Below are 57671 nucleotides of genomic sequence, written 5' to 3' on the forward strand. Positions count from 1 at the left end.
GCTTATACAATCGCTTCGGCAGTGTCGAGAACCGAATGGTTACTTTACGACGATGGGCGGGTGGCGCTGCCTGTTTGCAAGATCACTGACCTGGCAACTATCAAAGCCCTGGCAACTTTCAATACAATGTGCGCCGGAGGTTTTTGATGCTTTCCCTTCATGCGGTGAAGAAGATAAAAGATTGTTGCATTTGCTATACTAATGCCACCGGATCAAGTCAAATTGTTGGGGGATTTGTAAGCTCTAAAAGCCTTGATTTTGCATTAAATGATTCCGCAGAAGCGTTGGTACTTCTGTTATTAAAATAATTGAGGATACTCTCGTAGTGAGTTTCGATAGATCTGTATACGGTTCTAAAAGATTCGATCCCTGCGACCTCCACTTCATTAAACCATAAAGCCAATCTTTTAAACGCCTGTTCCTTGCATTTACAGTAACAGAAGATGTCAGCCAACTTCATATACATCTCATAGGCATTCTTTATTGCCGGATAACGCTCAAACATCAGGGTTGCCCGCTGCTTCTGAGTGGAAGTCCAACAATCTTTATGCTTGAATAACAGGTAGCGGCTGCGGGCCAGTAATTGTTTGGGAGAATCGCCATTGGGTAGCAATTGTGGGGTGTAGGGCAGTCATTTCTTTTTGGCCAGGGCAATTTGTTCATTTTCTTCATCTATAGCCTGCCAGCGGTGTTTGATGCGTATTTCCTGCACCGCTTCTGAAGCCAGTTGTTGTACATGGAAACGATCTACAACCCGGTGTGCAAAAGGAAAACAACGTTTGACAACGACGTGCATACCAGCGGCCATATCCAGGGTTACTTCCTGAACCCTTTGCCTTAATCGCTTATTTATGCGCTGTAGTACTTCAACCACTTTATCCGCCTGAGTACTTTTGATCATGGCTACAACAGCTCCTTTACGGCCTTTGGCTGATTTATTGGTGACTACCGTATAAAGCTCATCATTAGACAAAGCGGTCTCATCAATACTCAGGTGAGTACCTATGTTCTTCTCAAAAAGCATCCATTCGGAGGCGTGCTCACGCTGATCCCAATCTTTATAATCGCTGATGTGATTTTTGTATTGTTGCTGAAGCTGACGGCCATCCATCTGGTACATGCGGGCCAACTGATGGCAACTTATTGGCTGATCATCCAAGTGTTTCTTTTAAAAAAAGCGCGAACTCTTTAGTGAGTCGTGCTCCTTTCATAACCAAATCCCAGTTGCGCGATACTATTTCTCCACTGGACTGAACCTCCCAGCGGCGGCGTTTTATGCTTAATTCTACTTTGTGTTCGCGAATCGGAAAATCCTGTACCCGGATTTCAGGATAAAACCCTTTGGAGTGTAGTGTCTGACCCGTGTATTTTGCCGGGGGATTGTTTTTCTCTTCTAAAAATAAAACCAGTCCTTCCTTATCCTTTACTATGTGTGTCAAATCAAAATATTCCAGTGTCCCTTCTGGTAAAAAATAACCCATCAGTTCTTTTGCTGTATCCAATTTCTTAGTCCCTTTTTGTTGCCTGCAAAAAAACTACTTTCCTTACAATCCCCCAAGAATTCAACATGATCCGATATTCACAAAGAAAGCATCCGGCAACAAGAAGCTTTAAAGCAATAAAACGCCAAAAGCCGCTCATAGAGCGGCTTTCGTAAGAGTACCCCCTGTTGGGGCAGAGTTCGAACCAAGTGATAGATGCGTTAAGAAAATTATATGGGTTGAAAATGAAGTTATGAATTGAAATACAATCACTTATATAAATAAATAGAATATTTTTAGTTTAAGTTGGTTGGTTAGAATCTTCTATTTTTTGCCTTATAGAGCATGGACTTAAGTGGGGTAGCGATGTTCATGATTATAAAAGCGTTATAAATAATCATGAACCCTTGTCGGACCTTGATGTCAGTCACCTTAATCAAAATAAGCTTCTAAGTTGGTAATTCGTGATGTCCATAGCTTGGATAAATTCTTTGTGTCATTTCCAAGTCTATCATCTACTTCTTTAGCTTTTTTATATACCGTTTCCTTTATTAGAAGAGATAAGTCAGGATTATATTTTATAATATTGTATAGTTGCTCTTTAGAACTTGCGTTTACTGTGTATTCTGCTAATTCGATCGCTTGGGAAAAAACCAAGCAGGCTATTATAAACTTATTAGGTAAAAAATCTACTTTTTCCTCTATTGATTCCAGTGAAAAACTCTTCTTCGTTGTATACGATAAATGGAAAGCGTATAATGAAAGCAACATCGAGAATGAACCCTTTGAAAGCATTTTCTTGATTTGCTTATTATTTAAGTTAATAATAATCTCATCCATTTCTAAATCTTTTTACTTTTTTCTAATTTCTCTTTCATCAAAATTACATTGCGAACAAAAAGAATTATTACTAATACTGAAATTAAGTAAGACCAAAAACAAATATGTATTGAAAATCTCCAGAATGTATAATTATACAATTGCCAAACATTATCTAGTATTAAATGGCTTAACATAAGTGTGCTCAATGACAATAATAGGAAAGAAAAAATAAATACTATTTGTGTTTTAGGAGGCATGAAGAAATTATAAGCTTTATGTCGCCATTTTACTTCCATTTGTTTTGCTGTATCTACAATTAATTTTACGCTGTCAACATTTGACATGGCGTTTAACTGAGCTAGCGCTTGCTCAGCTAGCTTTTGCTGTTTTTCGCTTTTTTCTTTTACGCTTAATTTAAGAGCGTCAAAAAAAACTCCAAAACAAAAAACAATCATAGGCCCAACAAACGTAATTGTTGCGATAATTAATCTTGAAAGTATATCGATGAACGATGTCAATTGATTTAAGTTTCAATATTTGTAAAGCGCGTTCTTTTATTCAAGTTGTCAAAAAAGAAACGCAATCTATGTAATAACATCAGATTTTATCTTTCTCCGTTATTTTCTTGCGCATAGTCATTTTTTTAATAAACCATTCTGAGATTCGAGATTACGTAAATTGTTTAAATAGTAGTAATAAGGTGTTTTTCACGTTTTTAAATTGTTGTAAACTCACTTTGTTTAAAGTAGGTGTTAGCAAAAATAGAAGGGGTTGAAGAGCGGCTAATTAAAGACGAGATCGAAACGATCACCTACAAAAAATGGTATGCCAAACTATGCCCAAAAAGGGGCATTGGAGATGGCAATCAGTAATCTTGCCAAAACCCATATGAACCTTTTGGAACAGCGAAAGCTGGCCATGTCCATTTTAACGAATCTCAGGAATCTAAATTTGAAAATATCACTAGCCGGTAAGCAAAGTCTTTCCGCGTACGGGTTCGAATCCCGTATCACCAAAAGGCCATAAAATCAAAAAAGCCCCGAAATTCGGAGCTTTTTATCTGGTACCGCGTACGGGATTCGAACCCGTATCACCACCGTGAAAGGGTGGTGTCCTAGCCCTTAGACGAACGCGGCGTTCTGTTTTTGGGACGGCAAAGATAGTAGCCAACCGATTCACCGCCAAAAAAAAATGAACCTTTTGGAAAGATTTTTTACAAATAATCTTTCCGCATATCCGACTGCAGAGATTGTTACTTCCCTAAATCTATATTATAAGTATAAATTATATGATAGTTGCCCGTTTAAAAGGTTACGTTTTGTTTCGTCAGGTTCCAAATCATTTCATTCGCGCAATATCGCACCCGCTCAATATTATTAAATGACATGAATCATGTTTACCTAATAAATATCATGAACCCAATTACACACAATATTGTAACTTCGTCCCCGCAATTTTTAACTAACTAAATAATTAGAACATGAGCACAGTTAAAGTGGCGATCAACGGTTTTGGCCGTATTGGCCGGTTGGTATACCGCCAGATTTATAAAATGGATGGGATAGATGTAGTTGCTATTAACGACTTGACCAGTCCAAAAGTATTGGCTCACCTGTTGAAATACGACAGCGCCCAGGGCCGTTTTGATGCCGACGTAAAATTTACCGACAACTCTATCATAGTAAATGGTGAAGAAGTAAAAATATACGCACAGAAAAATCCGGCCGAAATTCCCTGGGGAACACATGATGTTGATGTGGTTCTCGAATGCACCGGTTTCTTTACCGACAAAGCCAAAGCCGAAGCGCACTTAACTGCCGGCGCTAAAAGAGTGGTAATCTCTGCCCCCGCCACCGGCGATCTTAAAACCATCGTGTTCAACGTAAACCACGATATTCTCGATGGTACCGAAACAGTGATCAGCTGCGCTTCATGCACTACCAACTGTTTGGCTCCTATGGCAAAAGTACTTGAAGATCAATTTGGTATTGTAAACGGCTTAATGACTACCATTCACGCCTATACAAACGACCAAAATACTCAGGACGCTCCTCACCCCAAAGGCGACCTGCGCCGCGCACGCGCCGCAGCTCAAAATATCGTTCCGAACAGCACAGGCGCTGCCAAAGCTATCGGTCTGGTATTACCCAGCCTGAAAGGTAAATTAGATGGTTCGGCTCAACGCGTTCCTACCATCACCGGTTCTTTAACTGAAGTAACTGCCGTATTAAAAAAGAAAGTTACTGTTGAAGAAGTAAACAATGCCATGAAATCGGCTGCCAACGAAAGCTTTGGTTATACCGAAGATGAAATCGTAAGCACCGATGTAATTGGTATTTCTTATGGCTCTTTATACGATGCTACCCAAACAAGAGTACAAACCGTGGGCGATACCCAACTGGTTCGTACTGTTGCCTGGTACGATAACGAAATGAGCTATGTTAGCCAACTGGTACGTACTGTAAATTATTTTGCAAAGCAAATCAGCAAAGGCACTGCAAAACAAACAGCGAAAGCTTAGTAGTATTATAGCGGAATAAATTTTTTATTCTTTATTAAACCGCAAAGATGTTGAAAGCAGGTGAAGCAGAGGAAACGCTGCGCACAACTTTGCTATCATCGCTTTGCGGTTTTTATTTAAATACCGAATATGTCAACATTCAGCACATATAATTTCAAGGGACAGAAAGCCCTGATCAGGGTTGATTTTAATGTACCCCTCGATAAAAAAACATTAGCAATTACCGATGATACCCGCATGAAGGCTGCCGTGCCTACCATTAAAAAAATTCTGGCCGACGGCGGCAGCGTGATACTGATGAGCCACCTTGGCCGCCCCAAAGAAGGGCCCGAAGAAAAATCATCACTCAAACATATCGTTAATCATTTATCTGAATTATTAGGCGGTACCAAAGTTGAATTTGCCAATGATTGCATTGGTAAAGAAGCATACGATAAAGCGGCTGCGCTGAAACCCGGTGAAGTGCTGTTGCTCGAAAATCTTCGCTTTTATAAAGAAGAAGAAAAAGGCGACGAAGCCTTTGCCGAAAAACTCAGCAAACTGGGCGATGTTTATGTGAACGATGCCTTTGGAACCGCTCACCGCGCACATGCTTCTACCGCTGTGATCGCTAAATTCTTTGCAGCCGGTAAAAAAATGTTCGGTCTGCTGATGGAAGGTGAAGTTAAAAGTGCCGAAAAAGTATTGCACAGCGCCGAAAAACCTTTCACTGCCATCATCGGCGGCGCCAAAGTATCTGATAAAATTCTCATCATCGAAAACCTGCTCGAACGCGCTACCGATATCATCATCGGCGGCGGTATGGCCTATACGTTCGAAAAAGCCCAGGGTGGTAAAATTGGTAATTCGCTGTGCGAAGAAGATCGTCTCGACATCGCCCGTGAATTGTTGAAGAAAGCCGAGGCTAAAGGTGTTTGTCTGCACTTCCCGTCTGATTCGGTGATTGCCGATAAGTTTGATGCCAACGCGCTTACTTCCAACGCTCCCAGCAACAATATCCCTGATGGCTGGATGGGACTCGACGTTGGCCCCAATGCCTGCGAACAGTTTATCAATGTTATAAAACGCTCAAAAACCATTTTATGGAATGGCCCTATGGGCGTTTTTGAAATGGAAAAGTTTCAGCATGGTACCAAAGCTATTGCAACCGCTGTTGCCGAAGCTACCCAGGACGGTGCTTTTTCACTGGTAGGCGGTGGCGATTCAGTAGCTGCTGTAAACCAGTTCGGTTATGCTGATAAAGTAAGCTATGTATCAACCGGCGGCGGCGCTATGCTTGAGTATTTTGAAGGAAAAGAATTGCCGGGCATTGCTGCCATAAAGCAGTAATACACGCAGGCAATCATCATATTGCAAAGAGCCATGATAGCAGTTATCATGGCTCTTTGCTTTTTATGTTTCTGGTTTGTTGTTTAAAGTTTCCTGAGTCCTGCACCCTGTACCATGTAACCTGTACCCTGTAACCTGTAACCTGAAACCTGCAACCTGTAACCTGCATCCTGCTTCTTCCAAATATTGTTTACATTTGTTATACTACAACCTTCCCATGCAACCGACCAGAATTAACTTTTATACACATTTGGTGGTGCTGATGGTTTTGTGTGGTTCTTCTTCATCAATTGTTAAGGCGCAGGGTTTTTACACCCTCAATGATTCTATCAGGATATATAAATTGTTAAGCGAGGCAGATAATTTATCAATGGCCGGCTCTATGGATGCGGCATTGAACAGCGCTTCCATGGCCCTGCAGATCAGTAAGCAGAAAAAAATGTTGCGGGGAGAAGGCTTCGCCGGTTTAAAAATTGCCGATATAAAGGTGCAGCAATCCGATACCGGCAACATGGAACCATATTATACTACCGCCCTGCGAATCGGTGCGCAGTTGAAAGATAGTTTTATGATGGCCCTTGCCTGGTACCAGCAGGGGCAATACATAATGTATGATGGCCGCAATGAGGAAGCCGAAAAATTATTTCACAAAGCGCTCTCGTTTTATTTCGAAAAGGTGCAGTCGAACTATACCGGCCTGGTGTATAATGATATGGGGTATATGTTTGGCGGTAAGGGCGACCTCGAAAACCAGGTGAACTGGTACCTGAAAGCAGTAAGGGTGTTTGAAAAAACCGGCGATGATGCCGGACTCGCCACTACCACCAGCAGCCTGTCATCGGTTTATTTTACCCTGGGCAATATTCCTGAATGTTTGCATTATGTAAAAAGGGCCATCGCCATTCGTGAGCGCATCGGCGATATTCAGGGCCTCGCTTATTCATACGGCAATTTGAGTCGCTTTTTCATAAACACTTCGCTGGATTCGGCTATCCGTTATCAGCAAATAGCCATGCAGTATGCCGAAAAAAGCGGCGTTAAAAGAACGCTGATCATCAACTACGACAATGCCTCGATATTATTGAGCCGGCAGAACCGGAATGCCGAAGCCCTTGAATACACCAAAAAGGCCATCGCCGTATGCGAAGCGTTGAACGACAAGGCAGGTGTTGCCAACCGTTATATGTGGAGCGCCGTGCTGTGTGCCGGGTTAAAAGATTATGACGCTGTTGAAGACTATTATAAAAAGGCTTATGAATTAACGTTGCAAACGGGCAATAAGGCCGGTTTGCGCGATATCTTCGGCAGCAAAGCCGGTTATTATAAAAACAGAAATGATTTTAAATCGGCTTACGACAATCTGAAGCTGTATTATGCGTATCGCGATAGCGTTATCAACCAGCAAACGCAAACCAATATTGCCAGCCTGCAACTGAAATATCAAACAGAAAAAAAGGATAATGAAATTGCCCGCCTCAATGCCGATCAGAAAATAAAAAGACTGGAACTGGAAAAACAACAGGCCATTATTGCCGGTAATATGCAGGAGGCTAAAAGAAAGCAAAACGAAATTAACCTGCTGGTACAGGCCCGGGAGCTGCAGGACCTGAAGATCAAACACCAGGACGAAGAACTGGAAAAACAATTGCTGCTGTCGCGGGCTAATGAACAACAGTTAAGGCTGTCGCAACAGCAAAAGGAGCTCGATAAAAAAGAACTACAAAACCAAAAACAGTTTCGCAATGCGATTATTATTGGTTCGCTGCTGATATTGCTGCTGACCTTTGTGCTGTTCAATCGCCATCAGTTAAAAAAGAAGCTGGAGCAGCAACAGGCTTTACAACGCATCAGGAATGATATTGCGCGCGACCTGCACGATGATATTGGTTCTACACTCACCAGCATTAATATTTTGTCGGCCGTTTCGCAAAAGAACCTCGAACGCAACCGGGAGCAGGCCGCTGTTTCGTTGCAACAAATTACCGAACAGTCGCAAAGCATGCAACAGGCCATGAGCGATATTGTATGGGCCATTAAACCCGATAACGATAAAATGCAGAACATGGTGTTGCGCATGCGTGAATTTGTAAATCACACACTGGAGTCGAAAAATATAGACGTTGAATTCAATGTGAACGAAAATATTTTATCGCAAACGCTGCCCATGGAACAGCGCCGTGACTTTTTTCTCATATTCAAGGAAGCGGTGAACAATGCTGCCAAATATTCAAAAGCAACAAAAGTGGTTATACAGCTTAACAGGCCAAATGATACCATGCAGTTGTGCGTAACCGACAATGGGGTAGGGTTCGATCCCAGCCGCTTTACCACATCGAACGGTTTAAAAAATATGAAAGAAAGGGCCGAAGCACTGGGAGGCAGTGTTGCCATTAACTCAACACCGGGTAATGGCACTTCTGTGCAGCTGCAGTTCCCGGCTACATATTGATGTAGTTGTGCAAAAGGCGATTGCTTAATTATTTTGAATATAATATGCCGGTAAAAATTCTCCTATACGATGATAATGAGGCTTTGCGTAACAGCATAAAAATAATGCTGGATGATGAGCCGGGCTTTACAACAGTGGCCACCATGCCCAATGCCGAAACGGTTGAAATCGATGTGCGTGAGCTGCAGCCCGATGTGATATTGATGGATATTGATATGCCGGTGGTGAACGGCGTTCAGGCGGTGCAACGCATCAGGGCCATCAATCCCGATCTGCCCATCATTATGCTTACCGTTTTTGATGATAATGAAAATATCTTCAATGCTATTTGTGCCGGCGCATCGGGGTATATTTTAAAGCGCTATGCTATGATGGAAATCCCCGATGCCATTCATACCGTGTTGAACGGCGGCGCTCCCATGACGGCCAGCGTTGCCAAAAAGGTGCTGCAGATGGTGCCAAAGGCAAAATCAACCGACGCCGAAAAATCGAATCTTTCCGATAAAGAAACAGCTATTCTTCAATTGCTGGTAAACGGATACAGTTATAAAATGATTGCCGCCGAATTATCAATCAGTCTCGATACCGTTCGCTTTCATATAAAGAAGATCTACGACAAGCTGCATGTGCATTCTGCTGCCGCAGCGGTATCCAAAGCCATCAAAGACGGACTTGTATAACTGCAACACCTGCTCCTCACTACCCAAACATGTAGTTGCCCGCCACATACCGCCGGATTACTTTTATCAAAACAACAGCAACATGATAAAAGCATACCTGCAAACTTTAATTATAGCAACAATCATTATTGTTTTGGCGTCGTGCCAGGGAAATGCAACCGTAAAGCAAAACGAAAGCTTCGGTCAGGCTGAATCAAAGCAAACTACCGATACAACGCCTGCTCAAAGACCACTCTATGGCAGGTTGCAGCATCAGTCGAGAGGTTCGCTATCTTTTAAATCAAATGGCGAACTGTACGAGGCTGCTCCTGCGCGTGTAAAATCTTTTTCAAACATGCAGTTCCCGATGGGTATGGTGATGGCCGGCAACGAAAAAGGACTTACCGTTTCCATGCAGATCAACAGTGGCAATAAAGAAGGCGAATATAAAATCGACCGCGATGGAAAAGGTTCAGTTGGTTTCACCATCAACAATAAAATGTACTGGGTAAGAATGCCTTCGAACGGCGATTATCTTACTGTTACAATTACCGGAACCCAATCAATCGTCAATGTTATTTTATTGACAGGCACTTTCGAAGGCCAGCTCGAAGATAAAGACGGCAACAAAATCACCATAACCGATGGGCACTTTACTACCGAAAGCCTGTAGTTTTTTTGCCTCACTGTAATACCCATTCCTGAATACCTAATCAAACATACCAATGAAAAAAATAATCTTTTTACTGGGGACCCTCTGTTGTTTCACAGGCCCTGGTTTTTCACAGCCGGCCGGGCTGATAACGAAAGCCGATACCACTCCGTTTGTATTGAAAAATGTAATAAAGTTTCAGGTAACAGACATCCTTCTGCGGCAAACCCTTAATGTTTCTACCGGCAGAATTTATCCCGAATGGGTGGCGGGCGACAGGGATTTTGGCGGCCATGGACCAAATGTAAATATGCGGGTAACCTTAACCCTGTCGGCTGATGGCGCTCAACTCGAAGGTTTGATCGAAATGACGGCTAAGGAAGTGGGGGGCGATGGTACCGAAGCACGCATCACTGAAAAAAGAACACTGGCCTATGCGCCCAAAGGACGGAAATTTACCCGCATTCTTACACCTGCTACATCGGGCGGCAGGTATACCGATAACAATTACGACCTTGATTATATAACGCCTTATTCAACCAGCGGTCCGGTAAGCCGGTTTATTGTAAAAGGCGATACCGATGGTAAAGATGTAGGCAATTCAACCGATGATGACTGTTTTTTAAATATCGAATTCAACCCGATTGATGTGGAAACCGGCCCGCTTAATAATGGCGTAAAGGAACTTGAAATTCCTTTTACCACTGTGGCCGGTCAGCTAAGGGCTTCTTTTTCGGGTACCCACGGACGTATCAATAATTTGGGTCCCTGTGCAAATGGAACATGCCTGGTGCAGAATGCCAGTTTTATTAAGTTTCCCGATGCCATCATGCGCGATACCATCAAATTTCCCATTGATGAAATTTATACAAACGCCCGGCACTATTACTTTAACGACATCAACCTGCACAACATCAGCTGCCAGTTTAAAGATAACTATCTCAATGCTGGTTTGAATTTCGAAAGCGACGGGCCCGAACTGGTGGGTAAATGTGCTACCGACCTGGGATCGTTTGATGCCGGTTGCGTGGCAGGAACGCCGTCGGCACAGGTCAATAACCTGGTAGTTACGCTGGGATTAAAACTGATTGTGCGCAATAGCAAACTAACCTACGAGGCTATGGATATTCAACCCGCGGTGGCCTGCAACTTTTCGGTCGACTGCGGCATACTGGATTGGCTATGCGGAGAAATATTCAAAGATGCTTATCAGGCGGGCATTTTTGGACTGGCGGTGCGCGTGCGGCATACCATGGCCAATGATGCTTTTGTAAACCAGGTGGGTGAAAGTCTTACGCCCCAGATGATGAATGCCATCAACCTGATTCTGGCATTTAAAAGGCTGCCAGGTGCAACCTCTATTGTTGATATTTCACGCAGCGATGCAAGTCTGCTGATAAGATACCGTTAAATCTCCTCATGTATATTTTGTCACTTTAACCACCATCAATACAATGAAACGCATTCAAAACGTAGGTCTCATGCTGCTGCTGATTGCAGCCTGCAATAATACCCAAAAACAAAACGCGGCCACGCTGGCGGCCGCTGTTGTGCCCGAAACAAAAGCGCCCGAATCTGTATCGGTTAGTTGCGATAACCTGATATTGTTTCGCAAAGGGGCTGTTATGGAAGGATCCAATTATGATGCGGCCGGCAAAGAACTCGGTAAACAAACTTCTACCATTACAGATGTAACTTCGTCAGGTGGCGTAACCGAATCGCATGTTACCATGGTAATACATACGCCAAAGGGCGATAAAACAATGAACATGGTTTATAAATGCGATGGAAAGACCCTGTATATGGATATAAATTCAATGATGCAGAATTTTCAGGCATTGAAAGATACCAAAGCCGAAATCAGCGCCATTCAGTTTCCGCTAAACATTTCCGAAGGACAAACCCTGCCCGAAGCTTCCTCTTCCTTTTCAATGAATATGGGTGGCCGCAATACAACCATAAAAACAACCTATAAAGATCGCACAGTAGGCCCGCGCGAAACCATTACTACCCCTGCCGGTTCGTGGAAATGTTATAAGGTAAGTTCAGTGGCCGACGTAGAAGCCGTAGGTGGCGATGAAAAAATAAAACAGGTGATGAACTCTATGAAAGACAGAATGAAAACAAAGATGATCATGTGGTATACACCCGACTTTGGGATTGTGAAGGTTGATACATACATCGGCGAAAAATTAAATGGCTATAGCCAGATCACTTCTGTAAAAAAATAAAGACCCATAAATTATTTGTTATGCAATCAGCCCGTAAAATTATTGGCCTGGCAGCGCTATGCCTGTTGAGTACTATGCTGCATCAGGCAAAAGCGCAACCGTTTAACCTGAACGATAATATTCAGCCCATTGAATTACAGCTTATAGATTTTAAAAAAGATGATGCTAAACAAAAGGGCCGCATCAATGTAACGGAAGTGAACCAGGAAAAAGATACCATGTATTTTTTTGTAAAAGGCCTGAGCATGTATTCGCCGGCTTATTTTGGATTGACTGCCGTAAACGGATCGGCGCCCATAGCTGTTTCGTTGAATAAAGAAAACTGGCTGCAGGCCGATAAAACCGGCGAAACCGATGATAAAGGCTATTGGCAAGCCAGCTTCAAAACCGAAGGCGATTTTGGTATTATGGTGGTGCCCCGGCAAAAGCCTGCGAAATATACGCTGGTTACCTGGGTGGGCGACGAAGCAAAAGATGTGGGCGTAACATCTCCTTTTAAAGAAGGTGGTGCGGCATCATCGGGAGGCGGCAATTTCTTCTCAAAAAATATTATTTATCTGTTAGGCGTCGCCGTTATCATAGCGCTGTTGCTGTTCATATTCTTTAAACGTAAAAAATAGCATCATGAAAAAAATAATCATAACCTGCATAGCATCTTTTTTTACGCTGATAGTAATGGCTCAGTCGCAGGTTGATGCCGTTCACCAGATGAACCAGGATGATATTGACAACATGCAGCAGCAAAACAACTCCAATGCTACAGTAAACAGCAGCATTGGCGATGCACTGGGGCACCTGAATGATTTTATGGGCATAGCAGGTAGTGCCCAGGAACTGTACAACGCTACCCGCTCGCTAAGCAATGGCGAATGCGCGCCCGACTTCAGCACCAGCGGTCAGGCTATGATGCCTACCGGTTGCACATCGCCCAAATGCAGGGACTGTTTTACACGCGCTGCCAACGAGCTCACTTTTGTTCGCAGACAACTGGGCCGGTTAAACTGTATTTATAACAATGTCAAAAACTTTAACACCGCCGCTATCGCTTTTGGCGATAACGCCAGCAGCATACATGCGGTAACCGGTTTGGCCTGGCAAAGTGCAAGGGCCGAAATAGTGGCCGAGTTCAATCACTTTAAACAAACCTACGATAACAAATATGTTGATCTGATAGGGTCACTCGAACGGGCATTGAAAGCAATTGATCAGTGCGAAAAAGATTATGGTACACAGGACTGGTTTCAGCAATATGGCTTTATATACCTTGAATTTTTAAAAGACAAGTATAAACGAAATGATTGAACTCGAACCTAAAGAACCATAAACTAAAAACCTCAAACAATAAACTGCTCAACTTAATATTCTCATAATGATAAATTGTTTTAATTATGCCCTGGGGGTTAAAGCGGTAGTTATGCTAATGCTAAGCGCAGCTATAAACACCGTAAACGCACAGGGTAAATTTGCCGGCTCGTTAAAAAGCTTCATTGGCATATCGTATGCTACAACCAAAGATGTAAAAGCCCTGCAGGGCTGGACGTTCAGGGAAGGCAATGTAATAACACCGGTTGATGATCCTGAAACGATGACGGTTGATGTTTTTCAGAAAGGCAGTACCTGGATGGTTTTCTACAGTTATATGGAAGATACCGCCTCGCATGTATTTGTAATTTCAGATGTTATTGAAATTAAGAACGTAGGCAAAGGCTGGGAAGTAAGGGCCTCATTTTGCCGGCAGAACAAAATCGAAAATATTGAAATAGTGGCGCTGGTAAAATCGTCGCCGGCCGAAGTGATGACCACTGTAAAACTGGCATGGTGGTTTAATCGCGATAAAAAAAGAGTAGAGCCTCTTTCCCCTAAAGGCATCGACTGCGTAAATGAGGGCCAGGATTAATTCCTTCAAAAACGGCGGGGTAGTGGCACAATTATTACTGGTACTTTCTCAGGGGTGATTATTATTCCATCAAAAAATGTGGAATTATGAGAAAGTACCATCTTTTTCTGCTTTTCATTGCAGTTGTTGTGGTATTGATTTCCTGCCAGAAAGAAATGAGTAAAGAAGGAGGGGGCCGTACACCCACCGACACTACAGGAAACAGCGGCGGCGATACCAGCAATACCGAAGCAGGCAACTGGAATTTTATTTCCTTTCATGTTACCATATTACAAACCAGTGAATATACCCAGGATACAAGTGCAGTGAAAACTGTTACCAACACTGAATATACTACTGAGAACAATTCGGGCACCATTTCATTCAACGGTTCAACTATGACCAGTAATGCGGTAACCTTTTCTATTAATACCACCGCAAATACATTAGTTTATGTAAATGGCGCACTTACCGATACGCTCAATTTTCCAATAACCACCACTTTAACGCCTCAGAGTACATCTGCCGGTTACAAAAAAATTGGTACCGACTCGTTGTATTTTCAATCGGGCGGATTGATTGATATTGCTACCGGATGGGCTTTACCTCCAATACCTTTGGGATATAAATTACAATTCAACGGTACTACAATGATCATGACAACTGTGTACGATGATGTAACTAACCAAACCACCCAGGGAATTCCCGAAAAAGTAACCACCCACGCAGTACTGGTAGCCACGCTGCAGAAACAATAAAGTATAACGTATAAGGTACAAGGTTTAAGGTGGAACCCCAATACACAGGCATTTCGAATACACGGGTACTACCTTATACCTTAAACTTTGTACTTTAAACTTTTCGACCCCTTACCCGCTTGCTGCTTCGCCTTTGATTCTGAAGTACATATGCCTGAGAAAAGATTACGGCAACTTATATGGTTGGTTTTTTTAATACTCTCGGGTTCTTGTAGTATTTTTACAGTGGGATATATCGGCCCCTAACCAAAAACTAAAAGTATACTTATGAGAAGAACAAACCCCTTCCTGGCACTCGCTGCTATTCTTATAACTCTCGCTTCGTGCCAAAAAGAAACAAGCGTTGATACGCTCGGCAGTAACGGCAGCAGCAACGGAGGCAGTACATCGGGCAATACCGAAGTTGGTACCTGGAAATTTATCGGAGCGCATATTACCGGTTCACAAACAGTTGAACTGAACGATGGTTTCGACGATCTTAAAGACGTTACCTTAAGTGATTACCTTACCGAAAATAATGCCGGCACATTTAAATTCGATGGTTCGAAACTAACTACCACGGGCATTACTTATTCAGTAAATACCACTGCAATACTTTACACGTTTACCAATGGTGTGCCGGAGGATACGATGGATTTTCCCTGGACATTTACATTGCCGGCTTATAGTTCTTCCGGCACCTATAAAAAAATCGGTTCCGATTCGCTGTATGTAGATGGCGGAATGGCAAGCACCGGTAGTACAAATGGCACCGTGCAAAGCTCCGGAGGGGGCGTAAAGCTGAAATTCGACGGCGATAAAATGACGATGACACAATTAATTGATGATACGCAATATCAGTTTGTGCAGGGTATAAAAGCAAAAATGACCACCCATGCAACATCTGTAATGACTTTGCAAAAGCAGTAGGTACAAGACACAAGGCACAAGGTACAAGGCGCAAGGGTTTCAGTGCAAAACGGTTAACTGCGTTTGAACCTCTTGTACCTTGTGCCTTCTTCTTTCTTATACCTTTATTTTTCCTGTGTTTTTCTTCCTGAGCCTTGTGTCTTGAACCTTGTGCCTTATTTCTTTGATATTTCTACTATCACATCATTCGTTCCGTTATCAGTACACACATACACTTTTCCTTCAGGCGATATACATACATCGCGCATGCGGCCGTATTTGTTTGTATAAAATGCTGAGGTGCTGTCGATAGCCGTACGAGCATCGTTCAGCTTCAGTTGCATCAGCCTTTTGTTTTTTAAAGTAGCCAGCAGTAATGAATTTTTGAATTGTGGTATCAGGTCCTTGTCGTAGTAATCCATGCCGCTTGGTGCAATGGTAGGCGTCCAGTTGATTAACGGTTCCCTTACATTGTTGGCGCTGCAATAACTTTGTTCTGCCGAAGTGTTGCACATGCCTTTAACGGTAGGCCAGCCGTAGTTTCGGCCCTTTTCGATAATATTAATTTCGTCATCCGTATCGGGACCATGTTCTGAACTGTATAATATGTTATTGGCAAATACAAGACCCTGCGCATTACGATGGCCTATGCTCCATACCGGGCTGCCGCTGGCAGGGTTATCTGAAGGAATGGTACCGTCGAGGTTCACCCGTAATATTTTACCATTAACAGCACTGGCGTTTAGTGGTAACGACTGATCAAGTGCATCACCGGTGCTGATGAACAGCTTTTGATCGGGTGTTATCACCAAACGGCATCCATCGTGGTTAACGGCTGCTTTAATATTATCGATAATGGTTTGCGCACTGGTTAAGGTAGTTCCGTTCCAGGTATACCGCACAACTTTTTCAACATAGTTGCTTCCGTTCATATAGTCGTATGCTACAAATACCTGAGGCGTGTGCGAAAAATCGGGATGCAGCACCATGCCCAGCAAACCGCCTTCGCCGTTTTGTTTTACTTCACTGATGGTAAGAACGGGTGTAACTGCACCGGTAGTCGGGTTAGCCCGGCTGATTTTACCGCCGCGTTCAGTAAACCAGATAAATCCATCGGGGCCCCATAAAATTTCCCAGGGATTAGAGAGGTTATTTATCAGTATGGTGTCTTTAAGTTCAACGGGAGTGTTGTCAGTGTCTGTGCCTTTGTTCTTTTCACAGCAAAAAAAAATTGTTGCAATACCTAAACAAATGATCAGTGGTAACAGTTTCATAAAATAAGATTTAACCAGAGGTACTGTAACGAAAATCGTGCCGCTACGACTAATGAAATACGGTTAAGACCGCCTGGTGAGAAGGGGTGTTTTCGTAAAAGAAGGAGATCCCTTACCAGACTGAATCTTAAGTAATTATCATCTGATTGAATTAAATTATCTTACTTTTATAAGACATTAAACTCTGAATTGATATGAAATCTCGTAATCTGATCCTCATCGTTGTAATAGCTGGTATATTATTATTAGGCGGCTGTGGTTGTGGTGGCTATAACAAAATGGTGAGCCTGGATGAAAATGTAAAAGCGAAATGGGGCAATGTGAACAGCGATTACCAACGACGTAACGACCTTATTGGTAACCTGGTAGAAACCGTAAAAGGAGCCGCCAATTTTGAAAAATCGACCTTAACTGCAGTAATAGAAGCAAGGTCAAAGGCCACTTCAATGAACATTAATGCAGATAATCTTACACCCGAAAAAGTACAACAGTTTCAACAGGCCCAGGGCCAGTTAAGTGGTGCGTTGAGCCGGTTGCTGGTAGTAGCCGAACAATATCCTCAATTGAAAGCCACACAAAATTTCAGTGATCTGCAAACTCAAATAGAAGGAACAGAAAACCGCATTAAAGTGTCACGAAATGATTTTAATTCGGCTGTGCAGGACTATAACAGCACCATTCGTCGTTTCCCTAATAATATTTTCGCCGGTATGTTCGGATTTCATGTGAAAGAAGGGTTCAGGGCCGAATCCGGTGCAGAAAAAGCTCCTAAAGTACAATTCTAAATTATTTTTCATGGCATTTTTCCCCTTCTCAAAAAGGAAAGAGTTTTTTTCATTCGACGAAAAGGAACGCATTGTAGAAGCCATTCGCCAGGCCGAACAGCAAACCAGCGGTGAAATTCGTATATACACCGAAAGCCGTTGCCGGTTTGTAGATCCTTTAGACAGGGCCGCAGAAATTTTCTGGGGTCTTAAAATGGACCAAACCAAAGATCGTAATGGCGTATTGGTATATGTGGCTATGAAAGATCAGCAGTTTGCCATTTTGGCCGATCAGGGAATACACGAAAAAGTAGGGCAGGTTTTCTGGAACCAGGAAGTAGCGGTAATGAAAAAACATTTTGTAAATGCCGATCCGGCCGAGGCTATTGCAGCAGTGATCACCGATATAGGACAGGCATTGAAAATGCATTTCCCTTACGACCGCGTGAACGACAAGAACGAATTGCCTGATGATATTGTGTTTGGAAAGTAGTTGTTAGTTACCAGTTGCCGGTTACCTGGCATCCGGTAACTGGTATCCGGTAACTGGTATCCCGTACAGGGCATTATTTATACGTAGAAATGATACTTAGATTGAAAATACTTTTTGCATCGGCGTTATTATTGTTGTCGCTTATTACTTCGGCACAAAATATCCCGTCCCGCCCCAATCCTCCCCGGCTGGTAAATGATTTTGCAGGTGTACTATCGCCCGGTGAAGTGCAGCAACTTGAACAGCAACTGATTGCTTACGACGACAGCACCAGTAACCAGATAGCCATTGTTCTTGTTAAAACCCTCGATGATTATCCCATTGAAGAATACGCATTGAAAATATTGCGCGACTGGGGTGTGGGCAATAAAAAAACAAACAATGGGATAGTGCTATTAGCGGCTATTGAAGATAGAAAGATACGCATTGAGGTAGGCTATGGCCTCGAAGGCGCCATTCCCGATATTACTGCCAATCACATTATTCAGAATGATATTGCGCCCAACTTCAGGTCGGGTGATTATTACGAAGGTTTATCCAACGCAGCAGCATCTATTATCAAAGCAGCCGCCGGTGAATATAAAGCGCCTGACAACTATCGCAAAAAAGGCAGCGGAAGAGGTTTCCCTGCAGGAATGATCGTTTTCGTGATCATTATGATTATACTGTTCGCGGGCCGCAGAGGCGGTGGCGGTGGTGGTGGTGGATTTATGAGCCGCAGAGGTTCAGGCTGGTTAGGACCCTTTATTTTGGGTAATATGCTGGGCCGAAGCAGTGGTGGTGGCTGGGGCGGCGGCGGAGGCGGCTGGTCTGGCGGCGGTGGTGGTGGTTTTGGCGGCTTTGGCGGTGGAAGCGGCGGCGGCGGCGGCGCCAGCGGAAGCTGGTAGAAATTTGTTGCCGGTTGCCGGTTCCCTGAAATACAGGTTCATTACTAACAGGTATCCGGTAACAGGTACCTGGCAACAGGTAACAGGAAATTGGTTCCGGTTTCCGGGATATCAGGTTAACTGCTAACAGGTAATTGGTGCGTATACAGGTATCCGGTAACAGGTATTCGGTAACAGGTATCTGGTAACAGGTATCTGGTATCTGGTATCTGGTATCTGGTATCTGGTAACCGGCGACTACTTGCATTCTTATAACCTATAGCTTATATTTATCCCTAAAGCTTACGGCTTTTGCCTTGTACCCTTAACCAACAACCCTTTATCGAAATGCGTATCCTGTTATTTGTAACCCTTATTCTTATTGGCAATATTTCATTTGCCCAAAAGAAGAAATCATCTTCTCCCTTTATCAAAGATTTGCCGCAACCGGCCCATGTAGTGAACGACTTCGGCAAATTTCTTACAACATCCGAAAATGATTATCTCGAAAATGAACTAGTGGCCTATCGTCAACAGGCAGGCTATTCCATCGTGATCATTACATTGAATTCATTGACAGATGCCAACACCGGTACTCAATACACCGTTGAAGAAACAGCGCTGCAATATTTTAATAAATGGGGAATAGGCGACAAAACAAGGAATGATGGCATATTGCTTTTGATGAGCCGCAATCCGCATCGCGTAAGGATACAAACCGGAATTGGAGTTGGCCAGGATTTAACCGATTGGGAGTGTCAGAATGTGATAAATAGTAAAATAGTACCTGCTTTTAAATCGGGCCTTTACTTTACCGGTTTAAAAGATGGGGTATCAGAAATTCAGAAAGGGCTTGAAGAGGTTGTTAACAGAAAGAAAGCGGAGGAAGTTGCGAAACTCTCGGGGGCATCCACATCCGCCCAACCGGCAAAAAGTAATCCATATACTACTAATCCTTATACTCAGGAAAGCAAACCTCCCACTTTCTGGGAACTTATTCAGGGACTGTTTGCGCTCACTTTTATTGTATGGCTTTATGCTAAATATAAAAAATGGAGAGGAAATTCATCTTCCGGCGGTGGCTTCTTTTCCCGTTCAGGATATTCAGGTAATAATGTTTATATAAACAATTCGAACAATAACTGGGGTTCGGGCCGAAGAAGCTTTTTTAGCAGCTCTTCGTCACGGTCATGGAGTAGTGGCTCTTCCGGTAGCTCTTCATCCGGAAGTTCTTCATCAGGTAGTTCATCATCTGGCGGTTCTTCGGGCAGCTATGGCGGCGGCAGCTCAAGCGGTGGCGGCGCCAGCGGCAGTTGGTAGTAAAAAAGTTCCCGGTTCCCGGGTTCCTGTTCCCGGTTTCAGAAAAACAGGTTAATTGCTTACGGGTAAACCGGCAACAGGTAACAGGTAACTGGTAACGGGTAACCGGTAACTGGTAACCGGCATCCGGTAACAAAACAGGCTGCCCCTTTCGGATGCAGCCCGTTTACTTATAACTTATTACTTAAAACTTACAACTTAAAACCCCTTCTGATTTTCTCCGATCTTCGAATTAATATAATCTATCTGCTCCTGCATAGCCGTTTTGTCTACAGCCTGGGAAGCAGCTTGTTTTTTCTTTATAACTCCTTTCAGCAGATTGTTTACATAAGGCACCAAACCATAGGGAGCCAGTATATCTCTGAATTCGATCACCATGTCAACACCCGATTTTAATTTTTTGGTGTCTTTCACCACACCCAAAAATTCGCAGAATGGTTGCAGTAAGTTGAATTTTGCCTGTGATAACGGCATATTGTCGAATGCTTTGGCAATGATATCAAAGCCGCTTTCATCGCCCGATTTAACCAATATGGTGGTCATGCTTTCAACCAGTTTGCCTTTGGCCGGGTTGCGGGCCAGTATTTTGGCTTCGGCCACTGCACTGGCGCTGTCTAATTTAAACAGGGCGTCAAGTGAGGTGCCGGCTACGGTATACGACGAATCGTTCACGTGCTTTACAAAAAGCGATTTGTAAGTTGGGTTATTATAATTACCCAGTGTTGCCAAAGCTGCTGCGCGAACAGTTGCTTTGGGATCGTGTTGCGCTATATCGGTCAGTATGGGTTCGGCTTCTTTTTTAATCGTTTCGTTTTTCAGGTCAAGCTTGCCGATGGCAAAATTGCGAAGGCCGAAGTATTTATCTTTTAATGCCTGAACCATCAGTTCTGCCGCTTTGGGGTTATCCTGGTTGCGGCTGGCGAAATCAATCGCTTCACGGCGATCGAGGTACAGACCTGCATATTTGTATTGATGAATGAAATTTTCTAAAGTCTTATTGTCTTTCTTTTCGGTGAGCAACGTTTTATCGCCGTCAACATTTACCAGGTCGGGGCGAATGGTGTAATGGAAGGTGAAGGTGTCGGTTTTGTCGTTAACCCAAACATTGTGACGAACTTTTTGCGCTCCGTTGTAAATGTCAATGGCAATAGGCAATACAAAGGTTTTATCACCAGCCTGTGTTTGTTTGATGATTACCTGTACGGTTTTGGCGTTATCGTCGTACGCATAGTCGATCGTTAATTTGGGATGTCCTGCGCCATAATACCATTGGTTCCAGTACCAGTTCATGTCTTTACCGGTTACTTCTTCAAAAGCCAGTCGCAGCTGGTGGGCTTCGCCCGTTTTAAATTTGTTGGTAGTGAGGTACAGATTCAGTGATTTAAAGAAAGCGCTGTCGCCAACATAATTGCGCAGCATGTGTAAAATGCGTCCGCCTTTGTTGTAGCTAACGGCATCGAACATGGCTTCTTTGTCGTTGTAATAAAAGCGAACCAGGTCTTTCTTTTCGCTCTGGCTTTGCAGGTAGCCCTGCATGTCGCCATAGTTTTGGGCGTCGCCGGCATCTTTGCCATATTTATATTCATCCCACAATGTTTCGCTGTAGTTGGCGAAAGATTCGTTCAGGGTAAGGTTGCTCCAGCTTTCGCAGGTAACCAGGTCGCCAAACCACTGGTGAAACAGTTCATGGGCGATGGTGCTTTCCCAGCCGTTGCCATCAACCAGTTCACGCGCATCCTGCTGGGCGCTTTCCTGGTGCAGGGTAGCGGTGGTATTTTCCATAGCGCCGCTAACATAATCGCGTCCTACGATCTGTGAATATTTTACCCAGGGGTATTCAACACCCAGCACCTTCGAATAAAAAGCGATCATTTCGGGCGTATGGCCGAATATTTTACGGGCTACAGAGGCGTATTCTTTTTCAACATAATAATTTACTTCTTTGCCTTTGTACGAATCTTTTATAACAGCATAATCGCCAACGCCCATAAAAAACAGGTAGGGGGCATGGGGCTGGTCCATTTTCCAGGTATCGGTACGGCTGCCGTTGGCATTGTTCTTTTGTGATATCAGTTTACCGTTCGACAGCGTTACATATTTTGCCGGAACGGTCATTGTTATTTCATCGGTTGTTTTCTGGTCGGGTTTGTCTATAGTGGGGCACCATACCGAAGTAGCCTCCGTTTCGCCCTGCGTCCATATTTGTGTGGGTTTATCTTTTTCTTCACCCCGGGGATTTATAAAATACAGTCCTTTGGCGTCGGTTATGGCTGCGCTGCCCTGTACTTTAACTTCATCGGGTTTGGCGGTGTAATCTATGAACACTGTATACTGCTCGCCGCCTTTATACGTTTTATCGAGGTGTATGTTCAATATCCATCCGTCGTATTCGTATTTCAGCGGAAGGGTAGAAGTACCTTTTATCAGTGCTACTTTGTGGATATCCATGCCCTTGGCATCTAATGCCAGAGAATCTGTGGCATAAAAATGGGGTACTAATGTTATCCAGGCTTTGCCATTCATATATGACTTGCTGTAGTCGAAATTTACATCCAGTTTGGTATGAACAAGGTCATTAATGCGTGGGGCGCTGGCTCGGTACACCTTTTTCCAGGAGGTATCCTGTGGGGCTTCCTCCTGTTGTTGTGCCATCAGCGGGGCCAGGGTTCCAAGGGCCAGTAAAACTGATAAAAGCTTCTTCATATTGAAAATTTAGAATTTAAGAGGCGTAAAGATATGAGTAGGGTTGCTTAATAATTGTAAAAAAAAGTATAAGTGGCGGCGATGAAAAGCCAAATAAGTAGATTTGCTTTTATGAACAATCCATACCGCGTTATAAAAAAGCTTGCTTTTGTAACAGGGTTGTGTATAGTTTCATGTACAACAGCACTGGCGCAACAATCATCATTATATATATATCTGCAGTCTGATAACCAGCCTTTCTATGTGCAGATGGGCGATAAAGTGTATAGTTCTTCGGCTATAGGACATCTGGTTATTCCCGGTTTGCAGGAAAACACGTGTAATTTTGAAGTGGGTTTTCCACAGCATGCATCCCGCCCGCAGCACTTTTCAATTCCCCTTAAAAGCAAAGACCATGGTTTCCATCTGGTAAAATCCGGTTCCGATTGGGCTTTATACGACTGGCAAAACCAGGAAACCATAAAACCTTTAAAGGAATCTTCGGGCGGTACCTCCCTGTTATATGGTGAGCGTAAAAAAGACGATGCATTTGCCACCCTGATGGCGGCCGTGGTAAATGATTCAGCCGTTTTATATACTTCTATAGTTAAGAAAGAGCCCGAACCTGTTCCCTCAATTGCCGGAACAAACGAAAAAGATCAAACCGAAAAACAACCGGTAACTAAAGCGGAAGAAAAACCGGTGGTTAATCCCTGGCAGGCCGATATCGAAGCCAACTTAAAAAAAGCAGAAACGGCGCCTGTTACCACCCGGTCGTCAACCGATAGCAGCGCCCGGCAGGTAAAAACCGAACCGGTTACCCGTGATATCGAAACCGCAGCCAACAGTGTTATTGGCGAGCCTGCCGCAAAGGATACGCTGGCAACAAAATACAACCCCAAAGAAACTCCGCTCACCAAAAAAACGGTGGTAAAGGACAATGTGGTTAAAATACAGCAGCAAACCAAAGACGGTGAAACAAAAATGGTGTTTGTCGACAGCAGCCAGTCGCCAGCCGATGTGGTAACCGTATATATTGCCGAAGAAAAAACAACCACTCAAACGCAGGAGCCGGCCGGTCAGCCCGCCGATAACAATCCTGTAATTGTTGCCAAACCAGGCGATGTAGCCGAAAATACCAAAAAGGACTCAGCGAAAAATAATACCGGTTCTGCCCCTGCCAAACAGGATGTTACCGAAGCGGTGAAACCCGAAAACCCGGCTAAAAAAGAAGCTGAAAAAACCGATAATCCTCCGGCTGCAGCAAAGCAGGAGGTGGTTGAAACAAAGAAAGATGACGAACCCAAAAAGGAACTTTCAAAACAGGAAATTGCAGAACAGATAAAAAAAGAAACCTGGCGTTCTTCTACCCCTGAAAAAAAGCCAACGGATACGGTTACTATCATTCTCGAATCGCGCCAGATGAAAAAAGATGGTGATGGCAAGGCAAAGCCCGACGCTCCCAAACCGTTGTATCAACCGAAACAGGTTGTGCAAACCGAACCGGCAAAAAAAGTAACGACCGATACTACTACCGTTCAAATTACAACCGCTGCCAAACAGGAGCCGGCGATAGTAGCCAAATCGGTAAACGATAAGCCCGAAAACGACGATAAACCTGTTGTTAAAACCGAACCTGCCAAAGCCGATCCTGAAAAGAAAGGGGTTACGGAACCGGCTAAACCTGATACCGAAAAGAAAACAGGTACTGAACCCGTAACAGGTAAGAAAGAGGCTGATGTTGCACAGCAGACTACGCAACAGGCTCCCAAAGCTATATATGAACCGAAGTCTGCCACCGATTCAGCGAAAAAGACGGTTGAACCCGAAACGAAAATAGATACTGCCGCAAAAAAGCAGGATGAATCTTTGTACAAGCCAAAACCCGCCGTTCCCGAAAAGAAACCTGAAGAAAAGAAACCCGAGGCTTCAAAGCAGCTGGTGATGCTCAATTCAGACTGTGTGCGTTTGGCAACAGATAATGATGTAGACAAGCTGCGGGTTAAAATGCTGGCCGAAAACGACATTCAAAAAAGAGTGACCATAGCCAATAAATCATTCAAAACCATGTGTTTGTACGCCAGGCAAATAAAGGCGTTAACCGAATTGTTCCCTACCGACGAAAATAAATATTCGTTCCTGCAGATGGCCTATCCTTTTGCAGCAGATATCGCCAACTTTAAGCAGCTGTACGAATTGTTTGCCGATGCCGCCTACCAGGCTAAGTTTAAAACGATGGTGCATTTACAGTAGGCAATAATCAATGTTTGTGCCCGCTCGGATGACCCGGTCGGACGGGGTTTGAGGTTTTTGCCCGCCCGGATGACCCGGTCGGACGGGGTTTGAAGTTGCTGCCGCGCTTTTGAGTTTCATTATTAAGATCAAACACCTTAACAGTTTAACAGGATCAGGATTGCACGGCAGGAATCATCAAAAGAACCACAAACTACAAACCTCAAACAATAAAACTGTCCTGTGCCTGCAACTTTCCAATCTTTTAATTACTCACTCCCGTAGGGTTTCCGTGGGTTTATCTATTGCCTTTTGCCGATTGCTTTTTGTCAATTGCCTGTTGCTTATTGCCAATTGCCAATTTACCTTTTGCTTATTGCCCATTGCCGGGGTGCGCTTCCTTCGGGTTGTGGTGGGGTTTCCGTGGGTTTGTGGTCGTATTGTGGTCGTATTGCCTTGCCCTCATGGTGCCCCCTTAGGGCACAAAAAGGGCAACAAAAGGGCACGGCAATAGCATCCAAATACGAACGGGAGGGCACGAAGAGGGCACCGCGAGGGCAACAGGGGGGCACCAAAAGGGCAAGCGGAGGGCAACAAAAGGGCACGAAGAGGGCACCACGAAGGCACGCAGGGGGCACGCGGAGGGCAACAACTACTTTCTATTGTATTGTAAAACAATGTATTGCAGTTACGGGCGATAATAAACAGATTCTATTGTATTAAAAATCAATAATATGCAAGCGGTTAGCTGATCCTGTTGCCTGTGTCATTTACTCATCTTCAATATTCGCAACATCATTTTCGGGCTGTTTTATCAGGGTGGCAATGGGAGCGGTGCTGATTTACTGCTGAAGTATCCGGGAAAACCCGAAACGCAGATGACTGTTAACAATCGGCAAGGCGTTCTACTTCCTCGAAGCATGCCACACTTGTACCCCACACCCGGTAACTGGTAACCGGTATCCGGTATCCGGTATCCGGCAACTGGTACCCGGCAACCGGCAACCAGTAACCTGAAACCTGTAACCTGCAACCTGTAACCTGTAACTTGTAACCTGTAACTTCCCCCAACCTCAAATTTTCCCGTATTGCGCCTTGAACCTTGAACCCTGAACCCTGAACCCTGAACCTTACCTGTCCTCAAAGCTTAGAAAAGGCCAATCCTTTATGCCTTGATGTCTTTTTGCCTTTTTTGAACCTTGTGCCTTGCCCGTTGCCAATTGCCAATTGCTTTCTATCTTGCCCCCATGAACCGTTATTTTTTGGAAGTGGCCTATAAAGGATCCCGCTACGCCGGATCGCAGGTGCAGGCCAATGCGGTAACCGTACAGGCCGAGCTGGAAAAGGCACTCGAAACATATTTTCGCCGCCGGATCGAGCTAACCGGCTCTTCGCGCACCGATACCGGAGTGCATGCCCGCCAGAATTTTTACCATTTCGATTGGCCGGAGGCCATCAACCCCAAATCGATTTATAACCTCAACGCCATTTTGCCGCCTGATATATCCGTTGCTCAATTGATACCCGTACCTGCCACCGCCCATTGCCGGTTCGATGCCATAGCCCGTGAATATGAGTACTTTATATATCAGGTTAAGGACCCTTTTTTATACGACCGCGCCTGGTTCTTTCCTTACACCCTCGACCTGAAGGCGCTGCAGACAGCCGCCGGAGTAGTGGGGGAGTATACCGACTTTACCTCGTTCTCGAAACGCAATTCGCAGGTAAAAACTTTCAACTGCCACATCCTGTATAGCGAGTGGGAACAGAGGGGAAGTTGTACCGTTTACCGGGTTAAAGCCAACCGGTTTTTGAGGGGTATGGTGCGTGGTTTGGTGGGTACCATGTTGCAGGTTGGAAGGGGCAAAATAACCATTGAACAGTTCAAAGAAATCATTGAAGCGAGGAACTGTACCAGGGCCGATTTTTCGGTGCCCGGACATGGTTTGTTTTTGCAAAAAGTACAGTACCCTGATCGTTATTTTTTTTGATGAATAAAATGTTAAAATCGGTTTTGCGTCTTAGTTAGATATATTACATGCACATGTTAACGATAGTTAGTTTGAAATTTTTTCTATGATGAAGTTGCTGAAAAATAATTATTCTGCTGAAACCCTTATGGCGCGGGTGTTTTACAGGAATGCAGAAAATAAAAGCAAAAATTATTTGGTAAGAATTTAAACACCCCTATCTTTGCGGCCCGCTTTACAAAAAAGCACATAACACAGAAGCTCTTTACATAGAAAGTTTACCAGCTGCAGATATAAAATGAGCAAAGAATACAGAAGAAAAAAGATGAAAAAAAGTTTGGTGGTGAGAATGAAATGAGCTTATCTTTGCAGCCCGGTTAAAACGAAGCTCTTCACTTAATATTGCATCGAAATCAGCGAAAAAGAAATTGTGAAAAATGAAGAAAAAAATTTGATGCGAATAACAATAACCACTACCTTTGCAGCCCCAATCGAAAAACGGGGTAAGCGAAAAAGGAAAGAGAAAGAAAAAGAGGATAAGATAAGGTAGAGTGAGAGCAAAATAACAACAGTAGATAATACGATTGAAGAGATAGGAAAGAGGTAAAGAAAAGATAATAAATCGATATTAAAGTTCTTTGAAAGTTTGGAAGCAACAGCACTTAGATAGGAATATCTAAGGTAAGGTTAGCGAATCTGAAAAAATTACACGAACACAAACGTTAATTTTCCAAGAGAAAAATTAGCTAAGTGATCAAAACTCATTTACAATGGAGAGTTTGATCCTGGCTCAGGATGAACGCTAGCGGCAGGCTTAATACATGCAAGTCGTGGGGCAGCGCAGTGTAGCAATACATGGGCGGCGACCGGCAAACGGGTGCGGAACACGTACGCAACCTTCCCAAAACTGGTGAATAGCCTTTCGAAAGAGAGATTAATACACCGTAACTTAATGAAGTGGCATCACTTTATTAATATAGCTCCGGCGGTTTTGGATGGGCGTGCGCCTGATTAGGTAGTTGGCGGGGTAACGGCCCACCAAGCCTACGATCAGTAACTGGTGTGAGAGCACGACCAGTCACACGGGCACTGAGACACGGGCCCGACTCCTACGGGAGGCAGCAGTAAGGAATATTGGTCAATGGACGCAAGTCTGAACCAGCCATGCCGCGTGGAGGATGAAGGTCCTCTGGATTGTAAACTTCTTTTATCGGAGAAGAAACCCTCGCATTCTTGCGGGGTTGACGGTACCCGATGAATAAGCACCGGCTAACTCCGTGCCAGCAGCCGCGGTAATACGGAGGGTGCAAGCGTTATCCGGATTCACTGGGTTTAAAGGGTGCGTAGGTGGGCTAGTAAGTCCGTGGTGAAATCCCCGAGCTTAACTCGGGAACTGCCGTGGATACTATTAGTCTTGAATATCGTGGAGGTAAGCGGAATATGTCATGTAGCGGTGAAATGCTTAGATATGACATAGAACACCGATAGCGGAGGCAGCTTACTACGCGATTATTGACACTGAGGCACGAAAGCGTGGGGATCAAACAGGATTAGATACCCTGGTAGTCCACGCCCTAAACGATGGATACTCGACATACGCGATACACTGTGTGTGTCTGAGCGAAAGCATTAAGTATCCCACCTGGGAAGTACGACCGCAAGGTTGAAACTCAAAGGAATTGGCGGGGGTCCGCACAAGCGGTGGAGCATGTGGTTTAATTCGATGATACGCGAGGAACCTTACCTGGGCTAGAATGCTGGTGGACCGTGGGTGAAAGCTCACTTTGTAGCAATACACCGCCAGTAAGGTGCTGCATGGCTGTCGTCAGCTCGTGCCGTGAGGTGTTGGGTTAAGTCCCGCAACGAGCGCAACCCCCATCATTAGTTGCCATCAGGTAAAGCTGGGAACTCTAATGAAACTGCCGTCGCAAGACGTGAGGAAGGAGGGGATGATGTCAAGTCATCATGGCCTTTATGCCCAGGGCTACACACGTGCTACAATGGGAAGGACAAAGGGCTGCCACTTGGCGACAAGGAGCTAATCCCAAAAACCTTCTCTCAGTTCAGATCGCAGTCTGCAACTCGACTGCGTGAAGCTGGAATCGCTAGTAATCGTATATCAGCAATGATACGGTGAATACGTTCCCGGACCTTGCACACACCGCCCGTCAAGCCATGGAAGCCGGGTGTACCTAAAGTCGGTAACCGCAAGGAGCCGCCTAGGGTAAAACTGGTGACTGGGGCTAAGTCGTAACAAGGTAGCCGTATCGGAAGGTGCGGCTGGAATACCTCCTTTTTAGAGACTACGCTAAACCAATTTTTAGCTGTTGCTTCTTCCAACTTTCAATAAGATCAAAAAGTTCTTTAAATAGTAACCCGATTAAAAGGGGTTACGGTATAGATCCGTAGCTCAGCCTGGTTAGAGCACTACACTGATAATGTAGGGGTCACCAGTTCAAATCTGGTCGGGTCTACTGAAAATGAATTAGCCAATTTGAAATGTGCTAATTTGAAAGTGACTAGCAAGATGAAAGTCGAGTGAATAATTTTCAAATTTTCAAATTACCTCATTGTCAAATTAGATGGGGGGTTAGCTCAGTTGGCTAGAGCATCTGCCTTGCACGCAGAGGGTCATCGGTTCGACTCCGATATCCTCCACAAAAGCTGAAAGCGTAACGCATAACGCGGAACGCCAAAGACAAAAAGAAGTTCTTTAGATACTGATGTGACGTAATGGTCTGTAAGGTTCGTAGCCTTAACATCAACAACAAACTCGACTATCTCGAAAGAGATTGAGAGTTCCCAACTCGGCCTTTATGGGTCAGCGGGGTAGTTCTTTGACATATTGGGAGTAAATATTTATAGTTGTAAATGACGAGTAAAAGTAATTAACTCTTTTAAAGCACTTAAGGGCGTATGGTGGATGCCTTGGCTCTGAGAGACGATGAAGGACGTGGTAAGCTGCGATAAGCTTCGGGGAGCTGCACACAAGCGTTATATCCGAAGATTTCCGAATGGGACAACCCGGTACACTGAAGGTGTATCACTCCGCAAGGAGAGTCAACCCTCTGAACTGAAACATCTAAGTAGGAGGAGGAAAAGAAAATAATAATGATTCCCCAAGTAGTGGCGAGCGAAAAGGGAACAGCCCAAACCGCAATAGCGTGCTGTTGCGGGGTTGTAGGACCACATTTAGAAACTGACATCAAGCTGAACCTTCTGGAAAGTTGGGCCATAGCAGGTGATAGCCCTGTAAGCGGAAATTGTCAGGGACGAGTGGTATCCTGAGTAAGGCGGGACCGGAGGAATCCTGCCTGAATCTGCCGGCACCATCCGGTAAGGCTAAATACTTCTCAGAGACCGATAGTGAACCAGTACCGTAAGGGAAAGGTGAAAAGCACCCTAAACAAGGGAGTGAAATAGTACCTGAAACCGTGCGCCTACAAGCGGTCGGAGTCCGTAAGGATGACGGCGTGCCTTTTGCATAATGAGCCTACGAGTTACTCCTCACTGGCGAGGTTAAGTTCTTAAGTAACGGAGCCGTAGCGAAAGCGAGTCCGAATAGGGCGCTTAGTCAGTGGGGGTAGACGCGAAACTTTGTGATCTATCCATGGGCAGGTTGAAGTGACGGTAACACGTCATGGAGGACCGAACTCATTAGCGTTGAAAAGCTATGGGATGACCTGTGGATAGGGGTGAAAGGCCAATCAAACTGAGAGATAGCTCGTTCTCCCCGAAATGTTTTTAGGAACAGCCTCGGATATAGATGTTTGCTAGAGGTAGAGCTACTGATTGGGCTAGGGGGCTTCACCGCCTACCAAACCCTGACAAACTCCGAATGCTAGCAAATTTCTCCGGGAGTGAGGCTGCGGGTGCTAAGATCCGTGGCCGAGAGGGAAATAACCCAGATTAGCAGCTAAGGTCCCTAAGCGTATGTTAAGTTGATCAAACGAGGTGGGACTTCTATAACAGCCAGGATGTTGGCTTGGAAGCAGCCATTCATTTAAAGAGTGCGTAACAGCTCACTGGTCGAGAGGTCCTGCACGGAAAATAATCGGGCATCAAACATACCACCGAAGCTCTAAGATGCATACTACGTATGTATTCGGTAGGGGAGCATTCTGAACAGCGTCGAAGGTGTACGGCGACGTATGCTGGAGCGTTCAGAAAAGAAAATGTAGGCATAAGTAGCGATAAAAGTAGTGAAAAACTACTTCACCGTAAGACTAAGGGTTCCTGATCAACGTTAATCGGATCAGGGTTAGTCGGGTCCTTAGGCGAACCCGAAAGGGGCAGCTGATGGAAAACTGGTTAATATTCCAGTACTCGCTTTAGTTTCGATGGGGTGACGCAGAAGTGAACGACACACGATGGAAACGGTATTCCACGTTTAAGTACGTAGCTATAGGCTTTACAGGCAAATCCGTAGAGTTTGGCGAAATACGAAAGTATATGAGGGCTTCGGCCTGATTGAGTGTCCTAATAGCTGCCAAGAAAAACCCCTAAGGTTAGGCTAAAGCGACCCGTACCGCAAACCGACACAGGTAGTCGAGGCGAATAGCCTAAGGTGCTCGGGTGAGCCGTGGAGAAGGAACTAGGCAAACTGTGGCTGTAACTTCGGGATAAAGCCAACCACCTTCTGGGTGGTCTCAGTAAAATGGTTCAACCAACTGTTTAACAAAAACACAGGGCCCTGCAAAATCGTAAGATGACGTATAGAGCCTGATACCTGCCCGGTGCTGGAAGGTTAAGGAAGGGTGTTCGGCGCAAGCCAAAGCTCCTGACTGAAGCCCCAGTAAACGGCGGCCGTAACTATAACGGTCCTAAGGTAGCGAAATTCCTTGTCGGGTAAGTTCCGACCTGCACGAATGGTCTAATGAGTTGAACACTGTCTCCTCCACGAGCCCGGCGAAATTGTAGTATCGGTGAAGATGCCGGTTACCCGTCACGGGACGGAAAGACCCCGTGAACCTTCACTACAACTTTGCATTGATTTTGAGCAAACGATGTGTAGAATAGTTGGGACGCTATGAAGCGCTGGCGCTAGTCGGTGTGGAGCGGTCGTTGAAATACCAACCTTCGTTTGCTTAGAGTCTAATCCCTTGCGGGAAACAGTGCATGGTGGGTAGTTTGACTGGGGTGGTCGCCTCCTAAAAAGTAACGGAGGCTTGCAAAGGTTCCCTCAGTACGGTTGGTAATCGTACGCAGAGCGCATTAGTATAAGGGAGCTTGACTGTGAGACAGACAAGTCTAGCAGGGTCGAAAGACGGCTAAAGTGATCCGGTGGTTCTGCATGGAAGGGCCATCGCTCAAAGGATAAAAGGTACTCCGGGGATAACAGGCTGATCTCCCCCAAGAGCTCATATCGACGGGGAGGTTTGGCACCTCGATGTCGGTTCGTCACATCCTGGGGCTGGAGAAGGTCCCAAGGGTTCGGCTGTTCGCCGATTAAAGTGGCACGTGAACTGGGTTCAGAACGTCGCAAGACAGTTCGGTCCCTATCTGTGATGGGCGTTAGAATATTGAGTGGACATGACCTTAGTACGAGAGGACCGGGTCGTACGGACCGCTGGTGTATCTGTTGTGCCGCCAGGTGCAATGCAGAGTAGCTATGTCCGGCCAGGATAAACGCTGAAAGCATCTAAGCGTGAAACCTTCCACAAGATGAGTATTCTTTTAAGGGTCGTCAAAGACGATGACGTTGATAGGCTACAGATGTACAGCTGGTAACAGCAAAGTCGAGTAGTACTAATTACCCGTACGCTTTAATTTTTTTTAAAACAATTTTGTATATAATATTTTATTGTTTGTTACAGTTGCTCGCATTTACAACTTCCCAATATGACCTTATTAAATATGCACAACGCCAAACGCGTAACGCAAAACGCCCAAACCTAAGGTTTTAAGCGTTCAGCGTTAAGCCTTCAGCGTTCAGCGTATAAACGTCTTATGGTGGTTTTACCGAGGGTGTTCACCTCTTCCCATCCCGAACAGAGAAGTTAAGCCCCTCATGGCCGATGGTACTGCACAAAAATGCGGGAGAGTAGGTAGCTGCCATATTCTTTTAAAAAGCCTTTTAAACTTGTGTTTAAAAGGCTTTTTGCTTTTATATATATAGACGGCAGTCGGTAACTTAAAGCAACCGGCAGCCAGCAGAGAGAGAAAAAAAACAAAAAAGTTCTTCGAAAAAATAAAGAAAAGATTTGGTGGAATAAGTGAAACCCTTAACTTTGCACCCCCAATCGAAAGTGACTGAGAAAAGAGAAAAAGTGAAAGAGAATAAGAGGATGAAGCGTTGAAAATTAAGTTCTTAAAAAATCAGAATAAATTTGGCAGATTGATAGAAACTCTTACCTTTGCAACCCGAATCGAAAAAGGGATAGCGAAAGAGAAAAGAGAAAGAGGATGAAAGAAGAAAAGAGGAGAGAGGAAGCGTGAGAAAACAACAATGACATTACGATTTTGAGTGAGTAGGAAAAGTGAGAGAGAATAAATAAAAGATAGTAATTAAAGTTCTTTGAAAGTTTGGAAGCAACAGCACTTAGATAGGAATATCTAAGGTAAGGTTAGCGAATCTGAAAAAATTACACGAACACAAACGTTAATTTTCCAAGAGAAAAATTAGCTAAGTGATCAAAACTCATTTACAATGGAGAGTTTGATCCTGGCTCAGGATGAACGCTAGCGGCAGGCTTAATACATGCAAGTCGTGGGGCAGCGCAGTGTAGCAATACATGGGCGGCGACCGGCAAACGGGTGCGGAACACGTACGCAACCTTCCCAAAACTGGTGAATAGCCTTTCGAAAGAGAGATTAATACACCGTAACTTAATGAAGTGGCATCACTTTATTAATATAGCTCCGGCGGTTTTGGATGGGCGTGCGCCTGATTAGGTAGTTGGCGGGGTAACGGCCCACCAAGCCTACGATCAGTAACTGGTGTGAGAGCACGACCAGTCACACGGGCACTGAGACACGGGCCCGACTCCTACGGGAGGCAGCAGTAAGGAATATTGGTCAATGGACGCAAGTCTGAACCAGCCATGCCGCGTGGAGGATGAAGGTCCTCTGGATTGTAAACTTCTTTTATCGGAGAAGAAACCCTCGCATTCTTGCGGGGTTGACGGTACCCGATGAATAAGCACCGGCTAACTCCGTGCCAGCAGCCGCGGTAATACGGAGGGTGCAAGCGTTATCCGGATTCACTGGGTTTAAAGGGTGCGTAGGTGGGCTAGTAAGTCCGTGGTGAAATCCCCGAGCTTAACTCGGGAACTGCCGTGGATACTATTAGTCTTGAATATCGTGGAGGTAAGCGGAATATGTCATGTAGCGGTGAAATGCTTAGATATGACATAGAACACCGATAGCGGAGGCAGCTTACTACGCGATTATTGACACTGAGGCACGAAAGCGTGGGGATCAAACAGGATTAGATACCCTGGTAGTCCACGCCCTAAACGATGGATACTCGACATACGCGATACACTGTGTGTGTCTGAGCGAAAGCATTAAGTATCCCACCTGGGAAGTACGACCGCAAGGTTGAAACTCAAAGGAATTGGCGGGGGTCCGCACAAGCGGTGGAGCATGTGGTTTAATTCGATGATACGCGAGGAACCTTACCTGGGCTAGAATGCTGGTGGACCGTGGGTGAAAGCTCACTTTGTAGCAATACACCGCCAGTAAGGTGCTGCATGGCTGTCGTCAGCTCGTGCCGTGAGGTGTTGGGTTAAGTCCCGCAACGAGCGCAACCCCCATCATTAGTTGCCATCAGGTAAAGCTGGGAACTCTAATGAAACTGCCGTCGCAAGACGTGAGGAAGGAGGGGATGATGTCAAGTCATCATGGCCTTTATGCCCAGGGCTACACACGTGCTACAATGGGAAGGACAAAGGGCTGCCACTTGGCGACAAGGAGCTAATCCCAAAAACCTTCTCTCAGTTCAGATCGCAGTCTGCAACTCGACTGCGTGAAGCTGGAATCGCTAGTAATCGTATATCAGCAATGATACGGTGAATACGTTCCCGGACCTTGCACACACCGCCCGTCAAGCCATGGAAGCCGGGTGTACCTAAAGTCGGTAACCGCAAGGAGCCGCCTAGGGTAAAACTGGTGACTGGGGCTAAGTCGTAACAAGGTAGCCGTATCGGAAGGTGCGGCTGGAATACCTCCTTTTTAGAGACTACGCTAAACCAATTTTTAGCTGTTGCTTCTTCCAACTTTCAATAAGATCAAAAAGTTCTTTAAATAGTAACCCGATTAAAAGGGGTTACGGTATAGATCCGTAGCTCAGCCTGGTTAGAGCACTACACTGATAATGTAGGGGTCACCAGTTCAAATCTGGTCGGGTCTACTGAAAATGAATTAGCCAATTTGAAATGTGCTAATTTGAAAGTGACTAGCAAGATGAAAGTCGAGTGAATAATTTTCAAATTTTCAAATTACCTCATTGTCAAATTAGATGGGGGGTTAGCTCAGTTGGCTAGAGCATCTGCCTTGCACGCAGAGGGTCATCGGTTCGACTCCGATATCCTCCACAAAAGCTGAAAGCGTAACGCATAACGCGGAACGCCAAAGACAAAAAGAAGTTCTTTAGATACTGATGTGACGTAATGGTCTGTAAGGTTCGTAGCCTTAACATCAACAACAAACTCGACTATCTCGAAAGAGATTGAGAGTTCCCAACTCGGCCTTTATGGGTCAGCGGGGTAGTTCTTTGACATATTGGGAGTAAATATTTATAGTTGTAAATGACGAGTAAAAGTAATTAACTCTTTTAAAGCACTTAAGGGCGTATGGTGGATGCCTTGGCTCTGAGAGACGATGAAGGACGTGGTAAGCTGCGATAAGCTTCGGGGAGCTGCACACAAGCGTTATATCCGAAGATTTCCGAATGGGACAACCCGGTACACTGAAGGTGTATCACTCCGCAAGGAGAGTCAACCCTCTGAACTGAAACATCTAAGTAGGAGGAGGAAAAGAAAATAATAATGATTCCCCAAGTAGTGGCGAGCGAAAAGGGAACAGCCCAAACCGCAATAGCGTGCTGTTGCGGGGTTGTAGGACCACATTTAGAAACTGACATCAAGCTGAACCTTCTGGAAAGTTGGGCCATAGCAGGTGATAGCCCTGTAAGCGGAAATTGTCAGGGACGAGTGGTATCCTGAGTAAGGCGGGACCGGAGGAATCCTGCCTGAATCTGCCGGCACCATCCGGTAAGGCTAAATACTTCTCAGAGACCGATAGTGAACCAGTACCGTAAGGGAAAGGTGAAAAGCACCCTAAACAAGGGAGTGAAATAGTACCTGAAACCGTGCGCCTACAAGCGGTCGGAGTCCGTAAGGATGACGGCGTGCCTTTTGCATAATGAGCCTACGAGTTACTCCTCACTGGCGAGGTTAAGTTCTTAAGTAACGGAGCCGTAGCGAAAGCGAGTCCGAATAGGGCGCTTAGTCAGTGGGGGTAGACGCGAAACTTTGTGATCTATCCATGGGCAGGTTGAAGTGACGGTAACACGTCATGGAGGACCGAACTCATTAGCGTTGAAAAGCTATGGGATGACCTGTGGATAGGGGTGAAAGGCCAATCAAACTGAGAGATAGCTCGTTCTCCCCGAAATGTTTTTAGGAACAGCCTCGGATATAGATGTTTGCTAGAGGTAGAGCTACTGATTGGGCTAGGGGGCTTCACCGCCTACCAAACCCTGACAAACTCCGAATGCTAGCAAATTTCTCCGGGAGTGAGGCTGCGGGTGCTAAGATCCGTGGCCGAGAGGGAAATAACCCAGATTAGCAGCTAAGGTCCCTAAGCGTATGTTAAGTTGATCAAACGAGGTGGGACTTCTATAACAGCCAGGATGTTGGCTTGGAAGCAGCCATTCATTTAAAGAGTGCGTAACAGCTCACTGGTCGAGAGGTCCTGCACGGAAAATAATCGGGCATCAAACATACCACCGAAGCTCTAAGATGCATACTACGTATGTATTCGGTAGGGGAGCATTCTGAACAGCGTCGAAGGTGTACGGCGACGTATGCTGGAGCGTTCAGAAAAGAAAATGTAGGCATAAGTAGCGATAAAAGTAGTGAAAAACTACTTCACCGTAAGACTAAGGGTTCCTGATCAACGTTAATCGGATCAGGGTTAGTCGGGTCCTTAGGCGAACCCGAAAGGGGCAGCTGATGGAAAACTGGTTAATATTCCAGTACTCGCTTTAGTTTCGATGGGGTGACGCAGAAGTGAACGACACACGATGGAAACGGTATTCCACGTTTAAGTACGTAGCTATAGGCTTTACAGGCAAATCCGTAGAGTTTGGCGAAATACGAAAGTATATGAGGGCTTCGGCCTGATTGAGTGTCCTAATAGCTGCCAAGAAAAACCCCTAAGGTTAGGCTAAAGCGACCCGTACCGCAAACCGACACAGGTAGTCGAGGCGAATAGCCTAAGGTGCTCGGGTGAGCCGTGGAGAAGGAACTAGGCAAACTGTGGCTGTAACTTCGGGATAAAGCCAACCACCTTCTGGGTGGTCTCAGTAAAATGGTTCAACCAACTGTTTAACAAAAACACAGGGCCCTGCAAAATCGTAAGATGACGTATAGAGCCTGATACCTGCCCGGTGCTGGAAGGTTAAGGAAGGGTGTTCGGCGCAAGCCAAAGCTCCTGACTGAAGCCCCAGTAAACGGCGGCCGTAACTATAACGGTCCTAAGGTAGCGAAATTCCTTGTCGGGTAAGTTCCGACCTGCACGAATGGTCTAATGAGTTGAACACTGTCTCCTCCACGAGCCCGGCGAAATTGTAGTATCGGTGAAGATGCCGGTTACCCGTCACGGGACGGAAAGACCCCGTGAACCTTCACTACAACTTTGCATTGATTTTGAGCAAACGATGTGTAGAATAGTTGGGACGCTATGAAGCGCTGGCGCTAGTCGGTGTGGAGCGGTCGTTGAAATACCAACCTTCGTTTGCTTAGAGTCTAATCCCTTGCGGGAAACAGTGCATGGTGGGTAGTTTGACTGGGGTGGTCGCCTCCTAAAAAGTAACGGAGGCTTGCAAAGGTTCCCTCAGTACGGTTGGTAATCGTACGCAGAGCGCATTAGTATAAGGGAGCTTGACTGTGAGACAGACAAGTCTAGCAGGGTCGAAAGACGGCTAAAGTGATCCGGTGGTTCTGCATGGAAGGGCCATCGCTCAAAGGATAAAAGGTACTCCGGGGATAACAGGCTGATCTCCCCCAAGAGCTCATATCGACGGGGAGGTTTGGCACCTCGATGTCGGTTCGTCACATCCTGGGGCTGGAGAAGGTCCCAAGGGTTCGGCTGTTCGCCGATTAAAGTGGCACGTGAACTGGGTTCAGAACGTCGCAAGACAGTTCGGTCCCTATCTGTGATGGGCGTTAGAATATTGAGTGGACATGACCTTAGTACGAGAGGACCGGGTCGTACGGACCGCTGGTGTATCTGTTGTGCCGCCAGGTGCAATGCAGAGTAGCTATGTCCGGCCAGGATAAACGCTGAAAGCATCTAAGCGTGAAACCTTCCACAAGATGAGTATTCTTTTAAGGGTCGTCAAAGACGATGACGTTGATAGGCTACAGATGTACAGCTGGTAACAGCAAAGTCGAGTAGTACTAATTACCCGTACGCTTTAATTTTTTTTAAAACAATTTTGTATATAATATTTTATTGTTTGTTACAGTTGCTCGCATTTACAACTTCCCAATATGACCTTATTAAATATGCACAACGCCAAACGCGTAACGCAAAACGCCCAAACCTAAGGTTTTAAGCGTTCAGCGTTAAGCCTTCAGCGTTCAGCGTATAAACGTCTTATGGTGGTTTTACCGAGGGTGTTCACCTCTTCCCATCCCGAACAGAGAAGTTAAGCCCCTCATGGCCGATGGTACTGCACAAAAATGCGGGAGAGTAGGTAGCTGCCATATTCTTTTAAAAAGCCTTTTAAACTTGTGTTTAAAAGGCTTTTTGCTTTTATAGCCTTTATGCTTAACGCACAACGCTTAATGCATAACGCAAAACCCTGTTATCCTTAAACCTTTCTACAATCTTACCCCTTAGTTAAGCGTTTCAACATACAGCGTTCTGCATTCAGCGTTCAGCGTTTAGCATGCTGGTTCAATTGTACGGTTTGCCAATTCAGCTGAGCAAAAGACAACAGTTTCGCCCTGCTTTTTAATTACATTTGTTGCATGCGAAACCTTTGCCTTTTGTTGATTTCCTGTACCAGTTTTATAGCACAACCGGCATGGCGAAAAATTCAAATCAACGGTACCGCTCAGGGTACTACCTACCACATCACCTATTACAATACCGATAGCTCCGTTACCCGCCAACAGATAGATAGTATTCTTAAAAAAATTGATACATCGCTTTCGGTATACATCCCCCAATCCCTGATCTCGAAATTTAATAATGGCGATACCGGCATTACAATGGATGATCATTTTAAGCAGGTATTGAACAAATCGCTATCCACCTATAAAGAAACTGCAGGTATATTTGATATCACTGTGCTGCCACTGGTGCAGGCATGGGGCTTTGGACCGAAAAAAATAGCTGCATTACCCGATTCGGCCAATGTACAATCACTTAAGAAATGTATAAGTTCTGATTACTTATATACACGCGGCAACAGATTATTGAAACAAAAGCCCTGCGTACAGATCGATGTAAATGGCATTGCCCAGGGATATAGTGTTGATGTGCTGGCCGATTTTCTGGAAGCAAATCACATAAACAATTACATCGTTGAACTCGGTGGCGAAATACGCGTAAAAGGCCGTAAGCAGCCTGAAAACGAAAAAATGAAAATTGGTATTGAAGCACCGGGCGATGATGACTTTCAGCTATCGATGATACAAAAGATCGTTACAACCGAAAGCGGAGCCATTACCACATCGGGCAGTTACCGCAAATTTTATGAAAGCGAAGGCAAAAGAATTTCTCATATCATTGATCCGCGTACCGGATATCCGGCACAAAATGAACTGATCAGTGTTACGGTGTATGCATCTGATGCCATAACAGCCGATGCCTTTGATAATGCACTGATGGTAATGGGCCTGCAAAAAGCATTGCAGTTTGTTGAAGCAAGAAAAGATATATCGGCCCATTTTATTTATCGTACCCCGGCTGGTAAAGTGGCAGATACCGCAAGCAGCCGGTTTTATAAAATTATGCAACCTGCCAGGTTGTAAAGGATACTACGAACAACGGTTTTGATCAATTTATCGTCTTATTTAAAAAAATATTTGATCCTATTGCTATATGAGCAGACGAAAATTTATTAAACAATCTTCATTATTGGCCGGTGGTTTATTATTACAAAATCAGTGGCTGCATGCATTCAATACGCCGGCCGATGCAAAAACATCCATTGGCATCATAGGATGCGGCGATCGCGGTACCGGTATTATGAATATCATGAATGAGCTTACCGACCGGTTTACCATTTCGGCCATTTGCGATGTGCTTGATTTCAGAATTGAAAATGCACAGAAAATAATCCCCGCAGCAAATGCCAAAGTGTATAAGGATTACCGTAAGCTGCTCGATGATAAAAGCATTCAGGCGGTTGTAATTGCCACCCCTTTGAGCGAACATTATCATATTGCAAAAGATGCATTGGCGGCCGGTAAACATGTGTACCTCGAAAAAGCCATGACCTATAACACTGAACAGGCTATTGACCTCGTAAAGCTGGCAAAGGCGAAACCGAACCAGGTTGTTCAGATAGGGCATCAGTACCGCAGCACCCCATTATACTTTAAGGTAAAGGAAATGATCGATAAGGGATACCTGGGAAAGATAGTGCAGATCGATTGCCGCTGGGACCGTAACTGGAACTGGCGTCGACCGGTACCGCCGGGTTATACCGACAAACAGATCAACTGGCGGATGTATAAAGAATATTCAGGCGGGTTGCCGGCCGAACTGCTTTCGCACCAGATGGATTTTATCAACTGGGCCTTCAACACCCATCCCGATGAAGTGCTTGGCACCGGTGGTATAGACTTTTACAAAGACGGCCGCGATACTTACGATAATGTACAGGTGATTTTGCGCTACGCGAAAGAAAACATGATCGGCAATTTCGGGGCCACCTGTGGAAATGCGCACGACGGTTATATTTTCAAAATAAAAGGAACAAAAGGCGCGGTGCATTTGCTGATGCACGATGGTGTTTTTTATCCCGAACCTGCTACGAAAAAAGAACTGGAAACGGTTGATGGCGTTACAGGCGCTACCAAAATTGAATGGAATAAAGAAGGCGGCATTCCTATTATAAAAGAACCGATGAAAGACGGCACCTGGTATGCTTTGCAGGAGTTTCATCAATGCATTACCGAAAAAAAGATGCCCGCATCTAATATCATCACAGGCGCTACAGCAGCCATTTGTGTGCATCTGGCCAATAAAGCCATATTTGATCACACCATTGAAAAGTGGAAACCCGTTTATAACTTTTCGTAAACTATTATACTGACATATGAAAAAAAATTCCTGTATTCTTTTGCTGTTGATGGTTGCAGCATCAGTTGCCACGGCACAATCAAATGGCGGCTGGGTTAATTTGTTCGACGGTAAAACGCTTAACGGCTGGAATAAAATTACCGGTACAGCCGATTATAAAATAGAAGACGGGGCCATTGTTGGTATTACCGTACCTAATTCGCCCAACACTTTTTTGGTTACTGATCAGGAGTACGGCGATTTTGTGCTGGAGCTGGAAGTAAAAATAGAAGATACCACTTCCAATTCAGGCATTCAGTTCAGAAGTCATTATAGCCCCGATAGAGACAATGGAAGGGGAGGAAAGGGCCGCGTATATGGGTATCAGTATGAACTTGACCCCTCACAACGGCGCTGGACAGGTGGTGTTTATGATGAGGCACGTCGCGAATGGTTATATCCTTTATCGTTAAACCCCGGCGCTCAGGATGCATTCAAAACCGGCCAGTATAACAAAGTGCGTATTGAATGTATTGGCAACAATATAAAAACCTGGATCAATGGTAAAGCCGCGGCCTATGTAATTGATACGGTCGACAAAAAAGGATTCATAGCCCTGCAGGTGCATGCCATCCCTAAACCCGAGCTGGCCGGTGAAAAAATATACTGGCGCAACATACGCATTAAAACATCGGGCATAAAACCGGCCCCTTTTGCCAACGGAATTTATGTAGCCAATTTTATTCCCAATAACCTGTCGGATTATGAAAAGAAAGATGGCTGGAAATTATTATTTGATGGCCAAACCAGCAATGGATGGGTGGGCGCCTATAAAACAACCTTCCCTGATAAAGGATGGGAAATTAAAGATGGCATATTGAGGGTGCTGTCGTCGAACGGCGCTGAATCTACCAACGGCGGCGATATTGTAACCAAAGACCAGTACAGCGCGTTCGATCTGTCGTTCGATTTTAAATTCACTCCCGGCGCCAACAGCGGTGTAAAATATTTTGTAACGCTTACTGAAAAAAATGCCGGTTCGGCAATTGGCCTCGAATACCAGGTGCTGGATGATACCCTGCATCCCGATGCCAAACTGGGCCGCGATGGCAACCGTACCCTGGCTTCTTTATACGATTTAATAAAGGCCGATAAACAAAAACGGTTCATACATCAGCCCGGTCAATGGAATACCGGTAGGGTAGTGGTGTTTCCCAACAACCATGTGGTGCATTACCTGAATGGCGTAAAAGTACTTGAATACGACAGGGGCTCGGCCGCCTTTCGCGAGCTGGTGGCTTTGAGTAAGTATAAAGTTTGGAAAGACTTTGGCGAAGCGCCAAAAGGGCATCTGCTGATACAGGACCACGGAAATGAGGTGAGTTACCGGAGTATAAAAATAAAGGTACTGAAGTAAGATAAAAGCGATACAAGCTTATTGAACACCCTGGCAGCATGCGTTCGCCAGGGTTGTTTATTTAAGGGAGTTGCCGTTAAGCATTATTAAAAAAAAGGTCGCCTTTTTACAGGCGACCCTACACTAATCAAATACCATTAACCATTAAACCTTATCCTACTGCAAAGTTGCGAATTAATAATCAATTAAAGAACAAACAGGCACAAAGTTTTTGCACCAATAAATAAATACCAGTAGTAAAAAATAGCTAAATATAGGGAGTTTACGATGCTGCGGCCGCTTACAGGAGCGACAAGTACCTGTTTGCCAATAGTTTTATATCTATTGGATTATTTGAAGGGATCAAAGTCAAAGGCGAAGGCCGGCCTTCTGACTGTTAATAAGTGTATATTTTACAGCGGTATTCTTAATACACTGTCGCTGGTAATGTTTACGGTAATTCTTCGCGACTGGTCGTTGTAATTGATCAGCAGGGTATAGGTTCCGGGCACCTTAATTTCGGGTAGGTAAAAACTGCCCTGCGCATCAGATTGTGCCGCTATATCCTGGTGTTCGTAGGTTCCTTCGGCAATCATTACCATGGCCCCCTCTACCGGTTGACCTGTGGCTGCTTTGTACAATACCCCCTTTACACTTTTGGTAGTAGTTGTCATGTTATAATTGTTGTATTTAATAATCCAGTATAAAACAAGAAAGCAGGAAAGGATAATGGTAAGCACCAGCCATCCATTCCTGCTTTTTTCAATTACATGCCTAAATTTTTCCATGCCTGGATATTATTGAATACCGGCATTACAATTCTTGTGGCTGAATTGCCGGATACTAATCCGTTGGTATGAATGCCTACTGCATACCGATTACCGCTAACATTTATCCAAACCGGTGAGCCGCTTTGGCCTCCCATAGTATCTATTTCATAATAAATTACCCGCGGAGCAACTGATTTGGCCTGGCGCGCCATGAACCATTGTTCGTTACCGCCTTTATCGCCCGGATAACCCGACAAATTGAGGAATGCACTGAGCAGATATGGATTGTCTTTTACAGTAAATCCAAATATACCGGTTTTATCGCCCAGCCTGCTGTTGGCGGGAAGAATGATGCATCCGTAATCATACTCCCTTTTTTTATCATTTACCCAGCCTACTACACTTCTGAACTGGGTGCCAACGCCGGAGCCATAAGGCCGCTGCGTTCCATCCAGGCCAGGAATTACTTCTATGCTTTTCGGCCAGCCACCATGAGCATGCAAATAAACACAGTGACCCGCTGTAATAACCGTGCGGGGAGCTACCAGGAATCCTGTTCCGATCCATTTGGAATTGTCCTGTGCGGTGATGCGTAAAGCACAAACTGCTTTCCATGGGAAGGCTTTAGTAGGGGAGATAGGAGCCCGGTCATCTTCTCCTATGATTACTTCAGAAATGCTTTTTTCAAATAACTCGGGATAACTGGCGAAAAAAGCGTCGCGGGTAAATACAGCTTCACCTTCCTCCTCTATTACTTCTGTCCCGGCTTCTTCCAGACTTTCAGCATACTCCGTTGCGGCTTCTGTTTTTAATTTGTTGTATACCTCTCTGTCGGCTTCTCCTGGTCTGGTAATTTTAAAACCTTCCACCTGCTCAATCTGAGTTTCGGTTTGAGCTTCCGATCGCTGAAATGATGATTGCCCTGGCACCGTTTCAATCCTGCTGGGATTAGAAGCTGTAGCTACCAATGGATCTTTGTCGTTACCATTTTTTGGAGGCCGCATTGTTTCAGAGAAAGATTTTGGCTTCATAAATTCGTTTTTTTGGTTTTGTAATGAGTGCAGAAGCAGACAGGGCATAGCAGTATCAATACTTTCCATGCAAATAAACACCCTTACAGTTTTGTACAGATGTTTGTAATACAAAGCCATTAATTAAGCATGTGAGCCTTTCATTACGTATGAACCAAAAAACCATATCGGGAACGGAGGATGATTTTTTATAAGAGGTGCAGTGATTTAACTGTTTCCATTACCCGAAATTTGAAAAGAGAGAGTGTGTTTTACGCTACGGAGTATTTCGGATAACGTGGGGGGAGGTATTACCTCTTGTTCAGCCCTCACAGGCCTTCTGTGAGGAGAAATCAACACTTTGGACAGTTATGGTTTTCTAAAACTTATAATTACATTTTGCTACTAACCCCTCCACTTCGTGTTTAAAGGTATAGAGTTAATTTTATATTCTACCTGATTTAATATAAAATAATTTTGTATACACAGGATAAAAAATAACAGGTAGAAAGTACATAAATAAAGTAAATCTTAAAATAAATATCGCTAACGGGAATGAAATCATTTGATTGTATACATAATAATATAAACGTTACTAATACACGATAATATCTGATGTTGAACAATTGATTTTTGTTAAGCAAGCTGCATATTTCGGCAAAAAGTTTAAGAGAATAATGTTGCCTCAATGATTGTGAATGGTACACATAAAACGAAAAATCCCCCCGATGCATCGGGGGGATTTTTTCATTACCTAAAAAACAAAACGAATATCAGGAGGAGTGGAAAATCTGTTTGTTATTCTTTATTCTTATCTACAGTAATAACCGGTATTCTTGAACCGTATGATAATAACTTGCGGGTAATACGGTTCCACCAACCTGGCATATGAAATTCTTTAAGCGGGTTGGCCATGATCAAATCGGCATTGATACGCTTCGAAAATTCGAGTGTGCTTTTGGCCAGGTTTTTTCCTTCGAGTAAAAAGCACTGTACAGGTATAGTGCTGAGACTTTGTATTACTTCGAGCGTTTTATTTAAAACAATTTCTGCTGCATTATCGTCTTTACGTAAGCTTACCAGGTATACCGTGCTTTGAAAGGTACGGGCCAGCATAGTGGCCAGTTTAATACGGTGAACCGGTACACCGTTCGTAAGCGGCAGAACGATTTTCTTAAAATGACTTACCAGTCCGCTTGAACGGATGGCAAGTGCCGGCACATTGGTTTTACGGGCCAGCTGACTGATAGAAACCGAAGATAATATCCGGTGAACGAGATTGAATTTCGACAGGCCTACCACTACCAGGTCCATATCGTATTGTTCGATATATTTTACCAGTTGTTGGCTGGGGCGGCCCTGTAACAAACTGATCTCTATTTTGCCTTCGCCGCACAAATGATGTCGGTAAGTTTCTTTCAGGATTTCGAGTTTCTTACGCGCATTGTTCAGGTCGGCGGTGATGTCGTAAGGCAACAGCATACTTGCATCAACGGGCACCAGGGGCAGCAGGTTTTTTGAAACCACGTGTACCAGGTGAATATTGCACTGGAAATTATTAGCCAGTTCAATAGCCTTTGAGATAGCCCATTTGCTTCGGCCGGAGAAGTCTACCGGCACCAGAATGTTGTATAATTTTCCTGGCATAGACGTTCTTTTTTAGGTTTACTGATTAATAAATGGTTTACGCCGGCGCATCCTGAGCGAAGTTGAAGGACCAATCTTTGCATCCTTTGAACCTTTGACTTCGCTCAGGATCCCCCTTCCCGATACTTCGACTACGCTCAGTATACTCAGGAGGCCAGCGACAGCAACAACTGAAAACTATTTTCACGAATGTTTTTGCTTGCAATGGTTTCAAGCAACTCATCTTTTGTACAAAAAGCAACGCCTGTACCTGCGTGCCCTACCATACAGCGGTCGTCGCGGCTATCGCCCACCACTATACAGCTTTTCAGAGGCACATTGTATTTTTCGCAGGCATATTGAAGCGCATTGGTTTTACAATACGAATGCCCGCACACACTATCAGGTGATCCAAAAAAATACGAAGGCAGATTCACTTCACCTGTAACTTTTCCTTCAAAGAACTCTAACTGATTGGCATAGGAAAAATCGGCTCCTATTTTTTGTCGAACAAAATTGGTGATCAGCGTATAACTATTACTAATGATACCAATGATATATCCACGGTTTTTTAATTCTTTCACTACATCTTTAATGTCGCTTACCATTTCGATATGGCTGGCTACGTTCAGCAGCTCATCCATGGTGCGGCCTTTTAAAAACATGCCAATGCGCTTGGTCAAAATGATCGGATCTTTTTCACGGGCGCGCAGATCTTCGAGCTTTGCCGTGAATTTAAAGGCGATGGCACACTCATCGATAAACCGGCCCTGCAGTATGGTATCATCCATATCGAAAATGGCCATTTTATGAAAGCCCGATAATTTCTCGCGCAGGGTTTTATTCATTTCGCGGTTAATGGCTTCGAGCGAATGTATTTCTTCTTCACTGATCTCTTCGGCATGCTGAAGCTGGGCTTTGCTGATAATGGCGCGTGATACTTCCTTACTCATTTTACCCAGGGCCTGCCAGGGTTTGCTTTTATTTTCGATATAACCGATGTTCACTTCTGTTACGCGTGCTTTCATCAGGTACATATCTATCAAAATGCCTATATCAACACCATAGTCGTTAAAGAAATCGATCTTTTTGAAATATGATTTTTTCCCGGCGATCATGCCGCTTAAGGGTTGTGAAAAATGCGAAAGGCCGGGATAGAAAATATTCAGCAGTGGTTTGGCTACCAGTTCGGTAACGCGGCCGGCATTGCGGGCGAAGCTGCCTTTTACAAAATCAGCTTCATCGGCCACCAGGGGAGCCGCCAGATTGGTTATGGTTCCTTCGGGATACGGATCAATATCACCGTCTAAAAATATGATCAGTTCATTGGTAGTATGGGCAATGCCATCTTTCATGGAAATGCCTTTACCGCGTACCTGGCTTACGATCACTTTAGCCCCGGCCGCTTCAGCTACTTTGATAGTATCGTCGTCTGATTTATCATCTACTACAATGATTTCCGTTACCTCGGGAAACTGCTGACAAAATCGAACAACATTGCCTATCGTCTTCTCTTCATTTAACACAGGAATGATTACAGTTAGCATACTTCTGCGGTTTATATTTCAACGGTGAGTTAAAAGGATTGGGGAAAAATATGAACAATAGTGCCTGTTTACGGTTCTCTTCCAAAGCTCCATTTTGATTAGGCAAAAGCTGTGCCTGTAGTGTGTATACGCTGTATTTTCTTCTATATGTTGAAAAAAAATTTCATATGTTTTACAACCTCTGTTTCCCTGCAATGAAGATCACGAGTAAATGTTGATTGAGGGTTAAATCGCTATTAAAAGAAAATTAAATAAAAGGCAGTAGTTAATAGGCAGTGGGCAGTAATGCGGTTTGTCGAATTGCTCAGTTTTGTTCTGAAAGTTGAAGTGAGTGACACAAGAGGCGGCGATAGTAGTACCTCAGTTTAACAACAATATAAACATTAAAACATTATTGTGCGGGGATCTGCTACCGGCTTAGCCTGTACATGCTGCCAATCTTTATATAATCGAAGGTTGGTATTACTTCGGGTAGGGGCAATAAAAAATCCTTCCGGATGCCGGAAGGATTGTGATATTAAGGCGTTTGATTTTTTTAATAATCCCGGTTGTAACCGCCGCCGCCGCCACGATTGTAGCCACCTTTTTTGTAGCCACCGCCGCCGCCGCCGCCACCGAAGCTGCGTTTTTTGAATCCGCCGCCGCCGCCACCTTGTGGTTTTGGTTGAGCTTCGTTAACGATAATCTTTCTGCCCAGTACTTCAGATTCATACAGGCTGGTCAGCGCATTTTGTGCTTCGCTGTCCTCAGGCATTTCAACGAATCCAAAACCTTTGCTACGTCCGCTGGTTTTGTCTTTAACGATCTTTGCAGATGTAACAGATCCATACTGTTCAAAAAGGGTTCTCAAATCCTCATCGGTCATTTGCCAGGAGAGGTTCCCTACGTAAATGTTCATTGTAACGAAAATTTTAGTGTTCTGAAAAAAAGGATAATGGCAATAGTTGCTACAATGAACTGAGGAAACCGAAAAACAGGTAAGACACTGCAGAACATGAGAACTAAGACATTAATCTAAACATGAAGATAGGAGAAATAATTTAATTTCTACAATAAAAAAAATATTCTCTCAAACACCGCGGGCGCGGGTTTGCAGAAAATACGATCTTGATTTAAGACAATTACCTACAGGGTGGTAAGTGTATTTGTGCTGAGTATCCTAACAAAAAGTATCAAAAAGGCTGGCGAAGGGATATGTAAAATATTTTCATATCCGGGCGGTAAAATAACGAAAAAGCCCTTGCTGCCAAACAGCAGAAGGGCTTTTTCACATTTATTTGTGCGAACCGGTTACTCGGGCACCACTTCAAATTCCAACTCGGTCGAATGACCGCTGCCGAAGTCGATAGTAGCTTTATAAGAACCCAGTTCTTTTACTTCATCAGGAATAGAAATTTTCTTACGATCGATTTCATATCCTTTTTGTTCGCGGATAGCGCGGCTGAGCTGTAATGAGGTAACGCTACCGAAGATTTTACCGCTGGTACCGGATTTTGCTCCGATTTTCAGGGCGCCTTCTTTCAGTTTGGCAATTACTTCATTGATAGCAGACAGCATTTTCTTTTCTTTCTTTTCGATCTGCTTTCTTTTTTCCTCGAGCTGTTTCAGGTTCGAAGGACTGGCTTCTACTGCGAATTTGCGGGGAATAAGAAAGTTACGTGCATAGCCATTGCGTACTTTAACTACCTCATTGGCAGCACCCAGGTTGTCTACGTCTTGTATCAGTATTATATCCATGGTGATGTCCTCCTACTTTAAAAGGTCAGTTACGTACGGCAATAGTGCCATCTGACGGGCTTTTTTTACGGCCTGCGCTACTTTACGCTGGTACTTTAATGAGTTACCGGTAATGCGGCGGGGCAATAATTTACCTTGCTCGTTCAGAAATTTTTTCAGGAACTCAGCGTCTTTGTAGTCTACGTACTTGATGCCATATTTCTTAAAGCGGCAGAATTTCTTGCGCGGCTTTTCGGTTTTAATGGCGGTCAGGTACTTAATTTCATTTGCTTTTGCCATACTATAACTCTACTTTTTCGGTTCCTGTAGGTACACCACTTCTCTTTTTTCCATTATACTCGACGGCGTATTTATCGAGTACAGTGAACATGTGACGAAGAACGTGCTCGTCACGAAGCAATTGAATTTTCAATTGCTCATTGAAGGTGGATGGCGCTTTGTATTCCATTACCCAGTACAGACCAGTGGTCTTTTTCTGGATCGGATACGCCAGTGATTTTAATCCCCAGGGATTTTCGTGCACAATTTCACCGCCTAAACTTTTGATAAAAGCGGTGTATTTTTTCTGAGCAACTTTGAAATCGTCGTCAGAAAGCACAGGGGTAAAAATCACCATCAATTCGTAATTGTTCATTGATCCCTGTTTGTTGGTTAATTAATAATTTTTAAAATGGGTTGCAAAAGTACATCAAATAAGGCAGATTTGAAAACGGAAGTCAGAAGTCAGACGCCAGAAGTCAGAAATTTGAAGTCAGAAGTCGGAAGTCAGAAATCGGAATCCCAAAGGATAAGGTAGTAATATGTTGAAAATTAGATTGTTGTAGAAGCAAAAACCCTCAGTCTTTAACAAACTGAGGGTTTTTCGAAGTAACTGAATAATCTTCTATTCTACCATAATTTTTTCTGTTTGAATTGCTTTTGAGGTGGTAAGCTTTAATAAATAGATGCCTTTCATCAAACCGGTTACATTAATGGTGGTTTTTGAGGCAGTGCCCGGCATGGTCAGCTGCTTTAACAGCTTACCGTTTATATCCATCATTTCAATGCGTGCCGGCTCGGTATTGTTCAGGCGGTAAACGTTTACGGTGCTGCGGGCGGGGTTAGGTCCTGCCGTAAAGCCCCCTGCGTTATCGGTAACTATTTTCACAATGCCCGAAAGCTCGCTTTTATCGTCAAAATCTACCTGTTTCAGGCGATAATAATTAGTACCATAAGCTGGTTGCGCATCGGTAAATGCATAAGCAGTAGCATGGTTTGAATAACCTGCCGCGGCTACTTTCCCGATAGTAGCGTAGGTACGTCCGCCATCAGTGCTTCTTTCCACAACAAATTCTTTGCTGTTAAATTCCTGGGCGGTTGTCCAGGTAAGATATACTTTATTGGCGGTGCGGTCGTATGAGCCTGTGAAGCTGGTCAATGTTACCGGCAGCGCTGCGTCATTACGTGCATACCATATGGGGGCAGTTACCACTTTGTTGCCATCTTCCTGTGTAATTACTGCATAATAATACCAGGTGCTGTTATTGGGCTGGGTGTTATTTGCATCGCCCACTGTGAAACTGAATGTAGTTAAATTGGTGCCGGTGGTTGTTTTCAGGGCCGAGGAAGGAACTGATCCGCCCACTTCGGCGCCCCACAGTTCGATGCTGGTTACGCTTTCGCCATCGGGGTCGCTAATGGTCATCGACAATGTGGGCACGCCGGCATTGGTTACCTGGCTGCCCATTGGGTGGCTGCTGCCATTATTAAAGTCAACCCGTATGTTACAGTCCTGCGAAGCATAATAGCGCATCGACCTGATCGCTTCCATTAATCCTTCGCGGGTGCGGCTCGAGCTCAATACCACCATGCGGTTTGAGTTGGCTGTACCAAAGGTCATGTAATGGTTATCCTGGTCCATTTGCGGAGCCAGTTTGTATCCTTTCGACAACATGGTACGGTAGTACGACAAATAACCTAATGATGAAGGGAAGTCGTTATAGGTTGTTGACTCAGAAAACGCGGGGCCGCTTTCAACTGCCTGGCCCACAATGGCCGCATCGGCAGTAGCATTATATGACGATGCAAGGTTGGTATAGTCGGTTGTATTGGGGTGCGCCAGAGTGGCAAAGGCGCCGCTTTGACCGTTTACGGTGGTCCATAATGAGGCATAATCGTTCTTTGCCACAAATATGTCGTAATTGCCACTTTCCCATCCAATCAGTTTATCATTAAATCCGTATACCAGCACGTGGCCGCCGCCCGATATTACGCCCCATTCCATACCCCAAAGGGTAACAATGCTGTTGCCGCCTACGGCCACACCATTCAGCGAATTGGCCTGGTTATAACCGGTTAAGAAATCAGGATAACTCATGCCGGCACCTGAGTGGTTATGTTCCGATATGCCCAGGAAATCCATACACAGGGCATCGCGTGCAAAAGCAAAATCGTCGGCAGGTGTTTTGGTTACATCAGCTTTGTTGCCGTCTGAATACGATGAGTGCGCATGAAGGTTACCATACATGTAATAATAGCCCGAGCTGGGGTCGTATGGGATAACCGTAATTTGTACACCTGTTGAATAGCTGCTTCCCTTACGGGTAAACACTTTGAAATAATAGGTGGTGCTGTTGGCCAAACCGGTTACAGCAACTGTTGTTCCTGTACCGCGATATACTACCTGCTCGCCGCTTGTGTAAAGGGCATCGGCCGGTGAAGAATACGTGCTTCCGGGATTGGTGATCGAAGCGGTAGAAGCCACTACAATAATTTCATCAAAACAGGCTGATCCGGGAAGCGTCCACGATATGGCAGCCTGTGCATTGCCGGCTGCTCCGTTTAATGAAGTAACATTTTGCGGGTCGGTACACAGCGTTGTGAAATTACCGGTTAAAGCAGGAGTTAGGTAACAATTGTCAGCACTGTTGTACTCGTACAGGGCAAAATAATAAGTGGTATTCTGACTGAGAAGTGTATAAGAAAAAGAGTTAGCTGGCCCGTTGTAGATTACAATATTTCCTGTGCCGATCGTATCGCCCTGCGCGTAAGCCAGGCTGTTGTAAATAACAGCATCTACCGCAGTGCCGCTATGCGCGATCACTAATACATTGTTGCCGTTACCACGGTCCCACGACAGGTCCATCGATGTGCCGGTAATATTGGCGGCAGCAAGGTTGGTTGCCTGAGTTGTTGGTGGTGTACATACAGGCGGCGCTGTAGTGGCCACATTACCTGTGAGTGGCGAAATGATATTATAGCAGGTGGAACCGCCGGTGCTGAACACATAGAAATAATAAGTGGCAGAAGGCGTAAGACCTGATGCGGTAAACGTGGTGCCGCTGATAGAAACCACTTTGGCATTGCCTATTACATCGTCTATGGCATATACGGTTCCGCTTGCCGGCATATCGGTAAGCGAAGCCGATGTTGACAACAATATGAGGTAATTATCGGCAGCGGTTGTACCCGGATTGGCCGCCGTAAAGCTGCCATCGATCGATTGCAGCGATGGGGTAAGCACCAATGCGGTTGGCTGGTTGGTGGGCGGTGTGCAGCCAAGCGTCATGGTAAAATCATCAACGCCTAAACCGTCTTCAGCACCGGTAACATCGTAATCGGTCCAGCGAATCGCAAATGTAGAACCGTTTGGTATTGAAAGTCCGTTTAAAGTATAGGTATAGGTAACGCGATTGGCTGCAAGATTGCCATCAAAAGCACTTACAGTAGCACCATCGTTGGGAGCGAGAAAGTCAAGGCCGTTCACATCCGTCCAGGTACCACTGCTAAGGTTGGTAGCATTTGTACTGTACTGAAAATCCATTTTATCTTGTCTGTTTATTGCTCCCTGGCGCCATTGTTCACCGGTATAGGTAATGGTTAATGAGGCAACGGTAGCACCGGTGTTATTAACAAAGAAGGAGCCGATAACAGGAATTAGGTTTGATGAGCGTAGCATTCCGAATGCCCTGTCGCTATTGGTGCCGAAACTATAGGTATTGCCTGAATTTGAAGTGCCATCACTGGCAATTAAGGTATCATCTGCATTATTCCCTGTTTCTGAAAATAACCAGCCGGTGGGTGTAACTGTCGACTTACCTGAACTGGTTAATCCGTCAAAATCCTGCGAATAAGAACCGATGAAACTGATCTTGTCAAAATCTTCAGATGTTATGATGATAGAGGCTGTTGCACCGGAAATGGTGTACGGTGTTGTAGCGCCTGTAAGATTAAGTACTATTGTTTCCTTGCCTTCAACCAACGCATCATCGAGTATGCCTATAGGTATGGTAGCAGATAATGTATTAGCCGGTATTGTAATAGAACCGCCGCCGGCATCGGTAAAGTCGCTGTTCAGGGTAGCTGTACTACCAGTGAAATCATAAGTAACAGTGATGGGAGAAGCTGAAACTGAAGAAAGTGAAACGGTAAAATTTCCGCTGGTAGAAGGTTCTGCCAGGTTTGAACCGGCAGCAGCAGAAACGGTAGTGGTTGCACTTCCGTTATTGGTATAGTTTAACTGAAAATCATCAATACCGGTTGAGGGCCTGTTTCCTGTACCGGTAGAGCCGGTTAAGGTAGCAATTCTGATCCACACAGGTCCGCTCAGGTTGTCTAAGGCCGAACCAAAATTTACAGTAATGGTATTATTTGTAAATGTTGAGCTTCCTGTTGTCAAAGTTCCCGTAGCAGCAATCGAAGTAAAGCTGGAAGGGGTAGAGCCTGTACCATAGTCAACCAGCCAGGTAGTTTGTCGGGGTGAGCCTATATCGAGCGACTGCAGTTTAAAACTCAGCGTAAGCCCTGATATATCAGTGGTATTATTGATTTGTAATACAAACGCTGCTCCTCCGCTTGGATCGCCAAAAGTTCCCGTTTGACGAACACCCAGTGCTCTGTCGGCACTTGCACTTTGTGCGGTTGTAGAACTCCCTGAAGTTAAACCATCGGCAGATGCAAAATTTTTAAACGCACCAGATGTATTATTCCAGGCGGTAGCTGCTGTGGTAAGGGTAGCTGTGGTTCCGAGTGCGCTGGCAGTGGCGCCGGTTCTAACCGTCCAGCCGGTAGGTAAACCGCTGCCAATATTGTCAAATGTTTCTGTGTAACTGGTTCCGGTAAGGGTAACCTGGGAATAAATGCGGGGGCATGTAAAAAGAAGTACACCCACTACGAGCAGGTACAATTTTCTCATTGTGTTTTTTAATTTGGTTGGAATTAAGTTTATCCGGTTTATTCAAGGGTATTGGGGCAAGCGGGTAATACCAGTAAAGGATTTTCAGGGGATTTTTGACGGGTTCAAAGGTAACCGGCTACTGTTATGTAAACGTTACGGGTTACGCTTAAACTAAAATTTCCGGATTTTTTGGAAACTGTAATATAAAAAGAAAATCGATTCAAGGGGGGCTTTTGGGGTGGGTTAACTAAAGCTATTTATTCACGTTTTCCCGACATGTTACTTCCTGTTTCAGCCACTTATTAGTATTTTGGCGGCTCCTGTTCTGCAACAAAACCCTTTCTCTATGCCCTTATTTAATGTTGGAAATGAGTTTAAAGACCGGTATCGTAGCTATACTTCAGAATACCTGATCAAAATAGTTACTACAGAAAAAAACAATCATTCACCGGAAACCATTGCTGCAGCTGAGGCCATTTTAAGGGAAAGAGGCATTGATCCTCATCAAACAAACCAGCGCCGGCAGCTGCCCCCTGTTGCGCGACCTGCAACTGTACCACAAACTCCTCATCCTCCTTCTTCAGGCACAGGATTTAAATGGACATGGATTTTTTATTTACTTATAATAATCCGGTTATTGTATGGTTTATGCCGGATTGCACAGCACGGGTAATCGTTAAAGTAACATACTTCAAACGCCGGTTTTTATAGCGCCAGCATACACTTGTAGCCTTTTTCCTGCCTTATAACTCCCGGTTCCTGACAATTTTGCCGATTTCGCGCCAGTCCTTGTCCGTGGCATTTTCTTTGGTAGCTTACGCCAAACGCGCAACGCAAAATGCATAACTCCCAATACCGGGGATTTAAGCGTTTAGCGTTAGGCATTCAGCGTTCAGCCTAATAAAATACTATTAACTGCCAAAATAAAGACACATATGCAAAAGGGAACTATACAGGTACAAACGGAGAATATCTTTCCGATCATTAAAAAGTTTTTATATAGCGATCACGATATCTTTTTGCGTGAGCTGATCAGTAATGCTGTTGACGCTTCGCAAAAACTCAAAACCCTTTCTTCGATAGGGGAAGCCAAAGGCGAATTTGGCGACCTGTTTATTGAGGTAAAGCTGGATGAAGAAAAAAAGACCATTACCATTTCTGACAGAGGTATTGGCATGTCGGCCGCCGAAGTAGAAAAATACCTGAACCAGGTGGCATTCAGCGGCGCCGAAGAATTTGTGAAGAAGTATAAAGGACAAAATGAAAACGCCATTATCGGAAAATTCGGTCTGGGTTTTTATTCGGCCTTTATGGTGAGCGATAAAGTAGAAGTGTTTTCCAAAAGCTTTAAAGAAGATGCACCGGCTGTTCGCTGGGAATGCGATGGCAGCCCGGAATATATGCTCGAAGAAACCGAAAAAGCCGATCGTGGAACCGATGTGGTGTTGTATATAAACGAAGAAAGCGCCGAGTTTCTCGATGCAGAACGCATTCGTGGTATACTGAATCGGTTCTGTCGCTTTTTGCCCATTCCCATTTATTTCAAACATAAAGAGGAAGACAAAGACGCAGCGCCCATAAACAATACGCAGCCTGCCTGGAAAAAGAAACCTGCCGATTTAACTGTCGAAGATTATCAGAATTTTTATAAAGAACTGTATCCGTATAACGAACCACCTCTGTTCTGGATACACCTGAATGTGGATTATCCGTTTAACCTTACCGGTATTTTGTATTTCCCAAAAATCAAACAGAGCTACGAAATACAAAAGGACAAAATTCAATTGTACAGCAACCAGGTTTTTGTTACCGATGAAGTGAAAGATATAGTGCCTGAGTTTCTGATGCTTTTGCACGGTGTGATCGATAGCCCCGATATTCCGCTGAATGTAAGCCGCAGCTACCTGCAGGGCGATCCCAATGTAAAAAAGATCAACAACCATATTACCAAAAAAGTAGCCGATAAGCTCGAAGAGCTCTTCAATAAAGAAAGATCGGCGTTTGAAGAAAAATGGGATAGTCTTGGTTTGTTTGTGAAGTATGGTATGATGACGGATGATAAGTTTATGGAAAGGGCAGCTAAGTTTCATTTGTTTGAGTCGGCCGCGGAAAAGAAGTTTTATACGCTGGAAGAATACCGCACTGCCACAGAAGCTTTGCAAAAGAATAAAGAAGGCAAACTGGTAATACTGTATACTACCGACATGATTCAGCAGGATGCTTATATAAAAGGTGCCGAAGCCAAAGGATATGTGGTGATAAAGCTGGATACCATGATAGATCCGTCGTTCATTAACCAGATGGAAGCTAAGTGGAACGATGTACACTTTAACCGTGTTGATGCTGATATTGCCGATAACCTGATCGATAAACAGGAAAATGCCGACAGCGTATTAAGCAAGGATGATGAAGCAAAACTGAAGGGGTTGTTCGATATCAATATGCCGGGTCTTAACATGACGGTAGAAGTGAAAGGATTGAGCCCCGAAACACCACCCGTAGTTGCCACACGCCCTGAATTTATGCGTAGAATGAAAGATATGGCGGCCGTAAGCGGTCCTATGGGAAGTTTTTACGCCAATATGCCCGACGAAGTAACATTAACCGTAAACGGCAATCACCCCATTTACCAGCAGGTGCTGCAGGAAGGCGATAACCAAAAACAGGAAAAAATAGTGCACAACCTGGCCGATCTGG

The 57671-nt window shown here is 44.6% G+C and carries 38 protein-coding genes, 5 tRNA genes, 6 rRNA genes and 1 pseudogene (1 of these 50 running past the window's edge); 33 read left to right on the top strand and 17 right to left on the bottom strand.

Translation table 11 applies throughout. The annotated features are described in order from the left end of the window. Positions 1-217: 217 nt before the first annotated feature. From AC59IL_RS34515 to AC59IL_RS34535, 5 genes and pseudogenes are all read right to left on the bottom strand, one after another. Positions 218-1120 (bottom strand): annotated as a pseudogene (locus AC59IL_RS34515) (ISAon1 family transposase). Between the two features lie 31 nt (positions 1121-1151). Next, the gene (locus tag AC59IL_RS34520) at positions 1152-1502 is read right to left on the bottom strand and encodes an ISAon1 family transposase N-terminal region protein (protein WP_496556823.1); all 351 of its coding nucleotides are present in this window, start codon (positions 1500-1502) and stop codon (positions 1152-1154) included. Positions 1503-1913: 411 nt separating this feature from the next. Continuing rightward, on the bottom strand, positions 1914-2321 hold the full coding sequence (locus tag AC59IL_RS34525) for a hypothetical protein (RefSeq protein WP_496556824.1): 408 nt from the start codon (positions 2319-2321) through the stop codon (positions 1914-1916). A 2-nt stretch (positions 2322-2323) separates the two neighbouring features. Then, positions 2324-2821: a hypothetical protein gene (locus AC59IL_RS34530; RefSeq protein ID WP_496556825.1), complete on the bottom strand. Its 498-nt coding sequence runs from the start codon at positions 2819-2821 to the stop codon at positions 2324-2326. Between the two features lie 543 nt (positions 2822-3364). Further along, positions 3365-3439: transfer RNA gene (locus AC59IL_RS34535), tRNA-Glu, on the bottom strand. 344 nt (positions 3440-3783) lie between these two features. Here AC59IL_RS34535 and gap point away from each other — a divergent pair. The 12 genes from gap (at position 3784) to AC59IL_RS34595 (ending at position 15687) form a co-directional block, all read left to right on the top strand. Continuing rightward, positions 3784-4824, top strand: coding sequence for a type I glyceraldehyde-3-phosphate dehydrogenase (gene gap, locus AC59IL_RS34540; protein ID WP_496556826.1), 1041 nt, complete (start codon positions 3784-3786; stop codon positions 4822-4824). 129 nt (positions 4825-4953) lie between these two features. Beyond that, positions 4954-6153: a phosphoglycerate kinase gene (locus tag AC59IL_RS34545; protein ID WP_496556827.1), complete on the top strand. Its 1200-nt coding sequence runs from the start codon at positions 4954-4956 to the stop codon at positions 6151-6153. Positions 6154-6370: 217 nt separating this feature from the next. Next, complete coding sequence (locus AC59IL_RS34550; RefSeq protein ID WP_496556828.1) at positions 6371-8602, top strand: ATP-binding protein; 2232 nt, start codon at positions 6371-6373, stop codon at positions 8600-8602. Positions 8603-8646: 44 nt separating this feature from the next. Next, entirely contained in the window at positions 8647-9282 is a 636-nt protein-coding gene (locus AC59IL_RS34555; protein WP_496556829.1) for a response regulator, read from the top strand. A gap of 82 nt (positions 9283-9364) precedes the next feature. After that, the gene (locus AC59IL_RS34560; RefSeq protein WP_496556830.1) at positions 9365-9934 is read left to right on the top strand and encodes a hypothetical protein; all 570 of its coding nucleotides are present in this window, start codon (positions 9365-9367) and stop codon (positions 9932-9934) included. 52 nt (positions 9935-9986) lie between these two features. Continuing rightward, positions 9987-11324 carry a hypothetical protein gene (locus tag AC59IL_RS34565; protein WP_496556831.1) on the top strand — a complete coding sequence of 446 codons (1338 nt, stop codon included), beginning with the start codon at positions 9987-9989 and terminating at the stop codon, positions 11322-11324. Between the two features lie 43 nt (positions 11325-11367). Further along, on the top strand, positions 11368-12144 hold the full coding sequence (locus AC59IL_RS34570) for a TapB family protein (protein ID WP_496556832.1): 777 nt from the start codon (positions 11368-11370) through the stop codon (positions 12142-12144). Between the two features lie 20 nt (positions 12145-12164). Beyond that, entirely contained in the window at positions 12165-12764 is a 600-nt protein-coding gene (locus tag AC59IL_RS34575; protein WP_496556833.1) for a hypothetical protein, read from the top strand. A 4-nt stretch (positions 12765-12768) separates the two neighbouring features. After that, complete coding sequence (locus AC59IL_RS34580) at positions 12769-13446, top strand: hypothetical protein (protein WP_496556834.1); 678 nt, start codon at positions 12769-12771, stop codon at positions 13444-13446. A 112-nt stretch (positions 13447-13558) separates the two neighbouring features. Continuing rightward, entirely contained in the window at positions 13559-14041 is a 483-nt protein-coding gene (locus AC59IL_RS34585; protein WP_496556835.1) for a hypothetical protein, read from the top strand. A gap of 86 nt (positions 14042-14127) precedes the next feature. Then, positions 14128-14778, top strand: coding sequence for a hypothetical protein (locus tag AC59IL_RS34590; protein ID WP_496556836.1), 651 nt, complete (start codon positions 14128-14130; stop codon positions 14776-14778). A gap of 267 nt (positions 14779-15045) precedes the next feature. After that, entirely contained in the window at positions 15046-15687 is a 642-nt protein-coding gene (locus AC59IL_RS34595) for a hypothetical protein (protein ID WP_496556837.1), read from the top strand. A 155-nt stretch (positions 15688-15842) separates the two neighbouring features. On the opposite strand, the gene AC59IL_RS34600 is transcribed toward AC59IL_RS34595, so the two are convergent. After that, positions 15843-16940, bottom strand: a complete 1098-nt coding sequence (locus AC59IL_RS34600) for a PQQ-dependent sugar dehydrogenase (protein ID WP_496556838.1) — start codon at positions 16938-16940, stop codon at positions 15843-15845. 194 nt (positions 16941-17134) lie between these two features. On the opposite strand from AC59IL_RS34600, the gene AC59IL_RS34605 reads away from it, so the two are divergent. The 4 genes from AC59IL_RS34605 (at position 17135) to AC59IL_RS34620 (ending at position 20383) form a co-directional block, all read left to right on the top strand. Beyond that, complete coding sequence (locus AC59IL_RS34605) at positions 17135-17725, top strand: LemA family protein (RefSeq protein WP_496556839.1); 591 nt, start codon at positions 17135-17137, stop codon at positions 17723-17725. Between the two features lie 10 nt (positions 17726-17735). Then, a complete protein-coding gene (locus AC59IL_RS34610; RefSeq protein WP_496556840.1) occupies positions 17736-18197 on the top strand; it encodes a TPM domain-containing protein in 462 nt (153 codons plus the stop codon). 101 nt (positions 18198-18298) lie between these two features. Further along, a complete protein-coding gene (locus AC59IL_RS34615; RefSeq protein ID WP_496556841.1) occupies positions 18299-19084 on the top strand; it encodes a TPM domain-containing protein in 786 nt (261 codons plus the stop codon). 327 nt (positions 19085-19411) lie between these two features. Next, on the top strand, positions 19412-20383 hold the full coding sequence (locus tag AC59IL_RS34620; protein WP_496556842.1) for a TPM domain-containing protein: 972 nt from the start codon (positions 19412-19414) through the stop codon (positions 20381-20383). A 198-nt stretch (positions 20384-20581) separates the two neighbouring features. Here AC59IL_RS34620 and AC59IL_RS34625 read toward each other — a convergent pair whose 3' ends face one another. Further along, positions 20582-23086, bottom strand: coding sequence for a M1 family aminopeptidase (locus AC59IL_RS34625; protein WP_496556843.1), 2505 nt, complete (start codon positions 23084-23086; stop codon positions 20582-20584). A gap of 111 nt (positions 23087-23197) precedes the next feature. On the opposite strand from AC59IL_RS34625, the gene AC59IL_RS34630 reads away from it, so the two are divergent. Continuing rightward, the gene (locus AC59IL_RS34630; RefSeq protein WP_496556844.1) at positions 23198-25318 is read left to right on the top strand and encodes a DUF4476 domain-containing protein; all 2121 of its coding nucleotides are present in this window, start codon (positions 23198-23200) and stop codon (positions 25316-25318) included. Positions 25319-26182: 864 nt separating this feature from the next. Here the strand turns inward: AC59IL_RS34630 and AC59IL_RS34635 are convergent. Continuing rightward, positions 26183-26368 (bottom strand): hypothetical protein, encoded by a 186-nt coding sequence (locus tag AC59IL_RS34635; RefSeq protein ID WP_496556845.1) that lies wholly within the window; start codon positions 26366-26368, stop codon positions 26183-26185. Between the two features lie 176 nt (positions 26369-26544). On the opposite strand from AC59IL_RS34635, the gene truA reads away from it, so the two are divergent. The 14 genes from truA to AC59IL_RS34705 all read left to right on the top strand — a co-directional run bounded on the left by truA (position 26545) and on the right by AC59IL_RS34705 (position 43150). Beyond that, a complete protein-coding gene (gene truA, locus AC59IL_RS34640; protein ID WP_496556846.1) occupies positions 26545-27288 on the top strand; it encodes a tRNA pseudouridine(38-40) synthase TruA in 744 nt (247 codons plus the stop codon). A gap of 746 nt (positions 27289-28034) precedes the next feature. After that, positions 28035-29563, top strand: a 16S ribosomal RNA gene (locus AC59IL_RS34645). A 103-nt stretch (positions 29564-29666) separates the two neighbouring features. Next, a tRNA-Ile gene (locus AC59IL_RS34650) sits at positions 29667-29741 on the top strand. Between the two features lie 110 nt (positions 29742-29851). Then, positions 29852-29925, top strand: a tRNA-Ala gene (locus AC59IL_RS34655). 238 nt (positions 29926-30163) lie between these two features. Further along, a 23S ribosomal RNA gene (locus AC59IL_RS34660) occupies positions 30164-33039 on the top strand. Between the two features lie 176 nt (positions 33040-33215). Further along, positions 33216-33327: ribosomal RNA gene (rrf, locus tag AC59IL_RS34665) — 5S ribosomal RNA — on the top strand. Between the two features lie 586 nt (positions 33328-33913). Further along, positions 33914-35442, top strand: a 16S ribosomal RNA gene (locus AC59IL_RS34670). A 103-nt stretch (positions 35443-35545) separates the two neighbouring features. Further along, positions 35546-35620 (top strand) — tRNA-Ile (locus AC59IL_RS34675). Positions 35621-35730: 110 nt separating this feature from the next. Beyond that, positions 35731-35804, top strand: a tRNA-Ala gene (locus AC59IL_RS34680). Between the two features lie 238 nt (positions 35805-36042). Continuing rightward, a 23S ribosomal RNA gene (locus AC59IL_RS34685) occupies positions 36043-38918 on the top strand. Positions 38919-39094: 176 nt separating this feature from the next. After that, positions 39095-39206, top strand: a 5S ribosomal RNA gene (rrf, locus tag AC59IL_RS34690). The 16S, 23S and 5S rRNA genes sit together here with 4 tRNA genes alongside, the layout of an rRNA operon. 282 nt (positions 39207-39488) lie before the next feature. Next, entirely contained in the window at positions 39489-40478 is a 990-nt protein-coding gene (locus tag AC59IL_RS34695; protein ID WP_496556847.1) for an FAD:protein FMN transferase, read from the top strand. A 70-nt stretch (positions 40479-40548) separates the two neighbouring features. Next, on the top strand, positions 40549-41754 hold the full coding sequence (locus AC59IL_RS34700) for a Gfo/Idh/MocA family protein (RefSeq protein WP_496556848.1): 1206 nt from the start codon (positions 40549-40551) through the stop codon (positions 41752-41754). A 16-nt stretch (positions 41755-41770) separates the two neighbouring features. Further along, positions 41771-43150 carry a 3-keto-disaccharide hydrolase gene (locus AC59IL_RS34705; protein ID WP_496556849.1) on the top strand — a complete coding sequence of 460 codons (1380 nt, stop codon included), beginning with the start codon at positions 41771-41773 and terminating at the stop codon, positions 43148-43150. Positions 43151-43542: 392 nt separating this feature from the next. Here the strand turns inward: AC59IL_RS34705 and AC59IL_RS34710 are convergent, their stop codons facing one another. From AC59IL_RS34710 to AC59IL_RS34750, 9 genes are all read right to left on the bottom strand, one after another. Continuing rightward, entirely contained in the window at positions 43543-43917 is a 375-nt protein-coding gene (locus AC59IL_RS34710; protein WP_496556850.1) for a carboxypeptidase regulatory-like domain-containing protein, read from the bottom strand. After that, the gene (locus tag AC59IL_RS34715) at positions 43896-44930 is read right to left on the bottom strand and encodes a trypsin-like serine peptidase (protein WP_496556851.1); all 1035 of its coding nucleotides are present in this window, start codon (positions 44928-44930) and stop codon (positions 43896-43898) included. The genes AC59IL_RS34710 and AC59IL_RS34715 overlap by 22 nt, the downstream gene beginning before the upstream one ends. A gap of 777 nt (positions 44931-45707) precedes the next feature. Beyond that, complete coding sequence (locus AC59IL_RS34720) at positions 45708-46556, bottom strand: universal stress protein (protein WP_496556852.1); 849 nt, start codon at positions 46554-46556, stop codon at positions 45708-45710. 146 nt (positions 46557-46702) lie between these two features. Next, positions 46703-48082 carry an HAD-IB family phosphatase gene (locus tag AC59IL_RS34725; RefSeq protein ID WP_496556853.1) on the bottom strand — a complete coding sequence of 460 codons (1380 nt, stop codon included), beginning with the start codon at positions 48080-48082 and terminating at the stop codon, positions 46703-46705. A 535-nt stretch (positions 48083-48617) separates the two neighbouring features. Next, complete coding sequence (gene rbp / locus AC59IL_RS34730; protein WP_496556854.1) at positions 48618-48980, bottom strand: RNA-binding regulator; 363 nt, start codon at positions 48978-48980, stop codon at positions 48618-48620. A gap of 392 nt (positions 48981-49372) precedes the next feature. Further along, complete coding sequence (gene rplI / locus AC59IL_RS34735; RefSeq protein WP_496556855.1) at positions 49373-49819, bottom strand: 50S ribosomal protein L9; 447 nt, start codon at positions 49817-49819, stop codon at positions 49373-49375. 12 nt (positions 49820-49831) lie between these two features. Continuing rightward, positions 49832-50098 carry a 30S ribosomal protein S18 gene (gene rpsR / locus AC59IL_RS34740; protein ID WP_205514212.1) on the bottom strand — a complete coding sequence of 89 codons (267 nt, stop codon included), beginning with the start codon at positions 50096-50098 and terminating at the stop codon, positions 49832-49834. A gap of 1 nt (position 50099) precedes the next feature. Further along, positions 50100-50453: a 30S ribosomal protein S6 gene (gene rpsF, locus AC59IL_RS34745; RefSeq protein ID WP_496556856.1), complete on the bottom strand. Its 354-nt coding sequence runs from the start codon at positions 50451-50453 to the stop codon at positions 50100-50102. Positions 50454-50702: 249 nt separating this feature from the next. Further along, the gene (locus AC59IL_RS34750) at positions 50703-54992 is read right to left on the bottom strand and encodes a T9SS type A sorting domain-containing protein (RefSeq protein WP_496556857.1); all 4290 of its coding nucleotides are present in this window, start codon (positions 54990-54992) and stop codon (positions 50703-50705) included. Between the two features lie 328 nt (positions 54993-55320). On the opposite strand from AC59IL_RS34750, the gene AC59IL_RS34755 reads away from it, so the two are divergent. Further along, on the top strand, positions 55321-55647 hold the full coding sequence (locus tag AC59IL_RS34755; RefSeq protein WP_496556858.1) for a hypothetical protein: 327 nt from the start codon (positions 55321-55323) through the stop codon (positions 55645-55647). A 262-nt stretch (positions 55648-55909) separates the two neighbouring features. Next, on the top strand, positions 55910-57671 hold the 5' portion of the coding sequence (gene htpG, locus AC59IL_RS34760) for a molecular chaperone HtpG (protein ID WP_496556859.1). The gene runs 107 nt beyond the window's last position; only the first 1762 of its 1869 coding nucleotides appear in the window; the start codon lies at positions 55910-55912; its stop codon lies beyond the right edge, outside the window.

This window comes from Niastella sp. sgz303648, from assembly GCF_059587045.1.

Coding starts and splice junctions, on each gene's coding strand:
- rplI (WP_496556855.1), bottom strand. CDS start 49,819: ATGGATATAATACTGATACAAGACGTAGACAACCTGGGTGCTGCCAAT.
- AC59IL_RS34610 (WP_496556840.1), top strand. CDS start 17,736: ATGGCATTTTTCCCCTTCTCAAAAAGGAAAGAGTTTTTTTCATTCGAC.
- AC59IL_RS34725 (WP_496556853.1), bottom strand. CDS start 48,082: ATGCTAACTGTAATCATTCCTGTGTTAAATGAAGAGAAGACGATAGGC.
- AC59IL_RS34755 (WP_496556858.1), top strand. CDS start 55,321: ATGCCCTTATTTAATGTTGGAAATGAGTTTAAAGACCGGTATCGTAGC.
- AC59IL_RS34575 (WP_496556833.1), top strand. CDS start 12,165: ATGCAATCAGCCCGTAAAATTATTGGCCTGGCAGCGCTATGCCTGTTG.
- AC59IL_RS34600 (WP_496556838.1), bottom strand. CDS start 16,940: ATGAAACTGTTACCACTGATCATTTGTTTAGGTATTGCAACAATTTTT.
- truA (WP_496556846.1), top strand. CDS start 26,545: ATGAACCGTTATTTTTTGGAAGTGGCCTATAAAGGATCCCGCTACGCC.
- AC59IL_RS34565 (WP_496556831.1), top strand. CDS start 9,987: ATGAAAAAAATAATCTTTTTACTGGGGACCCTCTGTTGTTTCACAGGC.
- gap (WP_496556826.1), top strand. CDS start 3,784: ATGAGCACAGTTAAAGTGGCGATCAACGGTTTTGGCCGTATTGGCCGG.
- AC59IL_RS34585 (WP_496556835.1), top strand. CDS start 13,559: ATGCTAATGCTAAGCGCAGCTATAAACACCGTAAACGCACAGGGTAAA.
- AC59IL_RS34700 (WP_496556848.1), top strand. CDS start 40,549: ATGAGCAGACGAAAATTTATTAAACAATCTTCATTATTGGCCGGTGGT.
- AC59IL_RS34605 (WP_496556839.1), top strand. CDS start 17,135: ATGAAATCTCGTAATCTGATCCTCATCGTTGTAATAGCTGGTATATTA.
- AC59IL_RS34555 (WP_496556829.1), top strand. CDS start 8,647: ATGCCGGTAAAAATTCTCCTATACGATGATAATGAGGCTTTGCGTAAC.
- AC59IL_RS34580 (WP_496556834.1), top strand. CDS start 12,769: ATGAAAAAAATAATCATAACCTGCATAGCATCTTTTTTTACGCTGATA.
- AC59IL_RS34720 (WP_496556852.1), bottom strand. CDS start 46,556: ATGCCAGGAAAATTATACAACATTCTGGTGCCGGTAGACTTCTCCGGC.
- AC59IL_RS34625 (WP_496556843.1), bottom strand. CDS start 23,086: ATGAAGAAGCTTTTATCAGTTTTACTGGCCCTTGGAACCCTGGCCCCG.
- AC59IL_RS34750 (WP_496556857.1), bottom strand. CDS start 54,992: ATGAGAAAATTGTACCTGCTCGTAGTGGGTGTACTTCTTTTTACATGC.
- AC59IL_RS34715 (WP_496556851.1), bottom strand. CDS start 44,930: ATGAAGCCAAAATCTTTCTCTGAAACAATGCGGCCTCCAAAAAATGGT.
- AC59IL_RS34545 (WP_496556827.1), top strand. CDS start 4,954: ATGTCAACATTCAGCACATATAATTTCAAGGGACAGAAAGCCCTGATC.
- AC59IL_RS34710 (WP_496556850.1), bottom strand. CDS start 43,917: ATGGAAAAATTTAGGCATGTAATTGAAAAAAGCAGGAATGGATGGCTG.
- AC59IL_RS34595 (WP_496556837.1), top strand. CDS start 15,046: ATGAGAAGAACAAACCCCTTCCTGGCACTCGCTGCTATTCTTATAACT.
- AC59IL_RS34525 (WP_496556824.1), bottom strand. CDS start 2,321: ATGGATGAGATTATTATTAACTTAAATAATAAGCAAATCAAGAAAATG.
- AC59IL_RS34705 (WP_496556849.1), top strand. CDS start 41,771: ATGAAAAAAAATTCCTGTATTCTTTTGCTGTTGATGGTTGCAGCATCA.
- rpsR (WP_205514212.1), bottom strand. CDS start 50,098: ATGGCAAAAGCAAATGAAATTAAGTACCTGACCGCCATTAAAACCGAA.
- AC59IL_RS34620 (WP_496556842.1), top strand. CDS start 19,412: ATGCGTATCCTGTTATTTGTAACCCTTATTCTTATTGGCAATATTTCA.
- AC59IL_RS34560 (WP_496556830.1), top strand. CDS start 9,365: ATGATAAAAGCATACCTGCAAACTTTAATTATAGCAACAATCATTATT.
- rbp (WP_496556854.1), bottom strand. CDS start 48,980: ATGAACATTTACGTAGGGAACCTCTCCTGGCAAATGACCGATGAGGAT.
- AC59IL_RS34630 (WP_496556844.1), top strand. CDS start 23,198: ATGAACAATCCATACCGCGTTATAAAAAAGCTTGCTTTTGTAACAGGG.
- rpsF (WP_496556856.1), bottom strand. CDS start 50,453: ATGAACAATTACGAATTGATGGTGATTTTTACCCCTGTGCTTTCTGAC.
- AC59IL_RS34570 (WP_496556832.1), top strand. CDS start 11,368: ATGAAACGCATTCAAAACGTAGGTCTCATGCTGCTGCTGATTGCAGCC.
- AC59IL_RS34550 (WP_496556828.1), top strand. CDS start 6,371: ATGCAACCGACCAGAATTAACTTTTATACACATTTGGTGGTGCTGATG.
- AC59IL_RS34590 (WP_496556836.1), top strand. CDS start 14,128: ATGAGAAAGTACCATCTTTTTCTGCTTTTCATTGCAGTTGTTGTGGTA.